The following is a 52,706-nucleotide window of genomic DNA, read 5'->3' on the forward strand; positions in this document are numbered from 1 at the left end:
AAACTTTGAAAACCTCCTTAATTTAAAGTAAATAATTTGAATTGATATAAGCGCATAAGAGAGTTACAGAGTGAAGATGGATCGTCAGGCTCAGTTTCGGGCAAGAGAAGCGTTAATTTTTCAAGTTGCAGAGCAACTATTGTTAGAAAATGGCGAATCAGGAATGACACTTGATGCGTTGGCAGCAGAGCTCGATCTTGCCAAAGGGACGCTGTATAAACATTTTCAAAGTAAAGATGAGCTCTATATGCTTCTTATTATTCGTAATGAGAACATGTTATTAGAAATGATTAAGGATGAGGAAAAAGCTTTTCCAGAGCATTTAGCATTCTTTATGTTGCATCATTTACACCATCCTGAACGTACAGTGTTATTCCATCAAATTGAAGAACGTCTTTCTACGACAGGTGTTGGTATTCACTTATTGTTTAGCGAACTTTATCAAATCAGGAAACAGCGTTTGCGGATTATCTTCAAAATGACTGAACGTTATTTGGAAAATATTCAAAGTACGATGTCTGTGCGTGACTATTTGGCTTCAATTTGGGCTTTAACACATGGTGCGGCAGCAATATTAAACTCTAGCTTTTATCAGCGTTACTTGGGTTCGCGCGATACACTTCGTGTTGCCTATATCGATCAAGCTTTGGCGATGCCCAAGCAAACCAGTTCCACGGAACAATTTGCTTAAAGGTCAGCTATGAAGCACATAAAATCAGCATCAATTCGTGGTTTTACTTTGATAGAATTGATGGTGGTTATTGTGATTATGGCAATCATGGCCTCTTTAATTTTAACCAATATTAATGGAGTGGATCAGCGTAAAGCGATGCAAGCACGGGAAGTGTTTATCATGGATTTACGCAGGATTAATCGGGAAGCCAATGATCAAGCACGCATTTTTGCACTTGATGTTCAAACGGCAACAGATGTATCTCCATTTCGTTATGCTGTGATTGAATATTTAGTTCCATCTATTCAAGCTGCACAAACATCTCAATTTTCTAAAAATAAAAAATGGCAACATTATACCGAATTTAAACCACGTGATTTACCTGAGCTGGTTTCCTTCAATGTGCAATCACTCGATCAGCAATATGAAAATGCCAATAATGATGATTTGCTGAGTGCCAATGCGCCTAAATTACTGTGGTTGGGCAATGGCGAAGCAAAGCCCGTCCGTATTCAGTTTTATTTCGAACAACGCCCGATTGGTGAAGAAATTGAAATTGATCATTTAGGTAAAATCAATGAAAGCTAGATACTTTAAGCATAGCTCTTCATCTTGCGCAGCGGCGAAACAGCATTTTGTTCATCGCAGCTCAGGTTTTACATTATTAGAGGTCATGGTTGCCTTAGCTATTTTTGCTACAGCAGCAATCGCATTGACTAAGGTGGCAATGCAATATACCCAAGCCACATCCAATGCTATTTTACGCACTAAAGCACAATTTGTGGCGTTAAATGAAGTTGCTACGATGGAAATCAATCAAGAATGGTTGCAAGGAACACAGTCAAAACAAACCACGCAGCAAGGTGAAACTTGGCAAATTGATAAATCTGCCCAATCGACTATTAGTCCCAACGTACAACGCATTGAAGTTCAAGTCAGTTTATTTAATGCAGAAACAGGCAAAGTAGAATCAGGAATCACACATTTGGTTTTCTTTAACCATAAGGTTGAACGATGAAAAACCGTCAAAAAAACCATAAAAAAGGCTTTACCTTAGTTGAATTATTGGTTGCGATTGCTATTTTTGCGGTGCTCTCAGCATTGGGTTGGAAGGTTTTTGATTATTTGATTAAAGTTAAAGAGCGTAATACTGAACATGAAATTAATTTAGGGCAGCTCCAAGAAGCTTACCAGCAAATTTTACGTGATACTGTGCAAGCTGTGCCGCTGAGTGCGAATATGAATAGTGAGATTCAACCTGCTTTGGTTTTGCAAAATGGTCGTTTTAGTTTTAGTAAAACAGGGGGGACTGATCCTTTGCAGCAGGGCATTTCACCTGATGAACGTGTGGAATATCAATACCGTGCAGATGAAAAAAAACTGTATCGCTTGAAATATTCTTATTTAAATAGCACTGGGCGTGAACAACCTGAATCGAGTGTTCTGTTAAGCGAAGTAGATCAGTTTGAAGTGATCGTGTTAAATCCAAATGAAGCAACCTCATGGCCAGATGCACAAGCAGATTTAATGGATATCACGCAAAAACAACGTTTACCGAAAGGGATTAAAATTAAATTAACAGTCAAAGATGTTGCATATGAATGGATTTTTAGTTTGTTAAATACAGACTATTTAAACCCGCAGGACAATAATTAAAATCACCATGCAAATAACCCCACGTCATAAGGTCTAAAAAATTGAGCATGAAGCAGCAAGAGGGTATTGCCTTAATAACGATATTGGTGATGGTGGCATTAGCGACTATTCTTGCTGCGACCATTGCAAAACGTCAGGTGAATACTGCTGAGAATACAGCATATTTAATGCGTCAAAATCAATCCTTGTTGTATGCAAAAAGTGCTGAAGCCTTCTTTTCAGAACTGTTAGTGGATGATGCAAACAATGCTGGAGCTGTTGATCATTTACAAGAAAATTGGGCAAAACCGATGCCAGCTTTTCCAGTAGACGATGGTTTTGTCTCTGGAAGTTTGCAAGATGAATCAGGTAAATTTAATTTAAATAGTTTGGTTAATGACGAAGGTGTGGCGAACCCACAGGCAAAACTGTGGTTTGAAAAACTCTTGCTACGTGTGGGATTGCCAGAGAAATTAAGTGAAGCTGTGATTGATTGGCAAGATGTTGATAACGAAATCATTGGTGGAATGGGGGCAGAAAATAGCTATTATCAAGGATTACCACAAGGTTATTTAGCTGCAAACAGTAAATTTCATAGTGTAGAAGAACTTAAATTAGTACGTGGTTTTGAAGATCAAAAATATTTGCAAATCGTAGATTATGTCAGTGCATTGCCTACATCGGACAGTAAGGTCAATGTCAATACAGCACCAGCTATGCTGCTTGCCAGTCTCGATCCTAAGTTGGACATCAAAGCTGTTGAACAAGCTTTACAAAAACGCCAAGCCAATTTGGAACACTTTTCTAATATTAATGATCTTTGGACAATTGAGCCTTTTAAGCAAGTAAATCCTGATGTGCAAAGTCAAGTCAATGAGTTGCTGGGTGTGCAGTCCAACTATTTCAAAGCCAAAATTGAAGTGTTACTAAGTGAACGTAAACGTCAGTTTAGTAGTGATTTAGTGCGTAAAGATAAAACAGTGTATGTTGCGTATCGAAGTATGGCGCCGTTTTAATCGGATGGACGAATCAGTTGTCATATAATTCAGTGAATGATGAGCTTTTATCATCATGCAATTTCCCAATTGCATTGAACTGTAAAATTAATGCGCAGACTTTCACTTTTGCTTTATAATCCAGTTTATTTCACAAATTTTGGATTGCACCACGGCACATGTTAATTCGTAAGTTATTTAAGTTTGAAAATGCTCATATTGTGCGAAATTGCACATCGGATCGCTGTAAGCGTTCAATTCATGGTCATAGTTATAAAGTTGAATTATTGCTTAAAGCTTCGAAGCTAGATCATGGTCAAATGGTGTATGACTTTGGGTTGTTGAAAGGTGTAATTAAAGATATTTTTGACAGTTTCGATCATGCCATTTGCTTTTGGCAACATGACGATGCCGAATATATCGATGCCTGCAAAAAATTTAGTGCGCGTTGGGTGTCTTTACCCGTTTCACCATCGGCAGAACAATTTTCACGTATTTTCTTCTATTTAGCACAGCAAGTATTGGCATCGACCATTACCCAAAATGGCGAAGGTGATGTGGAAGTTTACTCAGTCATTGTGCATGAAACGGATACAGGTTATGCGCAAAGCTTTATAGAAGATATTGAAAACGAGCAAATGGGTGTGTTGAGCCTTGAACAAATGGTGTTCTCTGAACAAGTTCAAGCGGAATGGGCAGACTCAAATATGTATAAAAAACTACAACAAGGGATTAAATTCCAAAACCCAAGTGTTGATCTTCAAGTCAAAATTTAAAGACTGGAGTACATTTTGGTAGGTTTTAAACAAGGATTAGGAAACAGTTATGTCTTTAACTGAACAACAGCAAATTAAATTGGATAAAATTCAATTGGATGCGGGTTGGAAAAGTGGTTTGAGTGAATTTTTACTCAGTCCAAAAATGGATGAGTTAAAAGACTTTCTTGTTCAGGAAAAAAAAGCAGATAAAGTGATTTATCCACCAAGTTCACTAATTTTTAATGCGTTAAATACTACACCTTTGACTAATGTTAAAGTGGTGATTTTGGGGCAGGATCCATATCATGGGCCAGATCAGGCACATGGATTAAGTTTTTCAGTTCAGAAAGGGGTTGCAATACCCCCATCTTTGCGTAATATTTTTCATGAGTTAAATACAGATTTGGGTGTTGTTAAACCAGTCCATGGTGATTTAACGCGTTGGGCTGAACAAGGTGTGTTGTTGCTCAATGCTGTATTGACTGTTGAAGCAGGTCAGCCGACTTCGCATCAAAAACGGGGTTGGGAAGATTTTACCGATCACGTGATTGATGTTTTAAATGAGCAGTGTGAGCATATTGTTTTTATTCTTTGGGGTGCATATGCGCAGCGTAAAGGACAGCGCATTGATCAAAATAAGCATTTAGTATTAAAGGCTGCTCATCCGTCACCATTGGCGGCGAATCGTGGTGGTTTTTTTGGTTGTAAAGTATTTTCAAAATCCAATAATTATCTGAAACAAAATGGCATTGAGCCTATAAATTGGCAGCTGGACGCATGACACTATCTCCTGAATTGAAAAGTTATCATTCCGATCTAATTGTAGAGGAAGCAAATAATGGCTGGCGCATTGTTCGCCTGAATCGCCCGAAATCTCTACATGCTTTAGATGAATCAATTGCAACTGCACTTTTACAAGTGTTTCAAGATTTTCAACATGATGATGCCGTAAAAGCAATCTGGTTGGATTCCACGACACCCAAAGCATTCTGTGCAGGTGGTGATGTTCGTAAACTTCGTCAGTTGGTGATTAACGATGAAGTGGATACTGCCAATAAATTTTTTGAACAAGAATATGCATTAGATTTGTTGCTGCATAATTATGCTAAGCCTGTGCTTGTGTGGGGCGAAGGCTATGTGATGGGTGGTGGGCTAGGGTTGTTTATGGCAGCGCCATTCCGCCTTGTGACCCCATATTCACGTTTAGCGATGCCTGAAATTAATATTGGACTATATCCAGATGTGGGTGCTACACGTTTCTTGGCAGATCGTGGCGCAATCGGTTTGTTTACGGGCTTAACAGGTTCAATTATGACCGCAGCTGGTGCTTATGGCATTGGTTGGGCAACCCATATTTGTGATACGCAGCGTGATAATGTGCTAGAAAAACTAATCAATATTGATTGGGGGCATTATCCTGCAGGTGATTTTCGTGCCATCGATGACACTTTAAATAGTATGCATCGTCCAGTTGGGCCTGGTCCATTACAAAACTCATTAGACGTGATTCAAAGTGTTTGTCGTGGGGTTAACTTTGAGCATGATTACGAATCTATTATTGGTTTGAGTGATGCAAGAAGTGATTGGTTGCGCCAAGCCAGTGAAAACTTGCAAAAAGGTTCACCGACCACAGCTGCTTTAACATGGTTGTTATGGCAATGGGGTAAACAGGTTCACTCTTGGAATGAGGTTTTTGAGCTTGAAACTCAAATTTCGGATTGGAAGATTCGTCATCCAGATTTTGTAGAAGGTGTTCGTGCGCGTTTGGTGGATAAAGATCTTTCTCCAGAATGGAAAAAGGGCGTTGATTTCTCACTAAAAGCAATTTTGTCAGATTGTCCACCTGTAACTAAAAATGAAAGCTGGAACAATCTTTTGAAACATTATGGTGTGATCGGTTAAGAATGACTGATGAAATACAACTGACAGACGAATATTGGATGCAGTTTGCTTACGAGCAAGCTGCCATCGCAGCCTCGAAGGAAGAAATTCCTGTCGGTGCAGTGATTGTCAGTCAAAATCAAATTATTGGCACGGGCTATAATGCGCCCATTTCACTGAGTGATCCAACGGCACACGCTGAGGTTCAAGCATTACGTCAAGCCTGTTTAAGTCTGAATAATTACCGCCTTCCAGAAGACGCTGTACTTTATGTGACTTTAGAGCCTTGTACTATGTGTGTAGGTGCTTTAATTCATGCACGGGTCTCTAAAGTGGTATTTGGTGCAACTGAGCCGAAAGCTGGTTCTTTGGTTAGTGCAAGAAAGTTATTTGAAACAGGTTATTATAATCATCAGTTTGATATTACAACAGGCTGTTTGGGTGAACAATGCGCCAAACAACTGAGTGATTTTTTTAAAATGCGTCGTAAGCAAAAAAGACTGCAAAAGTTACAAGAAAAGTCCTTAAATGATCAGAATAATTCAGTTAGAAGTATGTAAAATAGAATGACAATAATCATTGTCAACTAAAATTTAGGATAATTCATGAATTCTATTCAAATCAAAAAAGAATTTAACGCACCCATCGATCAAGTTTTTAATTTGTTATCAAAACATGCGACTTATAATGTTGCCTTTGCGCCAATTCAAGTGGTGCGCGTGAAAGATTCTGCCGATCCAGAGCGTCCTGATGGGGTGGGTTCGGTACGTCGTATGGGTTTTGGTCCAATCAAACCTTTACAAGAGCAAATTACTTTACTTGAACCGAATCAGCGAATTGAATATCAAATTATTAAAAACCCTTTGGTGAAGCATCATTTAGGGATTATTGAGTTTGAAGCAGTGGATGCAGACAAAACTTTAGTGACCTATACCATTGAGTTGCAGGCGCGTGCACCTTTTGTGAGTAAATTAATCCTTGCACAGCTTAAATCTGCGATTAAACTAGGTTTTTCGAAATTAGCTAAAACTGTATAGCATAAAGTGGAAAATTAATGACAGTTCAAATTATTACTATCGATGGCCCAAGTGGTTCTGGAAAAGGGACACTTGCGGCTAAACTCGCAGCGCACTATCAATTTCATTTATTGGACTCAGGTGCTTTATATCGTCTGTTGGGGCTGTCATTACATCAACAAGATTTATTGGATTCTTTAGATTCATCACTTGAGCAATGCATTAAAATTGCAACAAATTTAGACATAAAATTTGTTACAACTGAAAGCAATAATACCCAAGTCCAGCTTGATGGTGAAGATGTCACTCAAACCATTCGTACTGAGCGAGTGGGTGAATTTGCATCAAAAGTTGCCGCAATTCCTGAACTTAGAGCCGCGCTTTTAGAGCGTCAGCACGCTTTTGCCCAAGAACCAGGCTTAGTTGCAGATGGGCGCGACATGGCAACAGCCATTTTTCCAGAGGCTCAAGCAAAAATTTACCTTACAGCATCGGCTGAATCTCGAGCATCGCGACGTGTAAAGCAGTTGCAGGGTATGGGGCTAGATGTTAAAATAAACGACATTTTAGCTAATATCGAAGCTCGAGACAAAAGAGATATGGAGCGCACAGTCGCTCCACTCAAGCCAGCAACAGATGCTTATATCATTGATAGTTCAGAATTGGGCATTGATGAAGTATTCGAGTTGATGACGAATTTTGTTGATAAGCAATTATTAGTCAATTAAAGAATTTTCAGCCAAAGCATAGCTAGATCAGTTTATTACGGACTATGTGGAAGCTTTATTAAACCGGCCTTGTCTGATCCAAGACCGCTGACTTTATCAGGTATATCATGACCGAATCTTTTGCAGCCCTCTTTGAAGAAAGCGAATTAAACCTCAACGTTGAAAAGGGTGCAGTCATCCAAGGCGTTGTAGTAAGCATCGACTCTGATTGGGTAACAGTTGACACTGGCCTTAAATCAGAAGGTATTGTTGACCGCGCTGAATTCTTAAACGACCAACGTGAACTTGAAGTTCAAGTTGGTGATACTGTTGACGTTGTTGTTGAAGCTCTTGACAACGGTATGGGTCAAACTGTTTTATCACGTGAAAAAGCTAAACGTGCTGAAACTTGGACTAAACTTGAAAAAATCTTTGAAGACGGCGAAATCGTTACTGGTGTTATCTCTGGTAAAGTTAAAGGCGGTTTCACTGTTGACATCGGTCCAGTTCGTGCGTTCTTACCAGGTTCTTTGGTAGACACTCGTCCTATCCGTGATACGACTCACCTTGAAGGTAAAGAGTTAGAATTCAAAGTAATCAAACTTGATGCTAAACGTAACAACGTTGTTGTATCTCGTCGTGCTGTTATGGAAGCTGAATCTTCAGCTGACCGTGAAGCTCTTCTTGCTCAGCTTGAAGAAGGTCAAACAGTTACAGGTACGATTAAAAACCTTACTGATTACGGCGCATTCGTTGACCTTGGCGGTATCGATGGTCTTCTTCACATCACTGACATGGCTTGGAAACGTATCAAGCATCCTTCAGAAGTTGTTGAAGTTGGTCAAGAAGTTACTGTTAAAGTACTTAAATTTGACCGCGAACGTAACCGCGTATCTTTAGGCCTTAAACAATTAGGCGAAGATCCATGGTTAGCGATCATGAATCGTTACCCTAAAGGTTCAATCGTTAAAGCGCGCGTAACTAACCTTACTGATTATGGTTGTTTCGCTGAAATCGCTGAAGGCGTTGAAGGTTTAGTACACGTTTCAGAAATGGATCACACTAACAAAAACATCCACCCATCTAAAGTTGTTCAGATTGGTGACGAAGTTGATGTTATGGTTCTTGAAGTTGATGAAGAACGTCGTCGTATTTCTCTTGGTATCAAACAAACTCGTGCTAACCCATGGGAAGAGTTTGCTAAAGACCACGACAAAGGCGAAAAAGTATCTGGTACTATCAAATCGATCACTGATTTCGGTATCTTCATCGGTTTACCAGGTGGTATCGATGGTCTAGTTCACTTGTCTGATATTTCTTGGAACGAACAAGGCGAAGAAGCTATTCGTCGTTACAAGAAAGGTGACACTGTTGAAGCGGTTATCTTATCTGTAGACGCTGAAGGCAACCGTATCAGCCTTGGCATCAAACAAATGAACAACGATCCGTTCAATGATTTCTTGGCAACTAACGAACGCGGTGCTTTGGTTAAAGGTACTGTAACTGCTGTTGACGCTAAAGGCGCAACTATTAAGTTAGCTGACGAAGTTGAAGCTTCTCTTAAAGCTTCTGAAATCAACCGTGATCGCGTTGAAGATGCAACTAAGTTCTTGGAAGTTGGTCAAGAAGTTGAAGCTAAAATCATCAATGTAGACCGTAAATCTCGCTCTATCAACTTGTCTATCAAAGCGAAAGACGAAGCTGAAGAGAAAGAAGCCGTTGCTAACTTGAAAACAGTAGCAACTGGTCAAGAGAATGGTCCTAAGACTATTGGTGATTTGATTAAAGCTCAAATGAACCACTAATAAGTAGATGTTAAAATGTATTGTTAATGTAAATTAACCAATACTTTTTACACAAATACTGTAAACGGTAGCGTAGTATTAACTTATTACGCTACCGTTTTGTATTTAAACAGGTTATTATCGGATCATCTACAAAGTAGCTTGATAATTAAAGAGGTCGAAAATGACTACGGAAGCACTTAATAAGTCTGACTTAATAGAGCGAATTTCCCTTAAAAATCCACACTTAGCAGAGCCTTTAGTCGAGGAAGCTGTTAAAATTATGATTGATCAAATGATAGCTGCATTATCATCTGATAATCGTATTGAAATTCGTGGTTTTGGTAGTTTTGCTTTGCATCACCGTGATCCACGAGTGGGGCGTAATCCTAAAACAGGTAAGTCTGTTGAAGTGGCTGCAAAAGCAGTTCCACATTTCAAACCTGGTAAAGCGTTGCGTGATGCAGTAAACGAGACTGCTCAGTAATAAAAAATTCCAGAAGGGGGTGTTTATGCGTTACGTATTAGTCGCTTTGTTAATTATACTGTTTGGCTATTCATTGGCTTTGGTCTTGCAAAATAGTACTGAGTTAACGGTAGATCTATTATTTACCCAAGTTCCTGCTATGCGTTTAGGCTTATTGTTGCTATTAACATTAGCTTTGGGTGTAGTGTTGGGTTTATTGTTAGGTGTGCAGGTTTTTCGAGTATTTCAGAATAGTTGGGAAATTAAACGACTTCGTAAAGATATTGAATACCTCCGAAAAGAGCAAATTCAAGCTGCTCAGTTGGCTGCCGCTGAAGCTGCTGCACATACGCGACATGAAAAAACAGTTTTAGATATCAATCCTGAGGATCGCTCGTCTAATCCATTATAAGTCGAATAGTTTAGCTTCTCATTGGTGTGATCTACACTGGAGTTGAGCTAAATTATGTATTTACAAATAAAGATTTATAACACTCCAAAGTATTTATTTGGGGTGTTTTTTTATGGGTATAACTTATCAATATTGTACAAAATTTATAAAAAAGGAAGATACTTATTTTACCAATTGCGCTTAATGCAATTTTTTCAACTATCAGCGTACAGGGATATTCTTTATAATGAGCTTTCTTTTTGTCTGAATGAAGGGTAAATCTCTTGAGTATCATTGTTGCATTAGATGCTAAAAGCCAATATGACGCACTTACAATTGCAGAGCAGTTAGATCCTACATTGTGTCGAGTAAAAGTTGGTAAAGAGTTATTTACCCATGAAGGTCCAAGTGTAGTTAAGGCATTACAGGACAAAGGCTTTGAAGTTTTTCTTGATTTAAAATTTCACGATATTCCAAATACGACAGCACAAGCAGTTGGTGCAGCAGCAGATTTAGGTGTATGGATGGTAAACGTTCATGCATCTGGTGGTCGTAAGATGATGGAAACTTGTGTCCAGCGCTTAAAAGCAGGGAATTACAGCACACAGTTGATTGCTGTGACTGTACTGACGTCAATGGGGCGTGAAGACCTCAAAGACTTAGGGTTGGATATTGAGCCATTTGAACAAGTAAAGCGTCTTGCTAAATTGACTCAAGAGAGTGGTTTGGATGGCGTGGTGTGTTCTGCTCAAGAAGCAAAAATGCTGCGTGAAACATTAGGACCAGATTTTTCTTTGGTGACACCTGGTATTCGCCCTGTAGGTTCAAATGCAGATGATCAAAAGCGTATTGTGACACCGAAGCAAGCGATGATGGATGGTTCGACTCACTTGGTAATTGGTCGTCCAATTACGCAATCGGAAAATATGGGTCAAACATTGAAAGATATTTTAGCCTCGTTATAAAAATCCCTCTCGCCTCTAATGCCAGTTAGTTAAGGGTTTTAGAAATAAAGTCCTTAGCTTTTTAGTTGTTTATGACGGATTATTATATTTTTAAATCAAATGCTTGGGGCTTGTTTGTTGCTTTGGGTAAGCCTAAATGAGAAGTCTCAAAATATATTTTGAGTTCGCAAGAAAGGCATCTTGAAAATAGTTTTAAATAAATTATTTAAAACTATTTTCACCGCAAAACTCGTCAAATACCTTTTATTGATTCATTAATCGCAGAAACCTTACTCTTTTAAAATAATTTTGCCTTGAGCAATAAATAAAGTCGTGCTTTATTTATTGCTCAAGTTGCTGATGACGTTTCCGCGTATCGAATAACATCATGAATTTAAAATAAAAAAGCCAATCAATTTCTTAACTGACAGGCATTACTCCCAACCTCCCTTTTAAAGAGAGGAGAAACTCCGTTATTTTAGCGGATGGAAAGTCCTTCTTTGGAAAAGAGGGGTTTAGGGAGATTTTTAAAGCGCAGCCAATACACTCACCATAATAGGTGCAAGTAGGGAAAGCACAAAACCGCTGACCATCGCATGCGGAATAAATTCATTGCCACAGGCCTGTTTAACCATTGGTAGAGTGACATCCATTGCTGTTGCTGCGGCAGATGAAATCGCTGAGCGCGGATAGCGCCAACCAATGCTATACATCAAAAGAATTGCAATAATTTCTCTAAATAAATCATTCAACAGGGCGGTACTACCCAGTTCGGCATTTTTCAATTCAGTCACGACAATACCGGTCATGGAATAAAAGCCATAACCTTGAGACAGCATAATTAAATCTTTGAGGCTAATATCTTTGATGATTGTTGCTGTAAACAATGCGCCAGCGAGTGATCCGATAATACAGCCAATAGGGACGAGCATGATTTTCCAGTTAAGCCATGAGCGGTCAAGTGGTGAATACGCTAGATCTAAACCAATTAAAAACATGAAAATAAGCAGTAAATTCCATGTGCTGACATGCAATGTATAGTCAAAATGATTAAACAGTTCGGCAAGCCCATAGCCTAATGCGAGTGCAATAAAAGCATAACTGATATTGATGAGTGATTTGATCAGTAGTTCTGCGGAAACTTTGCCTTGAGTTGGTTGGTAGCCAATACTTTTAAACAGAAGGTAACAACAAAGAAAAGCACCGACTGATGTTGCAATCGAGAGTGTGAGTGCATTTGATAAAATTTGTAATGGGCTGCTAATATTATGCAATGTTTGAGAGAATTCAATTGCAATCGTAATAAGCAAAATATAAGTAAAATAGGGCAGCATTTTAAATGCTAAGCTTTCTAGCCAATGCGGGAGTTTGCGTGCAAGAATGAATCCAAAGCATAAACAGATAAGAAGTTGAATAATCAACCAAAGCGATTGCATACAAAAAGTCAGCAGGTGAAAAGACACCTGCTTATTATGACCATTAAGTGATTAAGCTGCACGGCTTCCAGAGGTTTTATTTAGCAAACGGTAATCTGCGGGATTAAGTTTTTTAGTTTTTAACCAATATTTCCATGTATATGTTGGCCAAAGTGCAAAGTTTTTACCGCCATCTTGTTGATACCAACTGACACAGCCAGATTGCCAAACAGTTCCATTGAGCAATGTTTGTACATCTTGATTAAATTGAGCTTGCACTTGGTCTTTCACCACAATTGCATGGCTATGCGTTTGTTTGACCAGTTGAATTATTTGTAAAATATAGTTGACTTGAGATTCAATCATAAAGATGACGGAGTTATGTGCTAGAACAGTATTTGGACCTAATAACTGGAAAAAATTGGGGAAACCTTTAGTGCAAATGCCATAAAAACTTTCTGCACCATCATGCCAAGCATCGTGTAAATTGAGCCCATTTTCGCCAAGACATTGAAATGATTTCAAGTAAATGCGTGGATCGGTAATAAAACCCGTCCCATAAATTAAGCAATCAATAGTACGTTCTTTACCATCTTTGGTAATAATGCTGTTGTTGGTTAATTCTTGAATAGCATCGGTAATCAGTTCAACATTACTACGGTTAAAGGTCGGAAAATATTTATTGGAAATCAAAATGCGCTTACATCCCATAATGTAATTCGGGATCAGTTTATTGGCGGTATTTTTATCTTTGACTTGATACCTAATATAAGCTTCAGCCAATTTTTGCGCATATTTCATCACGGTTGGTTTAACAATAGGCACAACGCGAGATTCATTGGACCAGTATAAGCGTACACGGTGCATTTTGCGTAACCAATCATATTTGGCAAAGAGTTTTTTTTCTATATTTGGATAGCTGCGCTCATCACGTGGAATCACCCAAGCTGGGGTGCGTTGCATCACATACAGTTGTTTAACCTGTTCTGCAATTTCTGGAATGTATTGAATAGCGCTGCCACCCGTACCAATTGATGCGACAGATTTGTTATTGAGGTCATATTGATGATCCCACTGCGATGAATGGAAAACTTTGCCCTGAAATTTTTCAATGCCTTTGATATGTGGAATTTGCGGCACATGTAATGGACCAGATGCAAAAATAACAAATTGTGCGATAAGAGTTCTGTCATTATTTAAAGTTAGTGTCCAGTCACAACTTTGTTCATTGTATTCGGCAGCCATCACTTCACAGTTAAATTGGCAATATTTTTTTAAATCATAAGTACTGATTAAGCTTTGTATATATGCAAAAATTTCAGGTGCTTCGGCATAGCGCTTTGACCAATCGCTTTTAGGCGCAAAAGAAAGTGAATACATATGGGATTGCACATCACATGCAGCACCGGGGTATTGGTTTTCACGCCATGTACCACCGATATCATTGGCTTTCTCTAAAATGACAAAATCTTGAATGTTATTTTGCAATAAACGAATTGCCATGGCTAAGCCACCAAAACCTGCACCAATAATTGCAATTTGAGTTTGCTGTACTGTTTGCTTTATTTGAGTTGTATTGCGCATTATTTATGTGCCTTGGAGTTTTATTTTTTACAGCTTAAATGAATAACAGAACAAGTAACATGATAAGTATGACAAAAAAATTGATAGATTCGGCAATTTGCAAGAACGAAATTTTATAGTAAAAAATGTCATATTCCTTTAATTAGAAAATGCTATGAAACGGTCAATTCTCGGCTTGATGTATTTAATTCAAGGCATGCGTAAAGCTGGGGTCGAGGTTGATCAAAAACTTCAAAGTATTGGTCTACGTGCAGATGCTTTGGATCCAAGTTCAATTATTCATCCTAGCTTGGAGTGGGATGTACTAAGGGTAATTGGGCAGGATGTTGCGCCTGAAACTGGTTTGTTGATTGGGCAACATTATGCACTTGCAGGCTATGGTCCTTTGCTCATGTTATTGGTGACCAGTAAAAATGTGCGTACAGCTTTAGAACGAGGAATCCGCTATCAAGCGCTTACCCATTTAACTGGGTCTTTAAGTTTGAAATATACAGAGCACAAAGTTGCACTGTGTTATGAACCACAAGACTTAACCAGTGATTTGGGGTTACTGCATGCGCAATGTGAAATTTCAGGAACGTATAAATTTATTCAAGATCTTTATAAAATGATGGGATTGAGCATTCCCCAAATCCATATTGAATTGCCATTTGTACAATCAGAAAATCAGCAGTTCTTAGAAATTTATCATGATTACTATGGTTCAGAGTTACGGTTTGGATCGGAGAATGCAGAATTTTGGTTTGATGATGCAGTGCTAAATGTGCAAATTCCATCGGCCGATAAAATGACTTTTATGATCTATGAAAGAAAATGCGTTGCCGAATTGGAGCGCTTAAGTATAGATGAACATATCCCTTCATTGGTACAACGGGTGCAAGATTATTTAGAATTACAGCAAGGGATAATGCCTACAATGGCAGAAACAGCGCAAGCCTTACAAATTCCAGAGCGAACCTTACGTCACCAATTGCAACAACTGCAAAGTAGTTACAAACAAATACGTGAACAGTTAATTAAAGATAAAGCATTAAGGCTTATAGAGTATAAAGAGTATTCAATTGAAATGATTGCCGAATTGTTGGGTTATTCAGAACCAGCAGCTTTTAATCATGCTTTTAAACGGTGGTTTGGATACAGTCCGCGTCAGTACGTTAAATAGCCTAAGTTTATTAATGCCAAAGTGTTATATCTTCCTTCTCAATCTTCGCTATACTTTGCATAGCCTAAAATAGTATTCAATGATATGTCTGATTTAAATTCTAAGCACAGTACAGCCTTTACTCCTTTGTCACCTGCAGAACGTTATGCGCAAGCGATATCTTCTGGTCAGTTCATGCCAGATGATGCACAGGCACAAGCTGTTCATGAGTTAGATCGTGTTTGGCAAGAACTGATTCAACGCTTTAAAGCATCAAAAAAAGCCTTTCGTCGTTTCCGTCGTCAAACATCTCCACAAGGTGTATATATGTGGGGCGGTGTAGGGCGTGGTAAAACATGGTTAATGGATCAGTTTTTTGATTCAATTCCTTTTCGCCGCAAAATGCGTATGCATTTCCATCATTTTATGCAGCACGTTCATCGTGAGTTAAATAAGTTGTCGGGACAGCGTAATCCACTTGAATTGGTGGCTGACCAAATTTATCAACAAGCAGTAGTGATTTGTTTTGATGAATTTTTTGTTTCAAACGTTACCGATGCCATGATTTTAAGTGAATTATTCCAAAAATTATTTGATCGTGGGGTCACTTTGATTGCGACATCAAATATTGCCCCAGATGGTCTGTATAAGAATGGTATTCATCGTGATCGCTTCATTCCAACCATTGAAATGGTGAAAAAGAATTGTGTGGTGTTAAATGTCGATGCGGGCGTGGACTATCGTTTACGTGTACTTAAACAGGCACAATTATTTAAGAACCCGCTCACCCATGACCATAAAAATTGGATCGCACAGCGTTTTAGCGCATTGACACAAACGCAAACCATTTCCCAAGAGTCGATTATTATTAATAATCGTATCGTTCAAACGGTTGGGCATACTGAAGATATTTTATGGTGTGAATTTTCAGAGTTGTGTTTCAAACCGCGTAGCCCAGCAGACTTTATTGAAATTGCTAATATTTACAATACGGTATTGGTGAGTAATGTTCCGCATTTAACAGATCACTTGTCGGAAGGTGCGCGTCGTTTTATTTATTTGGTCGATGAGTTTTATGATCGCGGTGTAAAACTGTTACTCACCTCTGAAGATTCCATTATTGATCTTTATAAAGGTGAAAAATTAGCCTTTGAAATTGAACGCACGCGTTCACGTTTACTTGAAATGCAATCTGATGACTACTTGAATGCAGCACATAAACAAATTCAGAAAATAAAATCGGAAGCCAATTAAACATTAAGCGCCAGAAATGGCGCTTTTTTTATGACTAGAAAATATCTGTTTTGTCCACATTTAAGACTAGTCATTGTTTACTCTTTGCTCTATAACTATAGCAATATTGGTTTTAAGTGCTATTTTTATCTAAGAATCTGCACTTAAGTCTAATGTTGACATTTCAAAAACTTTATACACTGTAAAAAGGTATTTAAGCTTAAGCTGATGATAATGTCGCTTTTGTGATCTGTATTTTATTCAATAATGGACATATTTGTTTTATAAAAAATGATCACTATTTAGGATTGTGATAGTACTATTCAGCTAGATTTAAATCGGTATACTAGAATCTCTTGTTATAAAAAGTAGCAATATCAGGAAAGACAATGACTGCACGTATTCAAAAAGGCAAGTTAGCGATTGCTAAAGAACTTTACGATTTCATCGAAAATGAAGCATTACCAGGTTCTGGTTTAGATAGCGAAACATACTGGAAAAACTTCGAGCAAGTCGTTGTTGATCTTAGTCCTAAGAATAAAGCGCTTCTTGCTAAGCGTGATGATATTCAGGCTAAAATTGATGAATGGCACCGCAACAATAAATTTGAATTAGAAGCTTACAAAGCTTTCCTTATAGAAATTGGCTACTTATTACCAGAAGTAGAAGATTTCCAGATCAGCACAGAAAATGTCGACGAAGAAATCGCATTATTGGCTGGTCCACAACTTGTGGTGCCTGTACGTAATGCACGTTACTGCTTAAATGCAGCAAATGCGCGTTGGGGTTCTTTATATGATGCGCTTTATGGTTTTGATGTCATCTCTGAAGAAGGTGGTGCGGAAAAAGGTAAAGGCTATAACCCAGTACGCGGTGAAAAAGTTGTCGCATTCGCGAAAAACTTCTTAAATGAAAATTTCCCACTTGCAGCAGGTTCACATGCTGATGCAACGCAATATGCTGTAGATCACAATAAACTTATTGTGAGCTTGAAAGATGGTACTAAAACAACGCTAGCACATGAAGCGCAATTTGTAGGTTATAACGGTGAAGCTATTGCACCTACAGAAATCGTATTCAAGAATAATGGCTTGCATGTCATTATTGAAATTGATGCGACTAGCCCGATTGGTAAAACAGATGCGGCAGGCGTCAAAGATTTAGTGCTTGAAGCTGCTGTAACGACTATTCAGGATTTAGAAGACTCAATTGCAGCTGTTGATGCTGAAGAAAAAGTTGAAGGCTACCGTAACTGGTTAGGCCTAATGAAAGGTACTTTAGAAGAATCGATCGAGAAAAATGGTAAAACGGTTACTCGTAGTTTGAATAAAGACCGTACCCATAAAAACTTAATTGGCGGTGAAACCATTATTCATGGTCGTTCATTGATGCTTCTTCGTAATGTGGGTCACTTGATGACAAATCCAGCCATCCTTGTGGATGGCGCGGAAATTTATGAAGGCATCATGGATGCATTGGTTACACCATTATTGTCTTTTGCAGACATTAAAGGTGAAAACGAAATCAAGAACTCGCGTAAAGGTTCTATGTATATCGTTAAGCCAAAAATGCATGGTCCTGAAGAAGTTGCTTTTGCAGTTGAATTGTTTGAACGTTCAGAACAATTACTAGGTTTACCAGCGAAAACGCTTAAAATAGGTATCATGGATGAAGAGCGTCGTACCTCTGTAAACTTGAAAAATTGTATTGCTCAAGCGAAAGATCGTACCATCTTCATTAATACAGGTTTCATGGATCGTACTGGCGATGAAATTCATACATTCATGGAAGCAGGTCCATTCGTTCGTAAAGGCGAAGTGAAAGGACAAATCTGGTTCCCTGCATATGAAAACCGCAACGTCATGGTTGGTTTGAAAGCAGGTTTACGTGGTAAAGCGCAAATTGGTAAAGGTATGTGGCCTAAACCAGATATGTTGCTTGATATGTACAAAACTAAAACTGAACATCCAGACGCTGGTGCAAGTTGTGCATGGGTTCCTTCACCAGCAGGTGCGGTAATTCACGCGATTCATTATCACCAAATTAATGTTGCAAATCGTCAAAAAGAATTATTGGCGACTGAAGCATTGCCTTTAGATGATTTGTTAACTCCACCTTTAGCGAAAGACACAAATTGGTCTGAAGACGAAAAAACCAAAGAACTTGAAAATAACTGTCAAGGTATCTTGGGTTATGTGGTTCGTTGGGTTGATTTGGGTGTAGGTTGTTCTAAAGTTTTAGACATTAACAACGTAGGTTTGATGGAAGATCGCGCAACTTTACGTATTTCATCTCAACACGTTGCCAACTGGTTACGTCATGGTATCGTGACACGTGCGCAAGTTGAAGAAGTGATGAAACGTATGGCTGCTATTGTAGATCAGCAAAATGCAAATGATCCAGAATATACTGCTATGGGTCCAAGTTTTGATGGTATTGCATTCCAAGCTGCGTCTGATTTGATCTTTAAAGGTGGTGTACAACCTTCTGGTTATACAGAACCATTGTTGCACGCTGCACGTTTAAAATTAAAAGGTTATACAGGGGGCTAAGTTTCCACTGTAAATAAATAAAGCCTCTTCGGAGGCTTTATTTTTTAGGGGTCAATAAAACAGGATCTTCTATGCTGTAACCCGTTTCAAAAGGAAGACCTAAATATTTTACAGTAGCGATGATTTTCTGTTGATTGGGGATTTTATACGCTTGAGATATACTCAACCCTTGACGGTAATCGATCGCTTGATGTATTTGGCTTTTTAAATTTTTGTTTGTTAACTGATATGTATACTTATATTTAGGTATAAATTTATTGGGGTCATACCACGACTTTTCTTTCGATGTGGTTTTATTTATGACTTGAACTTTGATTGTTTTTTTAGGAATGATTACAAGTGGTTGAAGTCGTTTTTTAATTTTAATGATTTCTTGATTAAATAAACGGCTGTCTTGATCATAATCAATTTTCTGGGTTTTGGGATTGATGTAGAGTGAATTGACTTGAATGAGCTTTTCAGGATGTTGGTTATTCTTAAATTGATAATAATAGAGTTGTGGTAGACGACCACGGCCATCTTCATAATGTTTAAGTAGGTAAACTTTTTGGTCTTGATGATCATAACCTAATACTTCTATATTTTGCGGCCCACCAACAGTTGCAAAACTGGTGCAGGGCAGAAGTATTAAACTGAAGACAATGGTTTTGAGTTTCAACATGGTTCGATTTCCTCAATAATTTCTATGATTTCTTTTGCAATATATTGGCTTAAAATAGCAAGTTTTTCTGATGGCGTTCCATCAATAAAGTAATGAAAATTATAAGTCTTATTTAAATATAAAATTGAGATAAAAAATGTGCCTTCGGGTTTTATTTCTGTTGCACTGCCACCTGATTTGAGTAATCCAGTACAAGCCACAATAATATCCGCTTGGGTAAATAGGTTTTTTCCATACATAGCCATTGCTTCAGTCACTTCAGCGGATTCGGCTGTATATTTTTCAATGAAAGCTGGTTCAATTTTGAGAATATTGGTTTTTATGGAAGGGTCATAACTCACTAAACCACCGAGTAAGATCTCTGCACCGCTATTTTTATAAATTGAAAATTGGCTTGAAAGATAGCCTGAGCTTGCACTTTCAATAAAGGCAATCTTTAAATGATTGATCTCTAACAAATCACAACATTTTTTTATCATTTATAAGCAACAGGAGTGAAAAGTGTATACATAGTAACGTAAAAGCGATCACTTGATTGTTTTGTAATGATATTGCTAATGTTTAGCATGCGTTGGCTCACAATATGTTTGTAGATAAGTATTTCATTTTTAAACATGCTGAGTAGAATTGATTTCAAAATAAAAAAAATTAACTGAATCTGTTTTAATTTAATATATGTAATTATATAATAATAAAATGGCATGCATAAAAATAGGTTTTGGTTGAGATATGGAAATTATAAAATTTATTAAAAGTTTTAATAGCGTAAATACGTATTTATTGCTATCAATATTTATTTTGGCCGTTATTGTTGTGTATTTTTATTTTATTAATCCTGCTTAATGAGTCGGTGTGGTCTTTAAGTTTTTGATAGTTAGGTAAATTTATATTTTGTCTTATAAATGGCGATGTGCTTTTGGTTGTATTTATTTGTGAATGAACTTGGGTTCATTTAAAAAACTTAATCATGATCCGTTCTTATGAAATATAGATCCAGTATTAAATAAAAACCCAGTGCAATCACTGGGTTTTTGCATTTCAAAAATGAACTTAGTTTTCAAGTGCAGGAGTCGCAGCAGCAATGGCAGCAGCAACAGCATCATCTTCTGACTGAGACGTATTACTCGGCTTTTGCTGAGTGGCTTGAGTCGGTTTGTCCTCTGCTTTCGGCGCTTCAGCTTTTGCAGTAGGCTTGCTTTCGGTCGGTTTTATTTCAGCTGTTTGAGGTTTACTCACTTCACGACGAATTTCAGTCGTTGTATTTGCTGTTTCGTGGCGTTCAACTTCTACATGCGTAGGAGTTTCTACTTGAGTGCTTTCAACTGGAGTTAAAGGCTCTACTTGTACGGGTTCGATCACTTGCTCAGTTTGCTGAGTCGTTGCAGCTTGTTCTGATTCATCTTCTTTCGGTGCATCTTTTTTTACACACGCTGTTAATAATAAGACTGCTGCGATAGCGCCACAAATTAAAAGTTTTTTATTCATAATTGCACAAAATAAAGCATTAATAAGATATCAGCATTATAACAGCAAATATGAATATAGAAATCATCTTCAACCCCTCTAATTTTTTATCGGAAATGCTGATAGAATAACCAATTGTTTATTGTTCTATGAATTGATGCGGATTGACTTTGCTTTATTGGTACAGAGTAAAGTAAAATTGCGCAACATTGTAGGCCGATTTAGGCTCGATTGTACGAGAAACCCAATGACCCATTTTATTTTCGTGACTGGTGGTGTAGTTTCATCACTAGGTAAAGGTATTTCAGCTGCTTCAGTTGCTGCACTTTTAGAAGCCCGTGGTTTAAAAGTAACCATGGTCAAAATGGATCCATACATTAATGTCGATCCAGGGACAATGAGCCCATTCCAGCATGGTGAAGTTTTTGTCACAGAGGATGGTGCTGAAACTGACCTAGATTTGGGTTATTACGAACGTTTCTTACGTCGTGCGAAAATGACCAAATTGAATAACTTTACTTCTGGCCGTGTATACCAAGACGTTTTAAATAAAGAACGTCGTGGTGATTATCTTGGTGGTACAGTTCAAGTTATTCCACATATTACGGATAATATTAAAGAACGTGTTCTTCGTGCAGGTGAAGGTTATGACGTTGCAATTGTAGAAATTGGCGGTACAGTAGGTGACATTGAATCTCTCCCATTCATGGAATCTGTACGTCAATTAATGGTTGAGCTGGGTCATAATCGCACCATGCTTATGCATTTGACTTTACTTCCGTATATCAAATCGGCTGCTGAGCTTAAAACCAAACCAACGCAACACTCTGTAAAAGAGTTATTGTCAATTGGTATTCAGCCAGATATTTTGATTTGCCGTACTGAATATGATGTCGATGCAGACACGATTCGTAAAATTGCATTATTTACCAACGTCCAAGCACGCGCAGTTGTGGTATGTAAAGATGCGCGTTCTATTTATCAAATCCCACGTACGTTCTATGAACAAAATGTGGATGATTTGATTTGTGAACGTTTTGGTTATGACCTTCCTGAAGCTGATTTAACAGATTGGGATAATGTGGTAGATGCTTTACTTAATCCAGAATACACAGTACGTGTTGCAATGGTGGGTAAATATGTTGAACTTCCAGATGCATATAAATCTGTAAACGAAGCACTTCTACATGCGGGTATTAAAAACCGCGTTAAAATTCAAATTGACTATGTCAATGCTGAAGAATTAGAAAGCCAAGATGTAAGCGACGTATTAAAAGATGCTGATGCAATCCTTGTTCCAGGTGGTTTTGGTGAACGTGGTACTGAAGGCAAAATGAAAGCAATTCAGTATGCTCGTGAAAACAAAGTACCATTCTTGGGAATTTGTTTAGGTATGCAACTGGCTGTGATCGAGTATGCACGTAACGTGGCTGGTATCACTGACGCATCGTCTACAGAATTCAATCGTTCAACCAAGTCTCCACTGATTGGTTTAATCACAGAGTGGTTAGATGAACGTGGTGAAGTTCAGCAACGTAGTGTTGAATCGGATCTTGGCGGAACAATGCGTTTAGGTGCTCAAAAATCAGAATTGGTTGAAGGCACTAAAACTCGTGAAGTGTATGGTCGTGCGGAAATTATTGAACGTCATCGCCATCGTTACGAAATGAACAACCGTTTTATTCCAGCGCTTGAAGAAGCCGGAATGAAAATTTCAGGTTATTCACCAGTACAACATTTAGTAGAAACTGTTGAAATTCCTCAACATCCTTGGTTTATTGCTGTACAATTCCACCCAGAATTTACAAGTTCACCACGTGATGGACATCCATTATTTGCTAGCTTTATTGACGCTGCTAAAAAACAGTATCAAAAAACCAAGTAATAACGGTCTGGGAATAAACTAGGGAAGTTTAAATGTCACAATTAAAACCACAAGAAATTGTACGTTTAGGCGATATACAAATGGCAAACCACTTGCCATTTGTATTATTCGGCGGCATGAACGTACTTGAATCTAAAGATCTTGCTTTTGAAATTGCTGAAACTTATGTGGATATCTGTACACGTTTAGATATTCCCTATGTTTTTAAAGCAAGCTTCGATAAAGCCAATCGCTCCAGCTTGAACTCTTTCCGTGGCCCAGGTCTGGAAAAAGGTCTTGAGTGGTTAGCGGACATTAAAAAACACTTCAATGTACCTATCATTACTGATGTACATGAGCCTTACCAAGCTGCGCCTGTGGCTGAAGTTGCTGATATTATTCAGCTTCCTGCTTTTTTGAGTCGTCAGACTGACCTTGTTGAAGCAATGGCAAAAACTGATGCCATCATTAATATCAAAAAAGCACAATTTCTAGCACCGCATGAAATGCGTCATATTTTAAACAAGTGTTTAGAAGCCGGAAATGACAAGCTCATTTTATGTGAACGTGGTTCAGCATTTGGCTATAACAATTTAGTTGTAGACATGCTTGGCTTTGACCACATGAAAGAAATGAATGTCCCTGTGTTTTTTGATGTGACCCATGCGTTGCAAACGCCAGGTGGGCGTGCTGACTCAGCAGGCGGTCGTCGTGCGCAAATCACGACACTTGCACGCGCAGGTATGGCGACAGGTTTGGCAGGTTTGTTCCTAGAGGCGCATCCAGATCCAGAACATGCAAAATGTGACGGCCCATGTGCACTTCGTATGTCACAGCTTGAACCGTTCTTGGCGCAATTAAAAGAATTGGATACCTTGGTTAAAGGATTCAAAAAGTTAGATACTCATTGATGCTCTAATAAGAGCATCTAGTTATTCAATCAACTGAGGAATTGTTCATGAGTCAAATCGTTGACATTCGTGCACGTGAAATTTTGGACTCTCGTGGTAACCCAACCATCGAAGCAGACGTTATCTTAGCATCTGGCGTAGTTGGCCGTGCATGTGCACCATCTGGTGCTTCAACTGGTTCTCGTGAAGCTTTAGAACTTCGTGATGGTGATAAATCACGTTATTTAGGTAAAGGTGTTCGCACTGCAGTAAACAACGTAAATACGTTGATTCTTGATCTTTTAATCGGTACTTCTGTATTTGAGCAAAAAGAAATCGACCAAAAGATGATTGATCTTGATGGTACTGAAAATAAAGAAAAATTAGGTGCAAACGCAACTTTAGCCGTTTCTTTAGCTGCTGCACGTGCTGCAGCCGATGAAAAGAAAATTCCTTTGTTCCAATATATCGCAGACTTACGTGGTCAAACTATTTTGACGATGCCTGTACCGATGATGAACATCATCAATGGTGGTTCACATGCAGATAATAATGTTGATATTCAGGAGTTTATGATTGAGCCGGTAGGTTTTACATCTTTCTCGGAAGCATTACGTGCGGGTGCTGAAATCTTCCATTCTCTAAAATCAGTTTTAAACAAAAAAGGTTTAAATACTGCTGTAGGTGATGAAGGTGGTTTCGCACCGAACTTACGTTCAAATGAAGAAGCGATCACTGTTATTCTTGAAGCTATTGGTCAAACGGGTTACCAAGCAGGTTCTGACATTATGCTTGCGCTTGACTGTGCATCTTCAGAATTCTACAAAAATGGTCAATACATTCTTGCAGGTGAAGGTAATAAAGCATTCACAAGCAATCAGTTCTCTGACTATTTAGCTGGTCTTGTAAACCAATATCCAATTATCTCAATTGAAGATGGTTTGGATGAGTCAGATTGGGAAGGTTGGTCTTACTTGACGTCTATCCTTGGCGACAAAATCCAGTTGGTTGGTGATGACTTGTTCGTTACAAACCCGAAAATCCTTCAACGTGGTATTAATGAGAAAGTAGGTAACTCTATCTTAATCAAATACAACCAAATTGGTACATTGACTGAAACTTTAGATGCGATCTATCTTGCGAAAGCAAATGGCTACTCTACTGTGATTTCACACCGTTCAGGCGAAACAGAAGATTCTACCATTGCGGATCTTGCAGTCGGTACTGCTGCTGGTCAAATCAAGACTGGTTCACTATGCCGTTCTGACCGTGTTGCAAAATATAACCAATTACTTCGTATTGAAGAGTTGACTCATGCAGCATATCGCGGTAAAGCTGAATTCAAAGGTTTGAACTAAGCGACTGAATGCTATTTATGTTAAGTATATTTAACTCTCTTGTGAGTAAAGTATTATTGGGCCTTGCGATCATTTTGATCGCAGGGTTTCAGTACTTGTTCTGGTTTGGTGAAGGTGGTTATCATGACCATCAGAAATTAGCCCAAAAAATTCAACAACAAACAGAAATAAATACGGAATTAAAAGAGCGTAATCGTGTTCTCGCTGCTGAAGTTTATGATTTAAAAAATGGCATTGAAGCGATTGAAGAACATGCACGTTTAGATCTAGGTTTGGTTAAGCCGAATGAAACTTTTGTACAAATGAGCATGATTGGGACGCAGTATAAGCCGATTTATATTGACCCAAATGCGAAAATAGATTTAAGAACCAATGAAGATGGCGAAGAAGAAGTGCCTGTAAATGCACCATAAAATTTGGGCGATTATTCCTGCTGCGGGTTCAGGAAGTCGTTTTTCTAAAACTGAACTTAAACAGTATCAAACGATTCAAGGTCAGACTGTATTGGAACATACGGTGAGTCGCTTGAATCAATTGCCTATATTGGGTTATGTGTTGGCAATAAGTGAAGGCGACTCGGTTGCTAAAACATTAAACTTTGTTCAGTTAGACAAAGCTCATTTTTGTGTGGGGGGGACAGAGCGTGTCCATTCTGTGTTGAACGCATTGACTTATTTAAGTCAAATGGCTTCGCCTGATGATTTTGTTTTTGTACATGATGCTGCCCGCCCGTGCGTTACTCAAGATTGTTTGAATCGTTTAGTTCACACGGCTATTCAAGAGAATTGTAGTGCAATTTTAGCCATTCCAGTGCGCGATACTTTAAAATTTGTTGCACAGCACGATAGTGTTGATACGACCGTGAATCGCGATCATTTATGGCAAGCACAGACTCCACAAATTTCAAAGTTAGGCATATTGAAGTATGCTATTGAGAAAGCATTGCAGGATGGTATTACAATTACGGATGAAGCCAGTGCTTTAGAGCATATAGGTGAACCTGTGAAAGTGGTACAGGGACGATCAGATAATATTAAAATTACTTATGCTGATGATTTAGAACTGGCCAAATTAATTTTAGCTTCACAAAAATAAAATAAAAAATGGCTTCAGATGTATTATCTCTAGGGCTTTAAATTTATACTTTGCCATCTCATCTACACATTCAAATATTTCAAATGATACCATCACCGCAGTATCGTTTTTTACGTCACTCTTTACGTGATGGTAGAAGCATTAAAAATGATTCATCTAAATGGAAAAAATGGCATTTAGACCCTTGGTTATTATGCTTTTTAGTTCTGAATGCCGCATTGGGTTTGATGGTTATTTACAGTGCATCAGCTCAAGATTCACAAATGGTGCTTCGTCAAGCGATTAGTTTTGGCGTTGGTTTTATCGCCATGTTTATTTGCGCGCAAATCCCCCCAAAAGTCTATCAAGCGGTTAGTCCTTATTTTTATATATTTGCCGTTATTATGCTGGTGCTGGTACTTGTCATTGGTGAAACTCGTATGGGGGCAAAAAGGTGGATCAGTCTACCTGGAATTGGCAGTATGCAACCCAGTGAATTTATGAAATTTGCAATGCCTTTGATGATGGCATGGTATTTTTCGCGTCGTCCATTTCCACCCAAATTTTTAGATATTATGATCGCTTTAGTGCTGATGATCATTCCTTTTGTACTTGTAGCATTGCAGCCAGACTTAAATATTGGTCTGATCATTCCGGGCATTTTTGTCTTGTTTTTGAGTGGTATGTCTTGGAAGTTGATTGTAGGTGCACTTTCAGCATTTGCAGTTGCGGCACCTGCACTTTGGATGTTTGTATTGCAGGAATATCAGAAAAAACGAGTTGTGACTTTATTTGACCCTGAATCGGATGCTTTGGGGGCAGGTTGGAATATTATTCAATCCAAAATTGCAATTGGCTCTGGTGGCTTAACAGGTAAGGGGTATCTTGAGGGAACGCAATCCCATTTAGGTTATTTGCCTGAACATCATACCGATTTTATTATGTCGACTTATGCTGAAGAATTTGGTTTTATTGGGGTGTTTCTGTTAATCAGTTTATTTGCTGCCATTATTATTCGTTGTTTAATGATTGGGATGAATAGCTTTCATAACTTTGGGCGTTTATTTGCGGGTGCGATTGGACTGACTTTCTTCTTTTTTGTATTTCTAAGTTCAGGCATGGTGAGTGGTATTCTTCCTGTGACGGGTGATCCATTACCATTGATGAGTTATGGTGGAACCGCTGTGATTTCCATGCTTGCCAGTATGGGAATTGTGATGTCGATTCATAGTCACCGTTAATTAAGCAATAATTGTGTTAAAAAAAGCCCTTAATATTAACTAAGGGCTTTTTGATTTTAAGCGAAGAGCCAAGTGTAGTAGCCCCAAAGCATGAGTGGCCATGCAATGAAAGGGCTAAATAACCATTTCCATAACCAAAACCTTGGAATAAAACCGACACCGTGAATAAAACCACCTGAAATACCAATCATAATAAACATCATGGCACGATGGCTGTATTCGCCATTGGCATCCAGCATTGCAGCAGGGTGGATGAGTAAAATGGCAGCAAGAGGCAATGCCAACAAAAATGAGATGACCATTGCAAATCTATTCGGCTTTTTTTCTGTTGTTGTCATTGCCACTTCAGTCATTTTCTATTCCTCATCTAAATCTTGATTGTGTTCAATGTAAAGAGCACTGAGTACACCAGCAAAACACGCCATCAAGATGCCAAGAATCCAAGCGAAATACCACATAACTATTCTCCTTATTTCTTGTAGACACAACCTTAATAAAGGCTGTGTGAGTTATCTTGAATGTGTTTGTTGGTAATGACACCCCACATCTTATAGTAGCACCAAGTGGTGTAACCGATAATGATTGGAACAAAAATACCAGCGACAACGGTCATGACGGTAAGCGTATTTTTACTAGAAACAGCATCCCACATGGTCAAGCTGACTGTTGGGTTGATACTTGACGGCATAAGGAATGGGAACAGTGCAAAACCAGCCGTTAAAATGGAACCTGTGACCGCTAAAGTAGAGCCGGTAAAGCTGAGTCCCGCTTTGTTTTTAGCTGCAGCAAAGACAATCAGTAATCCACCCAAAATTGCAGCAATTGGAGCAATTATGGTGGTTGGATAAGTTGAATAGTTATTCATCCAGCCGTGGTTACCAGTGGTAAGTACTTCTTTCGCTAATGGGTTGGCTACACCATTGGTATCAAAAGGTTGCACCAAGGTATAACCTTCAATACCGCCAAAGTATAACCATGCACCTGCACCTAAGAAGCAAACCAAGTACACGATGCCCATAATTTGAGTTGCTTTTGCAGAGCGTTGACGTAAAACACCATCGGTACGCAGCATTAGCCATGCACCACCATGTGCACACAGCATAGATAAGCTGACTAAGCCACACACTAAAGCGAATGGATTGAGTAGGGCAAAGAAGCTTCCTGTGTAGGTTGATCGTACAGTTTCATCTAAAGTAAAAGGTACACCCAGGAACATGTTGCCAAATGCGACCCCAAACACTAATGCGGGAACTGCACCGCCAATCGCTAAACCCCAATCCCAAGAGGTACGCCATTGTGTATTTTGAAGTTTAGAGCGGTAGTCGAAACCTACAGGTCTTAAAAACAATGCAAATAAGACCAGTAATAGTGCCCAGTACATGCCCGAAAAGGCGGTGGCATAGACCATTGGCCAAGCAGCAAATAGTGCTCCACCAGCGGTCACGAACCAAACTTGGTTGCCTTCCCAGTGTGGTGCAATTGTATTGATTGCAGCACGACGTTCATCATCTGTTTTGCCTACAAATGGCATGAGTGCCATTGAGCCCATATCAAAACCATCTGTGAGTGCAAAACCAATCAGTAATACACCAACCAAGACCCACCAGATGATTTTGAGAAGTTCATATTCAATCATGATTGAGGCTCCTCAATGTTAGCGTGATTGGCATTATTTTTTGCTGCTAATTTTTCGAAATGATATTTACCCGTATGTAGCGAACTTGGCCCTAAACGCGAGAATTTGATCATCAAATACATCTCAATAATCAGAAGTACCGTATAGAACGCTGCAAGTGCAATGATTGAACCCCAAACATCACCCGTACTTAAGCTCGAAGCGGATAAGTGTGTTGGCAGTATTTCACCAATAGACCAAGGTTGACGACCGCCTTCCGCAACATACCAACCTGTTTGCGCTGCAATCCAAGGTAATGGCAGAGCAAACAAGGCAAATTTAAGTAGCCAAGGTTTATTTTCTGCGTTGCGTTTAGCCACTGCATAGGTTGCAAGGATGAACAGAAGTAGCATCAAGAAGCCTGATGCAACCATGGCACGGAATGAAAAGAACAGTGCTGTTACATTTGGAATAGTATCTTTCGTTGCTGCTTTAATGTGTGCTTCAGATGCATCTACAACATTAGGGGTATATTTTTTAAGAAGTAAGCCATAGCCTAAATCTTTTTGGTTTTTAGTGAAGGATGCCATCAATTCAGGAGAGCGATCACCCGCACGAAGTTTTTCCAACTCGCTGTATGCCACCATACCGTTACGAATACGAACTTCATGTTGAACCATGAGGTCTTTAAGCCCAGTCACTTCTTTATCTAGAGAACGTGTCGCGATGATCCCCATGACGTAAGGAATACGCACAGCATAATCAGTACGCATTTCTTCTTGGTTCGGAATACCAAATAATGTAAATGGTGCAGGTGCAGGGTGAGTGTCCCATTCTGCTTCAATCGCTGCGAGTTTGGTTTTTTGAACGTCACCTAATTCATAACCTGATTCATCACCTAGCAAAATCACGGATAGTGTAGATGCCAAACCAAAGATCGCAGCAATTGCGAATGAACGACGAGCAAAGGGTAAGTCTTGCTTTTTGAGTAAATAATAACTTGAAATAGCCAATACAAAAATTGCACCCGTCACATAACCAGCAGAAACGGTATGTACAAATTTAACTTGGGCAACTGGGTTGAAAATGAGTGCACCGAAGTCCACCAGTTCCATACGCATAGTTTCAAAGTTAAATGTTGAACCGACAGGATTTTGCATCCACGCATTTGCAACTAAAATCCAAAGTGCAGACAGGTTAGAGCCAAGAGCAACCAGCCAAGTCACAGTTAAATGCTGAACTTTAGAAAGTCGATCCCAACCGAAAAAGAATAACCCAATAAAAGTCGACTCTAGGAAGAACGCCATCAGACCTTCAATAGCAAGTGGCGCACCAAAAATATCACCCACATAATGTGAGTAATACGCCCAGTTGGTACCAAACTGGAATTCCATGGTTAAACCCGTGGTGACCCCTAAGGCAAAGTTAATACCAAAAAGTTTTCCCCAAAATTTAGTCATGTCTTTATAAATTTCTTTACCAGAAATCACATACGTGGTTTCCATAATGGCAAGAATAAAAGCCAAACCTAAAGTCAGTGGTACAAATAAAAAATGATACATCGCAGTCATTGCAAATTGGAACCGCGAAAGATCGACCACGCTTTCAGAAATCATCAACGTGTCTCCTTGATTTGGGAAGGGCTGCCAGCAATATGCTTAGCAACTTGATTGTCAAAATTTTTAGGAATGGTCGGAGCATCGAACCAGATATGTTTGATTGTCAGTAAGAGAACGATCTTAATTATTAATATGATCGTGATTTCTCGCACTAATTTTTGATTGAGATTTTTAGGATTTAAGCTCACTTAAATAAGCCTATTTTTAAACATAATATCTATTATTAACAAAACAACAGTAAAAATAAATAGCCTAAACAGTTAAAATAAAAATATATTATTTTATCAATGTAAAACAATTGCTTGTAAAATATGTTAAACAAAAAATAAACTAATATTTTGTGATTTTAAAGTTGAGTAAAATGCTATGTATTATTTTTTGTAAAACCAACTAAAATACTTCAGTATTGTTTTAAAGCCGACTAAAACAGTTGTATATTGTATTTTGAATGCTGAAAAAGAGGGTGTTTATGTTGAGAAAACTGAACTTGTTTTTGCACTTCAAATGCTAATCTAAGCAATAAAAAAGACTGCTATAAAGCAGTCTTTTTTAAACCTAACTTAAGTATCAATCTGAATGATTTTTTATTCTGATTGGCTTAGAAGTTATATTCCATGCCTAAGCCTATCACTGTTTTTTTATCGTCTTTAGTCAACCAGTCACGTTTCTGTTGACCAACTACACCATAGAAACGTGCTTGTTTGTTGATTTGATAGTCTGCACCTACACCATAAAGGTCTTGTTTACGATCTGCACGACCATTAGATTCAGTATTTGTAGAAATATATTCTGCTTTTAATTTTACTGGTGTAGAGGGGATGATATAAGCCGCGGTTACACCATACGCATCTTCTTGTAAACCTTTATAAGAAGTGATGACAGCAGGAGTACCACTTGTGATTGATACTGTATCATCTGTAGGTTGAGCTGTTTGCCATAATGCGCCAAATACTAAGCCATTAACCCCCATTTTAGTGAAATCTACAGAACCTGTTACACGAATAGCATCAGTATAAATATCTTTTAAGCTGTAAGCACTGTATTTAGATGCAACACCGAAGTTGCCTGCAACCGCAGCCGCTAAACCAAGATCTTTGTTGTCATAAGTAAGCGACGTTGAAATTCCATCACCAAAACTATCACGGCTGTCTTCTTGACCATTTGCTGCATTGTTAGCAGCGGAAGACTCTTCACCTTGTTGGAACATGATGTTGAATGCTAAACCAGCTAATAATTTTTTATCAGTTTCAAAACCAATCACATTATTTAAACGATCTTCACCGACTAAAATAGAAGTCATGTCTAGTTCAGTGTGATCGTTGAAGATATCTTGGTTATTGCCTGCAGCTGTTTTAAAATAAGAATCAAATTTACCGAATTTTAATGTTGCAATACCATCAGATTTAAGACCAATAAAACGGTTACGAGCACTTAAATCAGTGTCAGAACCAGAACCATCAGTAGAAATTGCCCATTCCGCTAAATAAACTGCTGATAATTTATCAGTTAGTTTTTCTTCACCTTTTATACCAATACGAGAAGCATTTGAGTTTACTTTTGATACGCTTTCATCTTTAAAACCATTTTTATCGATTTGATCTAAAGAAACATTTAATTTACCGTACAAAGTTGGCGCTGCTTGCACTGCGCTTAAGCTTAAGGTTGTAACTGCTACAGCGAGAAGCAATTTTTTCATTGAGATTTCTCCAAAACACTGTTCTTAATGGCGATAGCCTTGCTTGACTTTTTTAGTTTGCTTAAGTACAAAAAGTTACAGAAGCTAACCAACTTGCTAAGCAGTATCTGTAATGGATGTGACAGTGCGGTGAAGAAAAAATGACAGTTTGGTGACGTGTTTGGTTTTTTTATTTTGATTTAATATTTTTTATTATTATGAGCTTATAAAAAAATGGAGCCTAAACTCCATTCGATTACAGATAATTTAAATTAAAGTGCAGCTTTAATTTTTTCAGCCAAGGCTTTAATTTTTTCTTGATCACCCATGTGTAAAGCATGTTTACCTAATTCATGTACTGACGTTGGAATTAAGTGAAAATGTATATGGGGTACAGTTTGACCTGCTGCTGCACCCGAAAGTTGCATGAGGACAACACCTTTGATATCCAATGCTTTTTCCATAGCTTGCGCAATTTTTTGCACAATTTGAATGGTGTAAGCTGCAGCTTCTGGTGGTAGGTCAAGCAGTGTTACAGCTGGTGTTTTAGGAACAACCAGAGTATGACCTTCAGCTTGTGGCATGATGTCCATAAAAGCGAGGACTTGATCGTCTTCATAAACTTTAATTGCAGGAAGTTCATTACGGATAATTCGTGCAAAAATATTTTGATCATCGTAAATCATGTCTAATCCTTAAAAGTAATTGTCTGCTGTAATTAATTATTTACAGTTCAATTCTTTCTGACGATCTTTGATAGCGTCAAGTCGTTGCTGCTCTTTTTCTGAAAATTTTGGTTTCGTTGTGTAGCAATTTTCATTGCCAAACTTTGCCTTAGCTTCAGGGTCTTTAAAGCAAAAACCTTTAGATGCATAAATGACATCATGATCATTTTTCAATTGTTGACACTCTTGCTCAGCACTTGCTGCAAAGGTGTTTGCCCCAATAAAGGTTGCAAGGCTTGCAAACATTGCAACTGTAAACTTAGTCATGAGAGTTCCCTCAGGTTTAACATTGTGTAAAGCACATCATCACAATATTAGGTTTAGTTATCATTATTCAATGGCGAGTTATTACTCAAGTGTAATTTTACTCCATGATTCATACATTTTTACAGCACTAGAAAAGTCACTGTCTTTTTCTGATAAATCACTAGAAGCTTGAATTAAACTTTGCGTTAAAGCAATGACAGGCGCAGAGAGTTTCGCTTCACGCACCAAGTCTAATGCAATACCTGTGTCTTTGGCTAATAATGGTAAGGCAAAGGTCAGCGGAAAACTACGGTTTAAAATGCGCTGCGGTAAAACTGTTTCAGTCACACCACTTTTTCCGCTTGAAGCATTAATACACGCTAAGGCTTCATTAAGGTTTACACCGTGGGCTTTGAGGGCGGTAAAGCCTTCTGCAACGGAACACAAATTTACGGCCAAAAGCATATTATTCACGGCTTTAACAGAAAATCCTGCGCCTGAGCCTCCAACGTGTTTAATTAGTTTGCCAAAAGCTTGCATTGCAGGTAGGGCTCTTTCAAAAGCAGCCAATTCGCCGCCAACCATGACCGTTAAAGTTGCTGTTTCTGCACCAATGGTTTGACCACTGACAGGTGCATCAAGGAAATCGACATTTTGTAATTTTAATTGTGTTGCTAGGTTTTTGGCAGATTCAGGTACGCCACTGGTGCAATCCACCCATATAGCACCCGATTTAATTTTGACTGTGGCAATCAATTCTTCAACGTCTTTGCTGGTCGGTAAGCAGGAAAAAATAACGTCGGCTTGAACGGCTTGCGCAAGTTCTACTGCTTGGCTGCCATATTCAGTTGCATGTTGTTTGGCTTTTTCAAAATTACGGTTCCATACATATACCGTATCAAAATGTTGAGGTAAATGTGCTGCCATGCGGTAACCCATAGCACCTAAGCCGATAAATGCAACTGACTGAATCATGATATATCCTTTATATTTTGCTCGATCTCTGTTTTAGCCAAGTGGTCATTAGTGGCCAGAACTCATTTGCGCTAGATTGGCTCGACATTAGGCCTAAATGCCCACCGGGGATAAGAGTAAACGTGACATCTTGGCTATTTGTCAATTCAATTAAAGGCTTAACAGCCGCTGCCGATACGATCTGATCGCTACGACCCGCGCCAACCAATAAAGAGCATTGTATATTTTTTAATTTGATATTCTTATTTTGTAATTGTATAACGCCATTTTTCAGTGGGTTTTGTAGCCAGACATTAAAAATCATGTCCTGATTGATGCCACCAGGATAGTCAATCATTTGGTTGAGAAAATTCCCCATAGTGGCATGTTCATACAAGACTTGGGTGTTATCTAAATTGAATAGCAGCTGCTTTTGGCTTTGAATCCAGCCTTTTGGATCAATGATTTTAAATCCAATCGCATTGAGTAAGCCGGATGTATGGATCACACTTTTGGGTACAGTTTCAGAATAAATTTTGTTTTGTAGTGTTTTATTTTTAGCAATAAGTTGATTCACTTTTTGAAAAAGTTTACCTGTACGACCAGAGGCATAACTATCTACAGGGCTGCCGAGTACGATCAAATTTTTAACAAAATTGGGTTGTCGCAAAGCGCTATATAACATGACAAATACACCTGCCATACTCCAGCCATGTAATGAAATTTCTTCGCTTTTTGAGTGCTTGCGAATCTGTTCAATACAATGCGGAATGGCATCATCAATAAAAAACATAAAATTTAAAAAACGATCTTTATAGTTATATTGCCCCCATTCGACTAAATAGACATCAAAACCACTATGTTGGAAATGTTTGACCAATGAGCGATAAGGGTAAAGGTCATAAATAGCCATGTTGATTGCAAGTGGAGCAACAAAGACCAACGGTTCTTTATATTGTTTATTGGGCGATGCGTAATAACGAATACGCGTTTGTTTATATTCGCCAATAATTTCATACGCCGTCGTTTGCGATAAAACCAGCGAGCTTGAATCAAACAAACGTGTTGATAAGTTTTTTAGTTTATTTTTATGTTTCGTAATTTTATTTTTAACGTGAAGCATGGTTGCTCGTACTCGCCTATGAGTGGATTGGTCGAAGTGTAGGCGATATTTATGTATTAAACCTTGACCTTAAATACCATAGACGCTCAAAATGTTGGCAATTATTCGCAACGGCAATTCAGGACTGGGTAATAAAGATGAGCCAACAAGACGACATTGAATACCAATTAGATACTTTAGCCATTCGTACAGGTCATACACGTAGTTTTGAAGGTGAACATGGGGAACCTATTTTCCTGACTTCATCCTTTGTTTATGAAAATGCAGCAGAGGCGGCAGCTAAATTTTCAGGTCAAGAACCAGGTAATATTTATTCACGCTTTACCAATCCTACTGTAGCCATGTTTGAAAAACGTTTAGCTGCTTTGGAAGGGGCTGAGCGTGCTGTCGCGACAAGTACGGGTATGGCCGCGATTATGGCTGTGGCAATGTCGTATTTAAAATTGGGTGATCATGTCATTTGTTCACGCGCCGTTTTTGGTTCAACTGTAGCCTTGTTTGAAAAATACATTACTAAATTTGGTGTAAGCGTTGATTTTGTTGACTTGACAGACCTAAATGCATGGAAAAATGCCATCAAGCCTGAAACTAAGTTATTGTTTGTTGAGTCTCCATCTAATCCACTTTCTGAAATTGCAGATATTCAGGCTTTGGCCGATATTGCCCATGCCAATGGTGCATTACTGGCGATTGATAACAGCTTCTGTACACCAGTATTGCAACAACCGATTAAATTTGGCGCCGATTTAGTGGTTTACTCAGCAACTAAATATTTAGACGGTCAAGGTCGTGCTTTGGGTGGTGCAGTTGTGGGTAATCACCAATTGCTTGAAGATGTATTCGGTTATGTACGTACCACTGGTCCTTCAATGAGTCCATTCAATGCTTGGGTGTTCCTAAAAGGTCTGGAAACTTTACGTTTACGTATGAAAGCACACACTGAAGGTGCACAAAAACTTGCCGAATTTTTAGATGCGCATGCGAATGTTGAAAAAGTTTACTATGCAGGCTTACCTGCACACGTAGGACACGAACTTGCAGCAAAGCAACAAACCGGTTTTGGCGGTATAGTGTCATTTGAAGTCAAAGGTGGTCGTGAAGGGGCTTGGAAAGTCATTGATAACACCCAATTTATTTCAATTACGGGTAATTTAGGTGATGCAAAATCAACAATTACTCACCCAGCGACCACAACTCACGGTAAACTCTCAGCCGATGCCAAAGAAGCAGCAGGTATTCGTGAAGGTTTAATTCGCGTCTCTGTTGGTTTAGAAGATATTGATGATATTATTCGCGATATTAGTCGTGGTTTAGACTTAATCTAATTTATAGATATTGATTTAGAAATTGTTTGTTCGGAGATTTTTATGAACATTAATATGTTAATGCAACAAGCTCAGCGTATGCAAAAAGACGTTGAAGTCAACATGAAAAAGGCAAAAGAAGAACTTGCTCAAACTGAAGTGCATGCGGAAGCAGGCGGTGGTTTGGTTAAAGTCACCATGACTTGCCGTAATGTTGTAAAACGTATCGAAATTAGTCCTGAACTTCTTCAAGATGATGCAGATATGATTGAAGACTTAATCGCGGCTGCAATGAATGATGCTGCACGTCAAGCTGAATTGGTTTCTGAAGAAAGAATGAAAGCTGCTAACTCTGGTATGGGCTTACCGCCAGGTCTTGCTGGTTTATTCTAAGGAATACGTTTAGTGTTTAGTGATCGATTTGATCAACTGGTGCAAGCTTTACGTATATTGCCAAGCGTTGGGCCGAAATCGGCTCAGCGTATGGCATTACACCTGATCATGAAAAATAGAGAAGGCGCAATAGGGTTGGCACATGCTTTAAATGAAGCAACGACCTATATCCATGAATGCAGCATTTGTCATTCGCTGACTGAAAATGATATCTGTGATATCTGTGTTTCGCATGAACGTGATGATCAGATTTTATGTGTGGTTGAATCACCTGCTGACGTGATGGCGATTGAACAAAGCGGTAGTTTTCGTGGTAAATATCACGTATTAGGCGGGCATTTATCACCCCTTGATGGTATTGGTCCTGAAGAGATTGGCATTCCATATCTAGTGCAGCGACTCAGCGAAGGTAAAGTTGCAGAAGTGATTTTAGCAACCAATGCGACAGTAGAGGGTCAGGCAACAGCACATTACTTGGTTGAAGCCACTAAGCATTTAGCTGTGCAAATGACTCGAATTGCTCAAGGGGTTCCTCAAGGGGGAGAGCTTGAATATGTAGATAGTCATACTTTAAGCCAAGCAGTACATAATCGAATGCGGATGAGATAAGTACAATGCTACTTATTTCATTCATTATGAAATAGTGAGAGGTAAGTAAAAGGTATATAAATCACGCTTAAACTTATACAAAAAATATATAAAAATTAATTGCCTTTTCATTTAAATACTAAAAATACAGTGAATAGGTGTTATAGATGTAAAATTTGTTATATCTAAATGTTATATATAGGTTAATATGCTTTTAAAGAGAATCTGATTTTAGACTCGGTAATATGTTTCAGTTCATTCAGCAACAACAAGACTTAGATGATATTTTGCATTTGATGAGTCAAACATCCATTTATGGATTAGACACAGAATTTATCAAAGTCGATACCCTATGGCCTAAATTAGGTGTATTTCAAATTAATGTTGCAGATCAAGTTTTTTTGCTTGATGGGGTAAGTCTAGATTTGGCTGTATTCTGGGAAAAATTATTTCAAGCACAGCAAAATATATTTCATGCCTGTAGTGAAGACATTGATTTAATTTATTATTATGCACAGCAAAAAACCTTAACCAATGTTTTTGATACCCAAGTCGGAATGTCTTTTTTAGGACATGGATTACAAGTCAGCTATCAAAATGCATTAAAACAAATGCTAGATGTTGAGATTGATAAAGATCAGACCAGATCTAATTGGTTGGCACGTCCGCTTAGCCCAGAACAACTCGCTTATGCAGCCAATGATGTGCTGCATTTGATGAATCTGTCCAATAAAATTCAAAATGAATTAACAGATAAAAATTTACTTGATTTTACACTCGAAGATTGCCGTCATTTGACTTATGAAATTGGTCAAGAAACACCGTTAGAAATGCTCTACCATGATATTGGGAATTATCGTCATTCACGCCGTCAACTCATGCAATTACAACAATTGGCTGTGTGGCGTGAGCAGATGGTCAAAGCGTTGAATTATCCACGTAGTTTTATTCTAAAAAGTTCAACTATGATTGATTTGGTTGAAAAAAACCCATGCAATCACTTTCAGTTGTCAGGCATTCGAGATATTCGCCAAAACATTGTGCGAGATCATGGTAAAACCATTTTAGACTTGCTTAAATTTTTGCCAGAACCGACAGAATGGCCACTGCGTATGGCGCGTCCGATTCGTCATTCATCAAAAGATATTGGTGAAAAGGTAGATGCTGTGATCCAATCTGTAGTGAATGAAACCACAATACCTAAAGAAGTGTTGATGCGTAAAAAATGGCTCAATGCTTTGTATCAGCATGTGGTCTTTCATAACGATGAACAAGATTTACCAGCTTATCTTTTGGGTTGGCGCTATGACTTATTAACCAAACCACTGATTGATGTTTTACATGCGGATGAAAATTATCTATCGACTCAAATGAAAGTGATGGAATGATTTTCAAGCAGATTGCTTAAAGAATTATCATTTATACAAAATCAAGACTGATGCGTTAGTAATCACTAATGTATCCGTCTTTTTTTTGTTGTATGCTTAAGCTAAGTTTTATGAGTACTGTTTTAACTATGCATTGTTCAATTTTCAAATCTAGCAAAAAAGCTGAAATGTATATTTACATTGCCCGTCCTGAGCCAACTGAAAACGAAGCTGAAGCAGCTAGCCCGCTTGAAATTTTACCTGAGGCGATGCGTACAGCATTTGGTCGCGCAACTTTTGTTATGGATTTAGAGTTGTCTGAAGAGCGTAAATTAGCACGTGTTAATGTTTTGCATGTGATTGATTCAATTCAAAACAAAGGCTTCTTTATTCAGGTTCCGCCAGAAGGGTTAATCAATCCGAATGCCGTTGCACCAGAAGGTTTGCGTGGTGCTTAAAATCGATTCAGGCGTTGGAGTTGCACGATGAACAGTTTTCTTTCACTACTAGATTCAATTCCTGAAGATAGCATTGCTATCACGGTTTATTTGCTAGGAAGTGTCATTATACTCTGGTCATGGTATGCGATTGCAAAACGCTTACCTAAACCTTTCGGTGGTATAACGTGGATCATTGGATTTGCGATTTTATTAACCCCTACGGTTTCTGAAGGTAATAACGCTTCCATCGCGCCAGCAATTTTTGGTTTGTTATTTGGTGTTTTGACCAAAGAAAATGCTTTGGTCTGGTCAAATGCCTCACTCATTTTATTTGTTGTTGGGCTTGGTTTAGTGGTTGGCTATTTATGGTCTCAATACACAACCAAAAAAGCAAAATTTGTAGTAAACAAAGATAGTTCACCACTTTAAGTAAAAAAATAAGGTTAAATCATGTCTGTTGATACTCAACAATTTGTCGGTACAGATCAGTATATCGCCACCGAAAGTCTAAAACTAGCTGTTAAAGCCGCGCGTACATTACAAAAACCTCTTCTCGTGAAAGGTGAGCCAGGTACGGGTAAAACATTACTTGCAGAGCAAGTAGCGCAGAGTCTGGGTCTGAAACTCATGACTTGGCACATTAAATCGACCACCAAAGCGCAGCAAGGCTTGTACGAATATGATGCGGTTTCGCGTCTGCGTGATAGCCAGTTAGGTGATGATCGTGTTTATGATATTAAAAACTATATTAAACCTGGTAAATTGTGGGATGCCTTTACCAGTGAAGAACGCTGTGTATTACTGATTGATGAAATTGATAAAGCGGATATTGAATTCCCTAATGACCTTTTACACGAACTCGATAAAATGTCGTTCTTTGTGTATGAGACAGGGGAAACCATTACTGCGACGCAACGTCCGATTGTGATTATTACCTCAAATAATGAAAAAGAATTACCCGATGCTTTCTTGCGTCGTTGTTTCTTTCACTATATTGAATTTCCAGATGAAAGCACAATGCGCGAAATTATTGACGTGCATTTTCCTAAAATTTCGGCAACTTTGGTGAACCAAGCTTTACAGGTTTTCTTTAAACTTCGTCAGGTTCCGGGATTAAAGAAACCACCATCGACTTCTGAGTTGATTGATTGGTTAAGCTTGCTGATGGCAGATGATATGCCTGAAAACGTATTGCATAATCATGATAAATCAAAAGCCATTCCACCCTTATATGGTGCATTGATCAAGAATGAGCAAGATGTACAATTACTAGAGCGTCTTGCTTTTATGTCACGACGTTAATAGGTGATCGCCTATGTTCGTACGATTGTTTTATACCTTAAAAAAATACGGTGTGCCTGTATCAACGCGTGAATTGATTGATTTAAATCATGCAGTAAGCGAAGGTTTAGTTTTTGCGGATCAAGAGGAATTCTATCAATTAGCAAAAATAATTCTGGTCAAAGATGAGCGCTTCTTTGACAAGTTTGACCGTGCCATGAAAGATTATTTTGATGGTATCTCAACGTTTGATCTCGATGATTTACTGAATCAAGTCGATAAATTGCCGAAAGATTGGTTCGATCTTGAACTCATTGAAAAACATTTGACGCCTGAACAGCGAGAAGAACTGAAAAAAGCAGGCTCGCTTGAAGAGCTGATGAAGATGTTAGAAGAGCGTCTGCGTGAGCAACACAAAAAACATCAGGGTGGTAATAAGATGATAGGCACGGGTGGTACATCACCATTCGGTGCTTTTGGTGATCATCCTGAAGGTGTGCGGATTGGTGGTCCGGGTCGTAAGCGTTCAGCTGTTAAAGTTTGGGAACAGCGTAAATATCAAAATTTAGATGATGAACAGATTTTAGGTACGCGCCAAATGCAAATGGCATTGCGTCGTTTACGTAAATTTGCGCGTCAGGGTGCTGCTGAAGAACTGGATATCAATGGCACGATTCGCGAAACAGCGAAACAGGGCATTTTGGATGTGCAGCTTGTCCCTGAGCGTCGTAACCGAGTTAAAGTTTTAATGTTGTTTGATGTTGGTGGATCGATGGATTCGCATATCGCTCAATGTGAAAAGCTATTTAGTGCTGCAAAAACTGAATTTAAAACCTTAGAATATTTTTATTTCCATAATTGTTTATATGACTATGTTTGGAAGGACAATATTCGTCGCTCTAGTACGCGTATGAACACTTGGGATTTGTTTAATACCTATGGTCGTGACTACCGTGTAATTGTTGTAGGGGATGCCAGTATGGCGCCATACGAGCTGACATCGGTTGGTGGTTCGGTTGAATATATGAATGATGAAGCAGGCAATGTTTGGTTACAGCGTTTACGTCAGCATTTTGAAAAAACAGCATGGCTGAACCCTGAACAAGACAGTTACTGGCATTACACACATACGATTGGCTTAATTAAGCAAATTTTTGAAGATCATATGTATCCGATGACCTTAAAGGGTGTAGAAGATATGACAAAATATTTAGCTCGTTAAACGTGTCGAAATGATCATATTTTTTTAAATGGGGGTTGACAATGAATCATCAAATTAATGGTATTGCATTACCAAACGAAGAGGGTTTCTTTGGGCAATATGGTGGTCAATTTATTCCACCTCATTTAAAAGAAGCAATGGATGAAATTAATCTTGCTTATGAAGAAATTCGTCATACTGCTGAATTTAAAGATGAATTAGCTGATTTATTTACCCATTATGTGGGTCGTCCAAGTCCGTTATTTCATGCAAAACGTTTGTCTGATCAATTGGGCGGGGCGCAAATCTATCTCAAGCGTGAAGATTTAAACCACACTGGTGCACACAAAATTAATCACTGTTTAGGTGAAGCTTTACTTGCGAAATATATGGGTAAAAGCAAAGTGATTGCAGAAACAGGAGCAGGTCAACATGGCGTTGCTTTAGCAACAGCATGTGCACTTGTCGGTATTCCATGTGAAATTCATATGGGGCAAGTGGATATTGAAAAAGAACATCCAAATGTCGTTAAAATGAAAATTTTGGGTGCAAAACTGATTCCTGTAACACGTGGAACCGCAACATTGAAAGATGCTGTAGATAGTGCATTTGATGAATATTTAAAAGATCCGAAAAATTTTATCTATGCAATTGGTTCAGTGGTTGGCCCACACCCATTTCCAAAAATGGTTCGTGATTTTCAGTCTATTATTGGTGACGAAATTAAAGTTCAAACCAAGGATCGTTTTGGTTCAAACCCAGATTACATTGTTGCATGTGTGGGTGGTGGTTCAAATGCGATAGGGGCATTCACTGCATTTTTGAATGAACCCGATGTGAAGCTTGTAGGGGTTGAGCCTGCTGGTCATGGTTTGGATACCAATATGCATTCAGCAACGTTGACTTTGGGTAAACCTAGTCAACTGCATGGTATGGCTTGTTATGTACTTGAGGATGAGAAGGGAGAGCCTTTACCTGTACATTCAATTGCATCTGGTCTAGATTACCCTGGTGTTGGGCCACAACATAGTTTCCTCAAAGATTTAGGTCGAGTGGAATATTCAACAGCAACCGATCAAGAATGTTTAGATGCATTTATGACATTGTCGCGAGTGGAAGGAATTGTTCCTGCGCTAGAAAGTTCACATGCGGTGGCTTGGGCTATCCGTGAAGCACCTAAAATGGCAAAAGATGTAAAAATCGTGGTTAATTTATCTGGTCGTGGTGATAAAGATTCTGACTATGTGGCTGAAAAGCTAGGCTTGAACTAGTGATAAAATCTTTCTAAATCGCTTTTAAAAAGTGAGATTTAGAAGGATTAAAAAAACCTCTCAATTGAGAGGTTTTTTATTGGCTTTGAAAACTTAACTTGCAATATATTGTTGTAATTGGTCAATTAATTTACGTTGATCGTCCATGACTACTTTGACTAAGTCACCAATTGAAATTAAGCCAATCAGTTTATCATTTTCAACAACGGGTAGATGACGTAAGTGTCGATCTGTCATGAGGTCCAAACAATCTTCAACACTGTTGGATTTGGTGACGGTAAGTACTTTCGCAGTCATAATTTCACTTACAGTAGTCTCTTTAGAGGTGCGTTCCATTAGCATAACTTTTCGTGTGTAATCACGTTCAGAAAGAATACCCACGACTTTATCTTGATCAGTGACCACGAGTGCACCAATGCCTTTATCCGCCATAAGTGAAATTGCTTCAAGTACAGTCGATTCAGGGCTAATCGTAAAGATGGTCTGTTCAATTTTGTTCTGAATAACTTGTGCTACATTGGTCATTTACTAGTCATCCTTTGTTGTTTATTGTTTGATATTAAACTTAGCGTGAAATAAGAAAAATGCAAAGACTTTTCAAGTCAGAAATTTAATTTTACATTTCTCTTTATTTCACTTTAACGATTTTGATACAAAGTTAAGCAGGTTTTAAAGATTCAGAGAAAAAGAAATGACGCATTTGTTGAGTGGTTAATTTGAATTTTTGGCTTGAAGAGTTACACAGTGCAGGGGTAACGCTTAAACGAGTTAATGTTGGGAGTAGATATTCTTGGAAATCATTTGGGGTGATTTTGCGGGGGGTATAATTAGGCCAATGTAGTTGTGCATATTTATGTGCTTGGATACTGTTTAGCCAAAATGGAAAAATGAAATCTTGATGGTCAGACATCATTGCCCAGCCTTGTTCATGATATAAGCCCCAAAGTACGCCACAGTACATCATCGATTTTAAGATGGTGATTTTGAAGAATAAATCTTTAGGGATGAGCTGTAATGAATTAATTTGTTTCATACCAAAACGTCTATTGAGTTCAGACTCTATTGTAAGAAATTTAGATGAAAGTTCAGTGTAAGCTTAGAAAAACAATGTAAATAAATATGTATTTAAAAATAATAGGTATTAAAAAACGCCACCTTGGTGACGTTTTATTAAGCTTGCATAGTGGCTAAATTTTGCCAATATTGCCCTTTGATTGAGTCTCGTTCTACACGGAAACCTTGATAATAAAGTTCTGCTAAGAACAATGCTGATTTACCATGCCCAGCACGAGCGACGTCTTCCAATTGTTGAACTGCATCTGCAAAATTCATTTGCGATTGAATGGTGTTTACTGCATCTGCATACGCATGTTCTAAGTCTTGGCGAGAGAGTTGTTGAATCATATAAAACTCCTTATTGTAATTATGATTGCTAAAAAGACTGTTCAGTTTGTCTTTATACTAATTTAACCTTACTTTATTAAAGTAATATTACAATAAACTTGAATTGTCAAACAATATGTGTGGGTTGTACTGATAAAAACAAGGTTACATGATTAAACAATCTACAAAATGAATTTTTATTAATATACATATATTGGAAATTGTAAATATATAAGGAGAATAACATGACAAAAACATTTGATGGTTTGACTTTTGATTTGCCTCCAACAATCTCTCAAATCGTTGAGCTGGCTCATCAACATCGAAAAAATTTAGATGAAGCTATTTTTCATGAAGAAATCCACTTAGGGGACTATTGTTTAGCACAGCGTAAAAGAGTTTATGATTTTACTCGCCAATTAGACCCACAACAACGTGAAGAATTTTATAAGGTTTATAATGGTGAATTAAAGCGCATAGCAGATGATGATGAACTACATTCCGTAGATTCAGAAAAAGGTCTGAGTGCTTTTGCAATTATGCTGGTGTTAGGGATTATTGCATTAGTCCTTTATTTTGCAGTGATTAGAAATGTTGTTGGCTAGGCTGATGAGGATTGCTCAATTTCTGTTACAAATACATTGAAATTGAGCAAATTTGCTTGTGCTTCTGAATATGGCACCCTAAACTACCTTCAGTTCGAGGTAGGCTATGCATATTGCTATACAAAAAATTGTTCAATTCAAATCTAATATAAAGCTTGAATATGTTTATAACGTGCTCATATTGAGCATTATTACGATTATATTAATGCTTGCTTTAATTGCCCTTCATCGTCCCATTTCACTCACGCAATTTGAAAATGTTGTCAAACTTTCATCTCAGGCCAGTTACCCAGACACTCAGCAAATGGCATTGTCACTGATGCAGCAGCAACAGGTTCCTTACGGGCAATATTTTAAATTGATGCAGGCGCATCATTTGGAAATGACGCAGGCACATCAATTGCCTCCTTTGCAGGTGGAACAATAATTGTTTTAGGGATTTGCTCTATTGATGGTGGTGTAAGTGTGGGCGCTTGGGGGGCGAGGTTTTGCTTGAGTTTGGTTTCCAAAACTTTTTTATCTAATTTATCATTCACCACGATGATTGTGAGTCGTTCAGGGTGTACATGCTTTTGAATCGCATTTTGTACATCTTGCGCAGTCATTTTTTCTAATAAACGTGGATATTCATTTAAATAATCAGCCGTTTGATTGTAAAACCCCATTGAGCCTAACTGAGCATTAATATTGGCATTGCTACTATAATTGTTGGGGAAAGCGCGCAAAATTCCTGCTTTGGTTTCTTCTAATTGTTTTTGATCAATCGGTTGCTTTACAAAATCGACCAAAGCTCGATGAGCCACCTGTATGCTGTCGAGGAGTTGGTCCTGTCTTGTGGAGTAACTAAGACTAAAGGTTCCGGGAACTTGGCTAAATGAAAATGAACTATAAGCACCATAGGTGTAACCACGTTTGACTCGGAGTTCTTTCATTAAAACCGAATTAAAGCCACTTCCTCCAAACATTTGATTCGCAACTTCTAAAGCTAAACGGTCTGAGTCAAATCGTGTGGTACCTAAATGTCCCATAATGACATGGGCTTGGCTGGAGTTAAAAGCCATATGACGGATATCAAAACTAGATTTGTCTATGGGCTGAGGGAGTGGTTTTGCTTTTCCCCCTTGTTTTAGATGACCTGCAATACGTTCAGAAAGTTTGAGTGCTTCTTTGGGGTTTAGTTGACCTGTAATAGCAATGTTCATATTTTGTGCCACTAAGAATTGGTCACTAAATTGTTTAAGTTCAACTGGTGTGATTTTACTAATACTGCGCTGCGTTCCTGTAATAGGTTCAGCATAGGGATGTTTGCCATATAATGCGCGGTAAAATTGAATATTCATCATTCGGCTGGGGTTTTCTTGAACTTGCTTTTGACCCACTTGTGTATTGGTTAACATTAAATGAATGCTGGATTTTTTGAAGGTAGAATGATTTAAAACTTCGAGCATCATGCCCAACGCAGGCTCAAGCTTTTTTGGATCTGATAATACCCGTAGTTTTACAATGAACATATCACGATAAGCTTTCACACTAAATTGAGCACCAACAGCTTCAAAAGCACTGGCAACTTCGTTAGCGGTATATTTCTCTGTTCCTTCGTCAAGCAGTTGTGCAGCCATATTGGCAACACCATATAAGCCGGAAGCGATTTCTTCATCCCGCGCTGCACCTGCGTTGAAGGTCAATTGAATGTCAATGATAGGTAAATCTTGTGATTCGACAAACAATGTCCGAACTTTATAACGATTTTTGAGTTCGTGTACATAAGGAGCACTAAATTGAAGTTGCTTATTGTCGTTTTTCAAGCTTTGTAAAAGGGGAATTGATTTTAAATATGTCGGATCATCATTGCTCATACTATTTAAGTTCATATCAGCAATGACAGATTGAGTGCAAATAATGGAACTGAGTAAGATAAAAGGTCGTAGCTTAAACATAGGAAATTCCATTATTGTGCTTTATTTTTAGGTGAAACAGGAGAAAGATATAAGGTGCTGAGGTTGTCACGGACAAAATAAATATTCGCAACGCGTTGTATATCTTGTGGGGTTACTGTTTCAAAATGTTTAGGCAGTTCATCCATTAAACGGAAACTTAAACCGTTGATTTCTAGATTGCCAATCATTTTGGTTTGACCTGCAATATCATCTTGGCTATAGATTAAATTAGAAACGTAATTGGCAGTTACACGTTCAACTTCTTTAGGTTGAATTAACTCAGTTTTTAATAAATCAATTTCATGCTGAATAGCTTTTTCTGCATCTTGTAAGTTCACGCCATCGGTGGGTAATGCGGAAATACTCAATAAGCTATCTCCTCGATTATAAGGATCGTAAGAAACACTAATTGCGGTCAGAATTTTCTTGTCTCTGACGAGTCGATCTTGTAGCCGTGAAGAAATACCACTATCTAATACATTTTTAATAATAGTGAGTGCATAAGCATCTTGTGGATTTTTTGCTGTGATCAGTGAGCGGACATTCCATGCCATATATAAATTAGGCACTTGTACAGGTAAATTGAGTTCCATATGGCGATAACCGACATGATCAAACTCTAATACATCATTGCGTGGTGGGTTTTTTTTAGCAGAAATATCACCGAAATACTTTTGTACTTGAAGTAAGGTGCTATCTGAATCAACATCACCGACAATAATTAAAATGGCGTTGTTGGGGGTATACCAATCGCGGTACCATTTTTTGACATCTTCAAGCTGAATGTTTTGAAGATTTTTCATGTATCCAATCACGGGTTGTCGATAGTGACTGGTTGGGTAGGCAATCCATTTGAATCGTTCAAAAGCCAGCGATCTTGGATTATCATCGGTGCGCAAACGACGTTCCTCCATCACCACTTTAATTTCAGGCTCAAAATCTTGCTGACGTAACAGCAAATTACTCATGCGGTCAGATTCAAGTTCTAAAGCCATAGGTAAATACGTTTTAGGATAAAGCTGGTAATAGTTCGTGTAATTTGTGAAGGTTGAAGCATTAACACTGCCACCATAAATACGGCTTAAACGGGTGAATTCATCATTTGGAATTTTATTGGTTCCTTTAAACATCATGTGTTCAAGAACATGAGAAACGCCTAATAAGTTACCCGATTCATCACTACTTCCAACGCCATACCAGATTTGAGTCATGACCATGGGTGAGCGATGGTCTTCACGAATAATTACCTTTAAACCATTTTTAAGTGTTGTTTCAAATGTGGTGCGAGCTAATGCGCTACGTATTTCGGCATGCCCTAAACTGCTTTGTATTATGAGTAATGCAAAGCCAGTGGCTAAAAAATGCTTTTTAAAAAAAGAGAGCTTTGGAAAAGGTGATACATAACTTTTGAGCACAATATTTACCAAAGTGATGAATTATATTTAGGATTATTTTTAAGAAATTTTGATTTCAAAGCAAGACTAAGTTGTTCATTTTTGGTGTGCTCGGTGTCTACTGGGGATTGCAGAGGAAATTTATGCTAGAATCCTTGTTTTTTAACGCAATGCTTTTCAAGGATTCGGCATGCAACAGCAATCTAATGGGCAAAATAAATTTTTGATTGATGCTGATATCGGGGATGACGATGTCACTTTACCGAATTTACCTGCGGTAAATGTACCTATTGTTGAAACTGCAAAAGAAGAAGCAACTGTTTCTGCGCCTGTAGCCACAGAAACTGAGCAAGAAGATACTTCTGGCGGTGGCTTTTTTAGCCGAATGAAAGTGGGTTTAACCAAAACGCGCAAAAATCTTGCCGATGGTATGGTTAATATTCTTATCGGTGGTAAAGAAATCGATGATGAATTACTTGAAGAAGTTGAAGAGCAATTATTGGTTGCAGATATTGGTGTAGATGCAACAAAAACCATTATTGCTAATTTAACGGAACGTACAGCACGTGGTGATTTAATCTATTCACATTCATTGTATAAAGCTTTACAAGAAGAATTGGTGGCTTTACTTGCGCCACGTGTAAAAGCATTACACATTGATCCAAATAAAAGTCCATTTGTTATTTTGGTGGTGGGGGTGAATGGTGTGGGGAAAACCACAACCATTGGCAAACTCGCAAAACGCTTACAAGGTGAAGGTAAGAAGGTCATGTTGGCAGCAGGCGATACATTCCGTGCAGCTGCTACAGAGCAACTTCAAATTTGGGGCGAGCGTAATAATATTGCAGTGGTTTCACAAGGTCATGGTGCAGACAGTGCTTCCGTGATTTTTGATGCCTTTGAAAGCGCACGTGCAAAAGGTGTAGATGTTCTTATTGCTGATACAGCGGGACGTTTACATAATAAAAGTCATTTGATGCAAGAGCTCATTAAAGTAAAACGAGTAATGCAAAAAATTGATGCAACAGCACCGCATGAAATTATGTTGGTGGTGGATGCTGGCACAGGTCAAAATGCGATTAATCAAGTCGAAATGTTTGATGAAGCAGTGGGTTTGACTGGGCTAACCATTACTAAACTTGATGGCACTGCTAAAGGTGGTGTGTTGTTTAATATTGCAAGTCGTACTCATGTCCCGATTCGTTTTATTGGTGTGGGTGAGAAAATTGATGATTTACGCCCATTCTCAGCAAAATCATTTGTTGCCGCATTATTCGAAACAGAAAAGTAAAAATGCTTGAAGTTTCACGTAAGCTCCGCTAAATGCGGAGTTTATTGCTTTTAAGCCTATTATTTGATTTAAAAAACAACATATAAAAACAACCTATGCAAAGGAATATCTTGTAATGTATTGGAGTTTAAAGATTTAATATCTGTATTGGGGAATGCTGCTTGTGGCATTATTAGAAGAAATTGGTCATGTTTTAACCTCGAATATCACCAAAGATTTTAAGCTGAAAAAAAGAGCTGCTGAAGAAATACATGAACTCACTTTTGTTGATCATTTGAAAAAACGTCGCAGTATTCATGTGTTGGGGAAAAAGTTCATTTTAGCTTGCAACACTATAATCCAAGTATAGATTCCGCCGTGGCGCAATACTTGAGTATAGAATCCGCGCGCAATTGGTTTTTGGTTCAATTGAGCAAGAGGCGGACGAAAAACTTGATCCTCAAGATGGTGATCATATTCAAAATATTCGTCTAACTTTTGGTTATGAAAAAGCACCTCTATATCGGGTGCTTTTTATGTTTTTAAATAGACAGGAGATGAGAAAATAGTGCATCAGATTGTTCTATAAATAAAACACAATGTCACTTTTTTAAGCATGTATTCATTCTAAAATTAACATAAGATAAAACCATCCTAATAATTCTTATCAAAATTCAAAAGAGGATTGTCCAATGTTATTTTTAGATCAGATGAAGCAACGCCGTACTATCTATGCAATTGGTAATAATGTTGCATTAACACAAGATAAAATAGAAGAAATTATTAAAGATACAGTTCGTTATAGTCCTTCTGCATTTAATTCACAAACTTCACGCATTGTCACTTTATATGGTGAATCACATACAAAATTTTGGAATATCGTACGTGAAACATTGCGTAAAATGGTGCCAGAAGTGGCTTTTGAAAATACCAATGCAAAAATTAATAGTTTTGCCGCAGGTTATGGCACAGTATTATTCTTTGAAGATCAAGACACGGTAAAATCTTTGCAAGAACAATTTGCATTATATGCAGATCATTTTCCAGCATGGTCAGAGCATTCAACAGGCATTGCACAGTTTGCGGTGTGGACAGCATTAGCCGAACATCACATTGGAGCGTCATTACAGCATTACAACCCAGTGATTGATCATGAAGTTGCAGAGGTTTTTAGTATTCCTGAAAATTGGAAATTACGTGCTCAATTGGTGTTTGGCTCCATTGAAGCCGCTGCTGGAGAAAAAACATTTATGGATGATGCAGTACGTTTTAAAAAATTCGATTAAGTTGTTTTTCATTCTAGTCATACGGAGCGCTTAAATTGCGCTCTTTTTTATGGTTTAGAAATAGTAGATTGATAGCTATTAAGATGAAAAGCTTATCTCAATAAATACTTGAGAATACGATGTGTTGAAAATAGCTTTGTCATAAAATTGTCATTTATACATTGCATAGTGCAATTAAATTTTAATGATGAATAAAGAGAAAGTAGAATGGCTTTAAGATTAACTTTTGCTGTGGCTGCATTGCTAGTGAGTGGTACTGTATTTTCAGCGGTAACGATTACAGCACCAGAAGAAATCAAAATCCTTGCGGTGAATGATCAAGAAGTTAATACAGGTCTATTTCGTTCGAAAAATAACCAGTACGAAGTTGATGCAGGTGAAATTAGTCTTAGTGTGCGTTATAGCCAATATTTTGAACATCTCAATGGTGAGCATGACATCGTTAAGTCAGGCGTAATTACCGTGAAGACACCACCGCTAAAAGATGGTGAAAATTACCGCTTAAATCTAGTCAATGCACCCGCAGGTTTTGAAGCGGCAAAAAAATATGCTGAACAACCTATTGTAGCTTTATTTGATAACAACAACCAAATGCTGGTTCAACAAACAGGTGCAAATACAGAATCAAAACCTTGGTTAGCAAAAGGTATTTTTGCAAAAGCTACAGATTTAACTCAGAAGAAACGAATACCCGTTAACCAACCTACACCTGTTTATTTACAAGCTGGAACTTCTGTAGCAACAACTTTGAATTCTAATGTATTAGTTAATTCTACAAATACAGCAGATCAACAACTTATTCAGCTTTGGCAAAAGTCGAGTAAAGCCGAACGCCAAAAATTTATGACTTGGTTGGCTGAGCAAGCAAATTAATTCATTTATCATTGAAAGAAAAAGAGCCAGCGGAAGCTGGTTTTTCTTTTCTGTTGCGATTAATCGATGAAAAAAAGTCGAAAAAAGATTTAAAAGTGGTATTTTAGTTTAAAAAATAAGCGGCTGATTGAGTTTTTATGTTTTTTTGATAAATAGGGGTTGCACAAGACAATAAACTGTATAGAATACGCAGCATCCCGACGAGATAGATGGAAACGAACGAAGCACGAAGTGCTAAGTTGTTGAGTTTATTGAGTTGAGCGACTTAATTACTGACGAAGTATTAAGAAGATCATTAAGAGATTATGAAGAACAACTTGTGTGGATTTTTACTGATTGATTGATCGAAATTATTTTCATTGATTGATGGTAGAAATTACTCGAAGTTTATTTGAGAAATATTTGTCAGAAAATTGATGAGCCAAGATT

General features: G+C 38.2%; 60 protein-coding genes (1 of these 60 cut by a window edge). 40 read left to right on the forward strand and 20 right to left on the reverse strand.

Translation table 11 applies throughout. The features are described from left to right. From B9T25_RS10680 to pyrF, 16 genes are all read left to right on the forward strand, one after another. Positions 1-31, forward strand: partial view of a TatD family hydrolase gene (locus B9T25_RS10680; protein WP_086188402.1) — the 3' portion only. 743 nt of this gene lie to the left of the window's left edge; the window shows 31 of its 774 coding nt (coding positions 744-774); its start codon lies beyond the left edge, outside the window; its stop codon occupies positions 29-31. A 45-nt stretch (positions 32-76) separates the two neighbouring features. Then, entirely contained in the window at positions 77-691 is a 615-nt protein-coding gene (locus B9T25_RS10685) for a TetR/AcrR family transcriptional regulator (protein ID WP_086188403.1), read from the forward strand. A 9-nt stretch (positions 692-700) separates the two neighbouring features. Then, entirely contained in the window at positions 701-1,261 is a 561-nt protein-coding gene (locus B9T25_RS10690; RefSeq protein WP_086188404.1) for a prepilin-type N-terminal cleavage/methylation domain-containing protein, read from the forward strand. Beyond that, on the forward strand, positions 1,251-1,691 hold the full coding sequence (gspI, locus tag B9T25_RS10695; protein WP_086188405.1) for a type II secretion system minor pseudopilin GspI: 441 nt from the start codon (positions 1,251-1,253) through the stop codon (positions 1,689-1,691). The genes B9T25_RS10690 and gspI overlap by 11 nt, the downstream gene beginning before the upstream one ends. Beyond that, positions 1,688-2,329, forward strand: a complete 642-nt coding sequence (gene gspJ, locus B9T25_RS10700) for a type II secretion system minor pseudopilin GspJ (RefSeq protein ID WP_086188406.1) — start codon at positions 1,688-1,690, stop codon at positions 2,327-2,329. The genes gspI and gspJ overlap by 4 nt, the downstream gene beginning before the upstream one ends. Positions 2,330-2,376: 47 nt before the next feature. Next, on the forward strand, positions 2,377-3,324 hold the full coding sequence (gene gspK, locus B9T25_RS10705) for a type II secretion system minor pseudopilin GspK (protein WP_086188407.1): 948 nt from the start codon (positions 2,377-2,379) through the stop codon (positions 3,322-3,324). Positions 3,325-3,482: 158 nt separating this feature from the next. Beyond that, positions 3,483-4,079, forward strand: coding sequence for a 6-pyruvoyl trahydropterin synthase family protein (locus B9T25_RS10710; protein WP_086188408.1), 597 nt, complete (start codon positions 3,483-3,485; stop codon positions 4,077-4,079). 49 nt (positions 4,080-4,128) lie between these two features. Beyond that, complete coding sequence (gene ung / locus B9T25_RS10715) at positions 4,129-4,842, forward strand: uracil-DNA glycosylase (RefSeq protein ID WP_086188409.1); 714 nt, start codon at positions 4,129-4,131, stop codon at positions 4,840-4,842. Beyond that, positions 4,839-5,963: an enoyl-CoA hydratase/isomerase family protein gene (locus B9T25_RS10720; RefSeq protein WP_086188410.1), complete on the forward strand. Its 1,125-nt coding sequence runs from the start codon at positions 4,839-4,841 to the stop codon at positions 5,961-5,963. The genes ung and B9T25_RS10720 overlap by 4 nt, the downstream gene beginning before the upstream one ends. 2 nt (positions 5,964-5,965) lie before the next feature. After that, positions 5,966-6,502: a tRNA adenosine(34) deaminase TadA gene (tadA, locus tag B9T25_RS10725; RefSeq protein WP_086188411.1), complete on the forward strand. Its 537-nt coding sequence runs from the start codon at positions 5,966-5,968 to the stop codon at positions 6,500-6,502. Between the two features lie 45 nt (positions 6,503-6,547). Further along, positions 6,548-6,979: an SRPBCC family protein gene (locus tag B9T25_RS10730; protein WP_086188412.1), complete on the forward strand. Its 432-nt coding sequence runs from the start codon at positions 6,548-6,550 to the stop codon at positions 6,977-6,979. Positions 6,980-6,996: 17 nt separating this feature from the next. Next, positions 6,997-7,686, forward strand: a complete 690-nt coding sequence (gene cmk / locus B9T25_RS10735; protein ID WP_086188413.1) for a (d)CMP kinase — start codon at positions 6,997-6,999, stop codon at positions 7,684-7,686. Between the two features lie 107 nt (positions 7,687-7,793). Continuing rightward, on the forward strand, positions 7,794-9,470 hold the full coding sequence (gene rpsA / locus B9T25_RS10740; protein WP_086188414.1) for a 30S ribosomal protein S1: 1,677 nt from the start codon (positions 7,794-7,796) through the stop codon (positions 9,468-9,470). 163 nt (positions 9,471-9,633) lie between these two features. Continuing rightward, entirely contained in the window at positions 9,634-9,936 is a 303-nt protein-coding gene (locus tag B9T25_RS10745) for an integration host factor subunit beta (RefSeq protein WP_086188415.1), read from the forward strand. 25 nt (positions 9,937-9,961) lie between these two features. Beyond that, positions 9,962-10,327, forward strand: a complete 366-nt coding sequence (locus B9T25_RS10750) for a lipopolysaccharide assembly protein LapA domain-containing protein (RefSeq protein WP_086188416.1) — start codon at positions 9,962-9,964, stop codon at positions 10,325-10,327. Between the two features lie 263 nt (positions 10,328-10,590). Then, positions 10,591-11,271, forward strand: coding sequence for an orotidine-5'-phosphate decarboxylase (gene pyrF, locus B9T25_RS10755; RefSeq protein WP_086188417.1), 681 nt, complete (start codon positions 10,591-10,593; stop codon positions 11,269-11,271). Between the two features lie 506 nt (positions 11,272-11,777). Here the strand turns inward: pyrF and B9T25_RS10760 are convergent. Beyond that, positions 11,778-12,686, reverse strand: coding sequence for a lysine exporter LysO family protein (locus B9T25_RS10760; protein WP_086188418.1), 909 nt, complete (start codon positions 12,684-12,686; stop codon positions 11,778-11,780). 51 nt (positions 12,687-12,737) lie between these two features. After that, on the reverse strand, positions 12,738-14,249 hold the full coding sequence (locus tag B9T25_RS10765; protein ID WP_086188419.1) for a flavin-containing monooxygenase: 1,512 nt from the start codon (positions 14,247-14,249) through the stop codon (positions 12,738-12,740). A 154-nt stretch (positions 14,250-14,403) separates the two neighbouring features. On the opposite strand from B9T25_RS10765, the gene B9T25_RS10770 reads away from it, so the two are divergent. The 3 genes from B9T25_RS10770 (at position 14,404) to B9T25_RS10780 (ending at position 19,175) form a co-directional block, all read left to right on the forward strand. Further along, positions 14,404-15,411, forward strand: a complete 1,008-nt coding sequence (locus tag B9T25_RS10770) for a helix-turn-helix domain-containing protein (protein ID WP_171262762.1) — start codon at positions 14,404-14,406, stop codon at positions 15,409-15,411. Between the two features lie 84 nt (positions 15,412-15,495). Further along, complete coding sequence (gene zapE / locus B9T25_RS10775; RefSeq protein ID WP_086188420.1) at positions 15,496-16,644, forward strand: cell division protein ZapE; 1,149 nt, start codon at positions 15,496-15,498, stop codon at positions 16,642-16,644. A 368-nt stretch (positions 16,645-17,012) separates the two neighbouring features. Beyond that, a complete protein-coding gene (locus tag B9T25_RS10780; RefSeq protein ID WP_086188421.1) occupies positions 17,013-19,175 on the forward strand; it encodes a malate synthase G in 2,163 nt (720 codons plus the stop codon). A gap of 37 nt (positions 19,176-19,212) precedes the next feature. On the opposite strand, the gene B9T25_RS10785 is transcribed toward B9T25_RS10780, so the two are convergent. From B9T25_RS10785 to B9T25_RS10800, 3 genes are all read right to left on the reverse strand, one after another. Then, positions 19,213-19,836 (reverse strand): aminotransferase, encoded by a 624-nt coding sequence (locus B9T25_RS10785; protein ID WP_086188422.1) that lies wholly within the window; start codon positions 19,834-19,836, stop codon positions 19,213-19,215. After that, on the reverse strand, positions 19,830-20,315 hold the full coding sequence (locus tag B9T25_RS10790; RefSeq protein WP_086188423.1) for a CinA family protein: 486 nt from the start codon (positions 20,313-20,315) through the stop codon (positions 19,830-19,832). Before B9T25_RS10790 ends, B9T25_RS10785 begins: the two co-directional genes overlap by 7 nt. A 571-nt stretch (positions 20,316-20,886) precedes the next feature. Continuing rightward, a complete protein-coding gene (locus B9T25_RS10800; RefSeq protein ID WP_086188425.1) occupies positions 20,887-21,321 on the reverse strand; it encodes an internalin in 435 nt (144 codons plus the stop codon). 226 nt (positions 21,322-21,547) lie between these two features. Here B9T25_RS10800 and B9T25_RS10805 point away from each other — a divergent pair, with 226 nt between their 5' ends. The 6 genes from B9T25_RS10805 (at position 21,548) to rodA (ending at position 27,727) form a co-directional block, all read left to right on the forward strand. After that, complete coding sequence (locus B9T25_RS10805) at positions 21,548-23,185, forward strand: CTP synthase (protein WP_086188426.1); 1,638 nt, start codon at positions 21,548-21,550, stop codon at positions 23,183-23,185. Positions 23,186-23,217: 32 nt separating this feature from the next. Then, on the forward strand, positions 23,218-24,075 hold the full coding sequence (gene kdsA, locus B9T25_RS10810; RefSeq protein ID WP_004651826.1) for a 3-deoxy-8-phosphooctulonate synthase: 858 nt from the start codon (positions 23,218-23,220) through the stop codon (positions 24,073-24,075). Between the two features lie 47 nt (positions 24,076-24,122). Beyond that, positions 24,123-25,412 (forward strand): phosphopyruvate hydratase, encoded by a 1,290-nt coding sequence (eno, locus tag B9T25_RS10815; RefSeq protein WP_086188427.1) that lies wholly within the window; start codon positions 24,123-24,125, stop codon positions 25,410-25,412. A 17-nt stretch (positions 25,413-25,429) separates the two neighbouring features. Further along, entirely contained in the window at positions 25,430-25,825 is a 396-nt protein-coding gene (ftsB, locus tag B9T25_RS10820; RefSeq protein ID WP_086188428.1) for a cell division protein FtsB, read from the forward strand. Then, on the forward strand, positions 25,815-26,507 hold the full coding sequence (ispD, locus tag B9T25_RS10825; protein ID WP_086188429.1) for a 2-C-methyl-D-erythritol 4-phosphate cytidylyltransferase: 693 nt from the start codon (positions 25,815-25,817) through the stop codon (positions 26,505-26,507). The genes ftsB and ispD overlap by 11 nt, the downstream gene beginning before the upstream one ends. An 83-nt stretch (positions 26,508-26,590) precedes the next feature. After that, a complete protein-coding gene (gene rodA / locus B9T25_RS10830) occupies positions 26,591-27,727 on the forward strand; it encodes a rod shape-determining protein RodA (RefSeq protein ID WP_086188430.1) in 1,137 nt (378 codons plus the stop codon). A 56-nt stretch (positions 27,728-27,783) separates the two neighbouring features. Here the strand turns inward: rodA and B9T25_RS10835 are convergent, their stop codons facing one another. The 10 genes from B9T25_RS10835 to B9T25_RS10880 form a co-directional block, all read right to left on the reverse strand. Continuing rightward, positions 27,784-28,080: a cyd operon YbgE family protein gene (locus B9T25_RS10835; RefSeq protein WP_086188431.1), complete on the reverse strand. Its 297-nt coding sequence runs from the start codon at positions 28,078-28,080 to the stop codon at positions 27,784-27,786. A gap of 3 nt (positions 28,081-28,083) precedes the next feature. Then, positions 28,084-28,185, reverse strand: coding sequence for a cytochrome bd-I oxidase subunit CydX (cydX, locus tag B9T25_RS10840; RefSeq protein ID WP_004651833.1), 102 nt, complete (start codon positions 28,183-28,185; stop codon positions 28,084-28,086). Between the two features lie 32 nt (positions 28,186-28,217). Beyond that, positions 28,218-29,363, reverse strand: coding sequence for a cytochrome d ubiquinol oxidase subunit II (gene cydB / locus B9T25_RS10845; protein ID WP_086188432.1), 1,146 nt, complete (start codon positions 29,361-29,363; stop codon positions 28,218-28,220). Then, on the reverse strand, positions 29,360-30,958 hold the full coding sequence (locus B9T25_RS10850) for a cytochrome ubiquinol oxidase subunit I (protein WP_086188433.1): 1,599 nt from the start codon (positions 30,956-30,958) through the stop codon (positions 29,360-29,362). Before B9T25_RS10850 ends, cydB begins: the two co-directional genes overlap by 4 nt. Continuing rightward, positions 30,958-31,149, reverse strand: a complete 192-nt coding sequence (cydP, locus tag B9T25_RS10855) for a cytochrome oxidase putative small subunit CydP (protein WP_086188434.1) — start codon at positions 31,147-31,149, stop codon at positions 30,958-30,960. Before cydP ends, B9T25_RS10850 begins: the two co-directional genes overlap by 1 nt. Positions 31,150-31,559: 410 nt before the next feature. Then, positions 31,560-32,657 (reverse strand): porin, encoded by a 1,098-nt coding sequence (locus tag B9T25_RS10860; RefSeq protein WP_086188435.1) that lies wholly within the window; start codon positions 32,655-32,657, stop codon positions 31,560-31,562. 251 nt (positions 32,658-32,908) lie between these two features. After that, a complete protein-coding gene (locus tag B9T25_RS10865; RefSeq protein WP_086188436.1) occupies positions 32,909-33,322 on the reverse strand; it encodes an HIT family protein in 414 nt (137 codons plus the stop codon). 36 nt (positions 33,323-33,358) lie between these two features. Beyond that, entirely contained in the window at positions 33,359-33,628 is a 270-nt protein-coding gene (locus B9T25_RS10870; protein WP_086188437.1) for a YARHG domain-containing protein, read from the reverse strand. 81 nt (positions 33,629-33,709) lie between these two features. Then, positions 33,710-34,582 carry an NAD(P)-dependent oxidoreductase gene (locus B9T25_RS10875; protein WP_086188438.1) on the reverse strand — a complete coding sequence of 291 codons (873 nt, stop codon included), beginning with the start codon at positions 34,580-34,582 and terminating at the stop codon, positions 33,710-33,712. A 10-nt stretch (positions 34,583-34,592) separates the two neighbouring features. Then, positions 34,593-35,684, reverse strand: a complete 1,092-nt coding sequence (locus B9T25_RS10880; RefSeq protein ID WP_086188439.1) for an alpha/beta fold hydrolase — start codon at positions 35,682-35,684, stop codon at positions 34,593-34,595. Between the two features lie 137 nt (positions 35,685-35,821). Here B9T25_RS10880 and B9T25_RS10885 point away from each other — a divergent pair, with 137 nt between their 5' ends. The 9 genes from B9T25_RS10885 to trpB all read left to right on the forward strand — a co-directional run bounded on the left by B9T25_RS10885 (position 35,822) and on the right by trpB (position 43,529). After that, entirely contained in the window at positions 35,822-37,009 is a 1,188-nt protein-coding gene (locus tag B9T25_RS10885; protein WP_086188440.1) for an O-succinylhomoserine sulfhydrylase, read from the forward strand. Positions 37,010-37,051: 42 nt separating this feature from the next. Further along, positions 37,052-37,381, forward strand: coding sequence for a YbaB/EbfC family nucleoid-associated protein (locus B9T25_RS10890; RefSeq protein ID WP_086188441.1), 330 nt, complete (start codon positions 37,052-37,054; stop codon positions 37,379-37,381). Positions 37,382-37,393: 12 nt separating this feature from the next. Then, positions 37,394-37,990, forward strand: coding sequence for a recombination mediator RecR (recR, locus tag B9T25_RS10895; RefSeq protein WP_086188442.1), 597 nt, complete (start codon positions 37,394-37,396; stop codon positions 37,988-37,990). Between the two features lie 224 nt (positions 37,991-38,214). Next, entirely contained in the window at positions 38,215-39,357 is a 1,143-nt protein-coding gene (locus tag B9T25_RS10900; RefSeq protein ID WP_086188443.1) for a ribonuclease D, read from the forward strand. Between the two features lie 128 nt (positions 39,358-39,485). Beyond that, positions 39,486-39,794, forward strand: coding sequence for a YcgL domain-containing protein (locus tag B9T25_RS10905; protein WP_086188444.1), 309 nt, complete (start codon positions 39,486-39,488; stop codon positions 39,792-39,794). A 27-nt stretch (positions 39,795-39,821) separates the two neighbouring features. Continuing rightward, positions 39,822-40,205 (forward strand): hypothetical protein, encoded by a 384-nt coding sequence (locus B9T25_RS10910; RefSeq protein ID WP_086188445.1) that lies wholly within the window; start codon positions 39,822-39,824, stop codon positions 40,203-40,205. A 21-nt stretch (positions 40,206-40,226) separates the two neighbouring features. Further along, positions 40,227-41,078, forward strand: a complete 852-nt coding sequence (locus tag B9T25_RS10915; protein ID WP_086188446.1) for an AAA family ATPase — start codon at positions 40,227-40,229, stop codon at positions 41,076-41,078. Positions 41,079-41,091: 13 nt separating this feature from the next. Beyond that, on the forward strand, positions 41,092-42,279 hold the full coding sequence (locus tag B9T25_RS10920) for a vWA domain-containing protein (RefSeq protein ID WP_086188447.1): 1,188 nt from the start codon (positions 41,092-41,094) through the stop codon (positions 42,277-42,279). A gap of 41 nt (positions 42,280-42,320) precedes the next feature. Then, a complete protein-coding gene (trpB, locus tag B9T25_RS10925; RefSeq protein ID WP_086188448.1) occupies positions 42,321-43,529 on the forward strand; it encodes a tryptophan synthase subunit beta in 1,209 nt (402 codons plus the stop codon). A 93-nt stretch (positions 43,530-43,622) separates the two neighbouring features. Here the strand turns inward: trpB and B9T25_RS10930 are convergent, their stop codons facing one another. The 3 genes from B9T25_RS10930 to B9T25_RS10940 form a co-directional block, all read right to left on the reverse strand. Further along, on the reverse strand, positions 43,623-44,054 hold the full coding sequence (locus B9T25_RS10930) for a CBS domain-containing protein (protein ID WP_086188449.1): 432 nt from the start codon (positions 44,052-44,054) through the stop codon (positions 43,623-43,625). A gap of 133 nt (positions 44,055-44,187) precedes the next feature. Continuing rightward, positions 44,188-44,562: a DUF2750 domain-containing protein gene (locus tag B9T25_RS10935; RefSeq protein WP_086188450.1), complete on the reverse strand. Its 375-nt coding sequence runs from the start codon at positions 44,560-44,562 to the stop codon at positions 44,188-44,190. 137 nt (positions 44,563-44,699) lie between these two features. Continuing rightward, positions 44,700-44,933 (reverse strand): hypothetical protein, encoded by a 234-nt coding sequence (locus tag B9T25_RS10940; RefSeq protein WP_086188451.1) that lies wholly within the window; start codon positions 44,931-44,933, stop codon positions 44,700-44,702. Positions 44,934-45,157: 224 nt separating this feature from the next. On the opposite strand from B9T25_RS10940, the gene B9T25_RS10945 reads away from it, so the two are divergent. Together B9T25_RS10945 and B9T25_RS10950 are read left to right on the forward strand one after the other, a co-directional pair. Further along, positions 45,158-45,517, forward strand: a complete 360-nt coding sequence (locus tag B9T25_RS10945) for a hypothetical protein (RefSeq protein ID WP_086188452.1) — start codon at positions 45,158-45,160, stop codon at positions 45,515-45,517. A gap of 205 nt (positions 45,518-45,722) precedes the next feature. Continuing rightward, positions 45,723-45,944 (forward strand): hypothetical protein, encoded by a 222-nt coding sequence (locus B9T25_RS10950; RefSeq protein WP_322853462.1) that lies wholly within the window; start codon positions 45,723-45,725, stop codon positions 45,942-45,944. Here B9T25_RS10950 and B9T25_RS10955 read toward each other — a convergent pair. Continuing rightward, on the reverse strand, positions 45,871-47,454 hold the full coding sequence (locus tag B9T25_RS10955) for a M16 family metallopeptidase (RefSeq protein ID WP_171262763.1): 1,584 nt from the start codon (positions 47,452-47,454) through the stop codon (positions 45,871-45,873). The genes B9T25_RS10950 and B9T25_RS10955 overlap by 74 nt on opposite strands. Positions 47,455-47,465: 11 nt before the next feature. Then, a complete protein-coding gene (locus B9T25_RS10960; RefSeq protein ID WP_086188468.1) occupies positions 47,466-48,788 on the reverse strand; it encodes a M16 family metallopeptidase in 1,323 nt (440 codons plus the stop codon). Positions 48,789-49,038: 250 nt separating this feature from the next. Between B9T25_RS10960 and ftsY the strand changes: the two genes are divergently transcribed. From ftsY to B9T25_RS10980, 4 genes are all read left to right on the forward strand, one after another. Next, on the forward strand, positions 49,039-50,139 hold the full coding sequence (ftsY, locus tag B9T25_RS10965; protein ID WP_086188455.1) for a signal recognition particle-docking protein FtsY: 1,101 nt from the start codon (positions 49,039-49,041) through the stop codon (positions 50,137-50,139). A 163-nt stretch (positions 50,140-50,302) separates the two neighbouring features. Further along, on the forward strand, positions 50,303-50,488 hold the full coding sequence (locus B9T25_RS14690) for a hypothetical protein (RefSeq protein WP_228146879.1): 186 nt from the start codon (positions 50,303-50,305) through the stop codon (positions 50,486-50,488). Positions 50,489-50,810: 322 nt separating this feature from the next. Beyond that, on the forward strand, positions 50,811-51,404 hold the full coding sequence (locus B9T25_RS10975) for a nitroreductase family protein (RefSeq protein WP_086188456.1): 594 nt from the start codon (positions 50,811-50,813) through the stop codon (positions 51,402-51,404). A gap of 207 nt (positions 51,405-51,611) precedes the next feature. Next, on the forward strand, positions 51,612-52,277 hold the full coding sequence (locus B9T25_RS10980; protein ID WP_086188457.1) for a DUF2057 family protein: 666 nt from the start codon (positions 51,612-51,614) through the stop codon (positions 52,275-52,277). The last annotated feature ends 429 nt before the right edge of the window (positions 52,278-52,706 follow it).

This window comes from Acinetobacter sp. ANC 4470, from assembly GCF_002135335.1.
In the GTDB taxonomy this organism is placed as follows: domain Bacteria; phylum Pseudomonadota; class Gammaproteobacteria; order Pseudomonadales; family Moraxellaceae; genus Acinetobacter.

Coding starts and splice junctions, on each gene's coding strand:
- cydX (WP_004651833.1), bottom strand. CDS start 28,185: ATGTGGTATTTCGCTTGGATTCTTGGCATCTTGATGGCGTGTTTTGCT.
- gspJ (WP_086188406.1), top strand. CDS start 1,688: ATGAAAAACCGTCAAAAAAACCATAAAAAAGGCTTTACCTTAGTTGAA.
- gspI (WP_086188405.1), top strand. CDS start 1,251: ATGAAAGCTAGATACTTTAAGCATAGCTCTTCATCTTGCGCAGCGGCG.
- kdsA (WP_004651826.1), top strand. CDS start 23,218: ATGTCACAATTAAAACCACAAGAAATTGTACGTTTAGGCGATATACAA.
- B9T25_RS10785 (WP_086188422.1), bottom strand. CDS start 19,836: ATGTTGAAACTCAAAACCATTGTCTTCAGTTTAATACTTCTGCCCTGC.
- B9T25_RS10685 (WP_086188403.1), top strand. CDS start 77: ATGGATCGTCAGGCTCAGTTTCGGGCAAGAGAAGCGTTAATTTTTCAA.
- ftsB (WP_086188428.1), top strand. CDS start 25,430: ATGTTAAGTATATTTAACTCTCTTGTGAGTAAAGTATTATTGGGCCTT.
- B9T25_RS10910 (WP_086188445.1), top strand. CDS start 39,822: ATGAACAGTTTTCTTTCACTACTAGATTCAATTCCTGAAGATAGCATT.
- cydB (WP_086188432.1), bottom strand. CDS start 29,363: ATGATTGAATATGAACTTCTCAAAATCATCTGGTGGGTCTTGGTTGGT.
- B9T25_RS10975 (WP_086188456.1), top strand. CDS start 50,811: ATGTTATTTTTAGATCAGATGAAGCAACGCCGTACTATCTATGCAATT.
- B9T25_RS10890 (WP_086188441.1), top strand. CDS start 37,052: ATGAACATTAATATGTTAATGCAACAAGCTCAGCGTATGCAAAAAGAC.
- B9T25_RS10880 (WP_086188439.1), bottom strand. CDS start 35,684: ATGCTTCACGTTAAAAATAAAATTACGAAACATAAAAATAAACTAAAA.
- ftsY (WP_086188455.1), top strand. CDS start 49,039: ATGCAACAGCAATCTAATGGGCAAAATAAATTTTTGATTGATGCTGAT.
- ung (WP_086188409.1), top strand. CDS start 4,129: ATGTCTTTAACTGAACAACAGCAAATTAAATTGGATAAAATTCAATTG.
- B9T25_RS10745 (WP_086188415.1), top strand. CDS start 9,634: ATGACTACGGAAGCACTTAATAAGTCTGACTTAATAGAGCGAATTTCC.
- B9T25_RS10945 (WP_086188452.1), top strand. CDS start 45,158: ATGACAAAAACATTTGATGGTTTGACTTTTGATTTGCCTCCAACAATC.
- ispD (WP_086188429.1), top strand. CDS start 25,815: ATGCACCATAAAATTTGGGCGATTATTCCTGCTGCGGGTTCAGGAAGT.
- B9T25_RS10765 (WP_086188419.1), bottom strand. CDS start 14,249: ATGCGCAATACAACTCAAATAAAGCAAACAGTACAGCAAACTCAAATT.
- B9T25_RS10770 (WP_171262762.1), top strand. CDS start 14,404: ATGAAACGGTCAATTCTCGGCTTGATGTATTTAATTCAAGGCATGCGT.
- gspK (WP_086188407.1), top strand. CDS start 2,377: ATGAAGCAGCAAGAGGGTATTGCCTTAATAACGATATTGGTGATGGTG.
- B9T25_RS10850 (WP_086188433.1), bottom strand. CDS start 30,958: ATGATTTCTGAAAGCGTGGTCGATCTTTCGCGGTTCCAATTTGCAATG.
- B9T25_RS10885 (WP_086188440.1), top strand. CDS start 35,822: ATGAGCCAACAAGACGACATTGAATACCAATTAGATACTTTAGCCATT.
- zapE (WP_086188420.1), top strand. CDS start 15,496: ATGTCTGATTTAAATTCTAAGCACAGTACAGCCTTTACTCCTTTGTCA.
- cmk (WP_086188413.1), top strand. CDS start 6,997: ATGACAGTTCAAATTATTACTATCGATGGCCCAAGTGGTTCTGGAAAA.
- B9T25_RS10790 (WP_086188423.1), bottom strand. CDS start 20,315: ATGATAAAAAAATGTTGTGATTTGTTAGAGATCAATCATTTAAAGATT.
- B9T25_RS10915 (WP_086188446.1), top strand. CDS start 40,227: ATGTCTGTTGATACTCAACAATTTGTCGGTACAGATCAGTATATCGCC.
- B9T25_RS10865 (WP_086188436.1), bottom strand. CDS start 33,322: ATGATTTACGATGATCAAAATATTTTTGCACGAATTATCCGTAATGAA.
- B9T25_RS10955 (WP_171262763.1), bottom strand. CDS start 47,454: ATGTTTAAGCTACGACCTTTTATCTTACTCAGTTCCATTATTTGCACT.
- B9T25_RS10980 (WP_086188457.1), top strand. CDS start 51,612: ATGGCTTTAAGATTAACTTTTGCTGTGGCTGCATTGCTAGTGAGTGGT.
- trpB (WP_086188448.1), top strand. CDS start 42,321: ATGAATCATCAAATTAATGGTATTGCATTACCAAACGAAGAGGGTTTC.
- B9T25_RS10950 (WP_322853462.1), top strand. CDS start 45,723: ATGCTTGCTTTAATTGCCCTTCATCGTCCCATTTCACTCACGCAATTT.
- B9T25_RS10920 (WP_086188447.1), top strand. CDS start 41,092: ATGTTCGTACGATTGTTTTATACCTTAAAAAAATACGGTGTGCCTGTA.
- B9T25_RS10690 (WP_086188404.1), top strand. CDS start 701: ATGAAGCACATAAAATCAGCATCAATTCGTGGTTTTACTTTGATAGAA.
- B9T25_RS10870 (WP_086188437.1), bottom strand. CDS start 33,628: ATGACTAAGTTTACAGTTGCAATGTTTGCAAGCCTTGCAACCTTTATT.
- rpsA (WP_086188414.1), top strand. CDS start 7,794: ATGACCGAATCTTTTGCAGCCCTCTTTGAAGAAAGCGAATTAAACCTC.
- B9T25_RS10710 (WP_086188408.1), top strand. CDS start 3,483: ATGTTAATTCGTAAGTTATTTAAGTTTGAAAATGCTCATATTGTGCGA.
- B9T25_RS10805 (WP_086188426.1), top strand. CDS start 21,548: ATGACCCATTTTATTTTCGTGACTGGTGGTGTAGTTTCATCACTAGGT.
- rodA (WP_086188430.1), top strand. CDS start 26,591: ATGATACCATCACCGCAGTATCGTTTTTTACGTCACTCTTTACGTGAT.
- B9T25_RS10860 (WP_086188435.1), bottom strand. CDS start 32,657: ATGAAAAAATTGCTTCTCGCTGTAGCAGTTACAACCTTAAGCTTAAGC.
- B9T25_RS10900 (WP_086188443.1), top strand. CDS start 38,215: ATGTTTCAGTTCATTCAGCAACAACAAGACTTAGATGATATTTTGCAT.
- eno (WP_086188427.1), top strand. CDS start 24,123: ATGAGTCAAATCGTTGACATTCGTGCACGTGAAATTTTGGACTCTCGT.
- B9T25_RS10760 (WP_086188418.1), bottom strand. CDS start 12,686: ATGCAATCGCTTTGGTTGATTATTCAACTTCTTATCTGTTTATGCTTT.
- tadA (WP_086188411.1), top strand. CDS start 5,966: ATGACTGATGAAATACAACTGACAGACGAATATTGGATGCAGTTTGCT.
- B9T25_RS10875 (WP_086188438.1), bottom strand. CDS start 34,582: ATGATTCAGTCAGTTGCATTTATCGGCTTAGGTGCTATGGGTTACCGC.
- B9T25_RS10780 (WP_086188421.1), top strand. CDS start 17,013: ATGACTGCACGTATTCAAAAAGGCAAGTTAGCGATTGCTAAAGAACTT.
- B9T25_RS10940 (WP_086188451.1), bottom strand. CDS start 44,933: ATGATTCAACAACTCTCTCGCCAAGACTTAGAACATGCGTATGCAGAT.
- B9T25_RS10930 (WP_086188449.1), bottom strand. CDS start 44,054: ATGACCAATGTAGCACAAGTTATTCAGAACAAAATTGAACAGACCATC.
- B9T25_RS10730 (WP_086188412.1), top strand. CDS start 6,548: ATGAATTCTATTCAAATCAAAAAAGAATTTAACGCACCCATCGATCAA.
- B9T25_RS10905 (WP_086188444.1), top strand. CDS start 39,486: ATGCATTGTTCAATTTTCAAATCTAGCAAAAAAGCTGAAATGTATATT.
- B9T25_RS10750 (WP_086188416.1), top strand. CDS start 9,962: ATGCGTTACGTATTAGTCGCTTTGTTAATTATACTGTTTGGCTATTCA.
- B9T25_RS10720 (WP_086188410.1), top strand. CDS start 4,839: ATGACACTATCTCCTGAATTGAAAAGTTATCATTCCGATCTAATTGTA.
- B9T25_RS10800 (WP_086188425.1), bottom strand. CDS start 21,321: ATGAATAAAAAACTTTTAATTTGTGGCGCTATCGCAGCAGTCTTATTA.
- B9T25_RS10835 (WP_086188431.1), bottom strand. CDS start 28,080: ATGACTGAAGTGGCAATGACAACAACAGAAAAAAAGCCGAATAGATTT.
- B9T25_RS10935 (WP_086188450.1), bottom strand. CDS start 44,562: ATGAAACAAATTAATTCATTACAGCTCATCCCTAAAGATTTATTCTTC.